This window comes from Arthrobacter sp. zg-Y1219 (assembly GCF_030125545.1).
Lineage (GTDB): Bacteria > Actinomycetota > Actinomycetes > Actinomycetales > Micrococcaceae > Arthrobacter_B.
The window spans coordinates 1-57671 of the sequence record NZ_JASKLY010000001.1 but is presented as its reverse complement, the minus strand read 5'-3'; the positions used below and the strand labels follow the sequence as shown (position 1 = coordinate 57671).

50 protein-coding genes and 2 riboswitches (1 of these 52 running past the window's edge) are annotated in these 57671 nt (G+C 67.3%); of the genes, 18 read left to right on the top strand and 32 right to left on the bottom strand.

Going from position 1 to position 57671, the window contains the following annotated elements:
* The 3 genes from QNO00_RS00245 to bsh form a co-directional block, all read left to right on the top strand.
* Positions 1-490: the 3' portion of an aldo/keto reductase gene (locus QNO00_RS00245; protein WP_349643454.1), read on the top strand. 383 nt of this gene lie to the left of the window's left edge; the window shows 490 of its 873 coding nt (coding positions 384-873); its start codon lies beyond the left edge, outside the window; its stop codon occupies positions 488-490.
* A gap of 91 nt (positions 491-581) precedes the next feature.
* Positions 582-1037: an ACT domain-containing protein gene (locus tag QNO00_RS00240; protein ID WP_284023207.1), complete on the top strand. Its 456-nt coding sequence runs from the start codon at positions 582-584 to the stop codon at positions 1035-1037.
* Between the two features lie 187 nt (positions 1038-1224).
* Positions 1225-2172, top strand: coding sequence for a choloylglycine hydrolase (gene bsh / locus QNO00_RS00235; protein ID WP_284023206.1), 948 nt, complete (start codon positions 1225-1227; stop codon positions 2170-2172).
* Between the two features lie 222 nt (positions 2173-2394).
* Here bsh and QNO00_RS00230 read toward each other — a convergent pair whose 3' ends face one another.
* Positions 2395-3165: an IclR family transcriptional regulator gene (locus QNO00_RS00230; RefSeq protein ID WP_284023205.1), complete on the bottom strand. Its 771-nt coding sequence runs from the start codon at positions 3163-3165 to the stop codon at positions 2395-2397.
* Positions 3166-3323: 158 nt separating this feature from the next.
* Between QNO00_RS00230 and QNO00_RS00225 the strand changes: the two genes are divergently transcribed.
* The 7 genes from QNO00_RS00225 to QNO00_RS00195 are packed head-to-tail and all read left to right on the top strand — an operon-like array spanning position 3324 to position 9934.
* Complete coding sequence (locus QNO00_RS00225) at positions 3324-4982, top strand: AMP-binding protein (protein WP_284023204.1); 1659 nt, start codon at positions 3324-3326, stop codon at positions 4980-4982.
* Complete coding sequence (locus QNO00_RS00220) at positions 4982-5563, top strand: FAS1-like dehydratase domain-containing protein (RefSeq protein ID WP_284023203.1); 582 nt, start codon at positions 4982-4984, stop codon at positions 5561-5563. The genes QNO00_RS00225 and QNO00_RS00220 overlap by 1 nt, the downstream gene beginning before the upstream one ends.
* Positions 5560-6006, top strand: coding sequence for a Zn-ribbon domain-containing OB-fold protein (locus QNO00_RS00215; RefSeq protein WP_229965975.1), 447 nt, complete (start codon positions 5560-5562; stop codon positions 6004-6006). Before QNO00_RS00220 ends, QNO00_RS00215 begins: the two co-directional genes overlap by 4 nt.
* The gene (locus tag QNO00_RS00210; protein ID WP_229965976.1) at positions 6003-6407 is read left to right on the top strand and encodes a MaoC/PaaZ C-terminal domain-containing protein; all 405 of its coding nucleotides are present in this window, start codon (positions 6003-6005) and stop codon (positions 6405-6407) included. Before QNO00_RS00215 ends, QNO00_RS00210 begins: the two co-directional genes overlap by 4 nt.
* Complete coding sequence (locus QNO00_RS00205; protein ID WP_284023202.1) at positions 6404-7582, top strand: lipid-transfer protein; 1179 nt, start codon at positions 6404-6406, stop codon at positions 7580-7582. Before QNO00_RS00210 ends, QNO00_RS00205 begins: the two co-directional genes overlap by 4 nt.
* A gap of 32 nt (positions 7583-7614) precedes the next feature.
* The gene (locus tag QNO00_RS00200) at positions 7615-8832 is read left to right on the top strand and encodes an acyl-CoA dehydrogenase family protein (RefSeq protein ID WP_229965978.1); all 1218 of its coding nucleotides are present in this window, start codon (positions 7615-7617) and stop codon (positions 8830-8832) included.
* Positions 8813-9934, top strand: coding sequence for an acyl-CoA dehydrogenase family protein (locus QNO00_RS00195; RefSeq protein ID WP_229965979.1), 1122 nt, complete (start codon positions 8813-8815; stop codon positions 9932-9934). Before QNO00_RS00200 ends, QNO00_RS00195 begins: the two co-directional genes overlap by 20 nt.
* A gap of 749 nt (positions 9935-10683) precedes the next feature.
* Here the strand turns inward: QNO00_RS00195 and QNO00_RS17280 are convergent.
* On the bottom strand, positions 10684-10875 hold the full coding sequence (locus QNO00_RS17280; RefSeq protein ID WP_349643453.1) for a hypothetical protein: 192 nt from the start codon (positions 10873-10875) through the stop codon (positions 10684-10686).
* 38 nt (positions 10876-10913) lie between these two features.
* Positions 10914-11096, bottom strand: coding sequence for a hypothetical protein (locus QNO00_RS17275; RefSeq protein WP_349643452.1), 183 nt, complete (start codon positions 11094-11096; stop codon positions 10914-10916).
* A 695-nt stretch (positions 11097-11791) separates the two neighbouring features.
* Between QNO00_RS17275 and QNO00_RS00185 the strand changes: the two genes are divergently transcribed.
* Both QNO00_RS00185 and QNO00_RS00180 read left to right on the top strand, forming a co-directional pair.
* Positions 11792-12181 (top strand): MerR family transcriptional regulator, encoded by a 390-nt coding sequence (locus QNO00_RS00185; protein ID WP_229965981.1) that lies wholly within the window; start codon positions 11792-11794, stop codon positions 12179-12181.
* Positions 12182-12263: 82 nt separating this feature from the next.
* Positions 12264-13604 carry an NtaA/DmoA family FMN-dependent monooxygenase gene (locus QNO00_RS00180; RefSeq protein ID WP_284023201.1) on the top strand — a complete coding sequence of 447 codons (1341 nt, stop codon included), beginning with the start codon at positions 12264-12266 and terminating at the stop codon, positions 13602-13604.
* Positions 13605-13613: 9 nt separating this feature from the next.
* On the opposite strand, the gene QNO00_RS00175 is transcribed toward QNO00_RS00180, so the two are convergent.
* From QNO00_RS00175 to QNO00_RS00130, 10 genes are all read right to left on the bottom strand, one after another.
* A complete protein-coding gene (locus QNO00_RS00175; RefSeq protein ID WP_284023200.1) occupies positions 13614-15026 on the bottom strand; it encodes an NtaA/DmoA family FMN-dependent monooxygenase in 1413 nt (470 codons plus the stop codon).
* Positions 15019-16083: an aldo/keto reductase gene (locus QNO00_RS00170; protein ID WP_284023199.1), complete on the bottom strand. Its 1065-nt coding sequence runs from the start codon at positions 16081-16083 to the stop codon at positions 15019-15021. Before QNO00_RS00170 ends, QNO00_RS00175 begins: the two co-directional genes overlap by 8 nt.
* Positions 16080-17366, bottom strand: coding sequence for an acyl-CoA dehydrogenase family protein (locus tag QNO00_RS00165; RefSeq protein WP_284023198.1), 1287 nt, complete (start codon positions 17364-17366; stop codon positions 16080-16082). The genes QNO00_RS00170 and QNO00_RS00165 overlap by 4 nt, the downstream gene beginning before the upstream one ends.
* Entirely contained in the window at positions 17363-19090 is a 1728-nt protein-coding gene (locus tag QNO00_RS00160; protein WP_284023197.1) for a dipeptide ABC transporter ATP-binding protein, read from the bottom strand. The genes QNO00_RS00165 and QNO00_RS00160 overlap by 4 nt, the downstream gene beginning before the upstream one ends.
* Complete coding sequence (locus QNO00_RS00155) at positions 19087-19944, bottom strand: ABC transporter permease (protein ID WP_284023196.1); 858 nt, start codon at positions 19942-19944, stop codon at positions 19087-19089. The genes QNO00_RS00160 and QNO00_RS00155 overlap by 4 nt, the downstream gene beginning before the upstream one ends.
* Positions 19941-20981, bottom strand: a complete 1041-nt coding sequence (locus QNO00_RS00150) for an ABC transporter permease (RefSeq protein WP_284023195.1) — start codon at positions 20979-20981, stop codon at positions 19941-19943. The genes QNO00_RS00155 and QNO00_RS00150 overlap by 4 nt, the downstream gene beginning before the upstream one ends.
* A complete protein-coding gene (locus QNO00_RS00145; protein ID WP_284023194.1) occupies positions 20978-22633 on the bottom strand; it encodes an ABC transporter substrate-binding protein in 1656 nt (551 codons plus the stop codon). Before QNO00_RS00145 ends, QNO00_RS00150 begins: the two co-directional genes overlap by 4 nt.
* Before the next feature lie 236 nt (positions 22634-22869).
* A riboswitch (SAM riboswitch) is annotated at positions 22870-22987 on the bottom strand.
* Positions 22988-23177: 190 nt separating this feature from the next.
* The gene (locus QNO00_RS00140; protein ID WP_229965989.1) at positions 23178-23879 is read right to left on the bottom strand and encodes a potassium channel family protein; all 702 of its coding nucleotides are present in this window, start codon (positions 23877-23879) and stop codon (positions 23178-23180) included.
* A complete protein-coding gene (locus tag QNO00_RS00135; RefSeq protein WP_284023193.1) occupies positions 23872-25230 on the bottom strand; it encodes a TrkH family potassium uptake protein in 1359 nt (452 codons plus the stop codon). Before QNO00_RS00135 ends, QNO00_RS00140 begins: the two co-directional genes overlap by 8 nt.
* 50 nt (positions 25231-25280) lie before the next feature.
* Positions 25281-26873, bottom strand: a complete 1593-nt coding sequence (locus QNO00_RS00130; RefSeq protein ID WP_229965991.1) for an ABC-F family ATP-binding cassette domain-containing protein — start codon at positions 26871-26873, stop codon at positions 25281-25283.
* Positions 26874-27100: 227 nt separating this feature from the next.
* Between QNO00_RS00130 and QNO00_RS00125 the strand changes: the two genes are divergently transcribed.
* The gene (locus tag QNO00_RS00125; RefSeq protein WP_284023192.1) at positions 27101-27922 is read left to right on the top strand and encodes an SMP-30/gluconolactonase/LRE family protein; all 822 of its coding nucleotides are present in this window, start codon (positions 27101-27103) and stop codon (positions 27920-27922) included.
* 111 nt (positions 27923-28033) lie between these two features.
* Entirely contained in the window at positions 28034-28621 is a 588-nt protein-coding gene (locus QNO00_RS00120; RefSeq protein ID WP_229965993.1) for a TetR-type transcription factor C-terminal domain-containing protein, read from the top strand.
* 613 nt (positions 28622-29234) lie between these two features.
* On the opposite strand, the gene QNO00_RS00115 is transcribed toward QNO00_RS00120, so the two are convergent.
* From QNO00_RS00115 to QNO00_RS00065, 11 genes are all read right to left on the bottom strand, one after another.
* A complete protein-coding gene (locus QNO00_RS00115; protein ID WP_284023191.1) occupies positions 29235-29681 on the bottom strand; it encodes a hypothetical protein in 447 nt (148 codons plus the stop codon).
* 57 nt (positions 29682-29738) lie between these two features.
* Entirely contained in the window at positions 29739-30965 is a 1227-nt protein-coding gene (locus QNO00_RS00110; protein WP_284023190.1) for an acyl-CoA dehydrogenase family protein, read from the bottom strand.
* A 129-nt stretch (positions 30966-31094) separates the two neighbouring features.
* The gene (locus tag QNO00_RS00105) at positions 31095-32333 is read right to left on the bottom strand and encodes a cobalamin-independent methionine synthase II family protein (protein ID WP_502862879.1); all 1239 of its coding nucleotides are present in this window, start codon (positions 32331-32333) and stop codon (positions 31095-31097) included.
* A gap of 419 nt (positions 32334-32752) precedes the next feature.
* The gene (locus QNO00_RS00100; protein WP_284023189.1) at positions 32753-33085 is read right to left on the bottom strand and encodes a histone-like nucleoid-structuring protein Lsr2; all 333 of its coding nucleotides are present in this window, start codon (positions 33083-33085) and stop codon (positions 32753-32755) included.
* A gap of 174 nt (positions 33086-33259) precedes the next feature.
* Positions 33260-34288: a chloride channel protein gene (locus QNO00_RS00095; protein ID WP_284023188.1), complete on the bottom strand. Its 1029-nt coding sequence runs from the start codon at positions 34286-34288 to the stop codon at positions 33260-33262.
* 169 nt (positions 34289-34457) lie between these two features.
* On the bottom strand, positions 34458-36026 hold the full coding sequence (locus QNO00_RS00090) for an MDR family MFS transporter (RefSeq protein ID WP_502862877.1): 1569 nt from the start codon (positions 36024-36026) through the stop codon (positions 34458-34460).
* A 115-nt stretch (positions 36027-36141) separates the two neighbouring features.
* Positions 36142-38067, bottom strand: coding sequence for an ABC transporter ATP-binding protein (locus QNO00_RS00085; protein ID WP_284023187.1), 1926 nt, complete (start codon positions 38065-38067; stop codon positions 36142-36144).
* Positions 38064-39797, bottom strand: a complete 1734-nt coding sequence (locus QNO00_RS00080; RefSeq protein ID WP_284023186.1) for an ABC transporter transmembrane domain-containing protein — start codon at positions 39795-39797, stop codon at positions 38064-38066. The genes QNO00_RS00085 and QNO00_RS00080 overlap by 4 nt, the downstream gene beginning before the upstream one ends.
* A 172-nt stretch (positions 39798-39969) precedes the next feature.
* Positions 39970-40518 (bottom strand): FtsX-like permease family protein, encoded by a 549-nt coding sequence (locus tag QNO00_RS00075; protein WP_284023185.1) that lies wholly within the window; start codon positions 40516-40518, stop codon positions 39970-39972.
* The gene (locus tag QNO00_RS00070; protein ID WP_284023184.1) at positions 40476-42461 is read right to left on the bottom strand and encodes an ABC transporter permease; all 1986 of its coding nucleotides are present in this window, start codon (positions 42459-42461) and stop codon (positions 40476-40478) included. Before QNO00_RS00070 ends, QNO00_RS00075 begins: the two co-directional genes overlap by 43 nt.
* Before the next feature lies 1 nt (position 42462).
* A complete protein-coding gene (locus QNO00_RS00065) occupies positions 42463-43218 on the bottom strand; it encodes an ABC transporter ATP-binding protein (RefSeq protein ID WP_284023183.1) in 756 nt (251 codons plus the stop codon).
* 187 nt (positions 43219-43405) lie between these two features.
* Between QNO00_RS00065 and QNO00_RS00060 the strand changes: the two genes are divergently transcribed.
* The 4 genes from QNO00_RS00060 (at position 43406) to QNO00_RS00045 (ending at position 47428) form a co-directional block, all read left to right on the top strand.
* Entirely contained in the window at positions 43406-44719 is a 1314-nt protein-coding gene (locus QNO00_RS00060) for a sensor histidine kinase (RefSeq protein ID WP_284023182.1), read from the top strand.
* Positions 44707-45351: a response regulator gene (locus tag QNO00_RS00055; protein ID WP_284023181.1), complete on the top strand. Its 645-nt coding sequence runs from the start codon at positions 44707-44709 to the stop codon at positions 45349-45351. The genes QNO00_RS00060 and QNO00_RS00055 overlap by 13 nt, the downstream gene beginning before the upstream one ends.
* Before the next feature lie 275 nt (positions 45352-45626).
* Positions 45627-46238: an LbetaH domain-containing protein gene (locus tag QNO00_RS00050; protein WP_284023180.1), complete on the top strand. Its 612-nt coding sequence runs from the start codon at positions 45627-45629 to the stop codon at positions 46236-46238.
* A gap of 179 nt (positions 46239-46417) precedes the next feature.
* Positions 46418-46564: riboswitch (cyclic di-AMP (ydaO/yuaA leader) on the top strand.
* Positions 46565-46567: 3 nt separating this feature from the next.
* Positions 46568-47428 (top strand): LysM peptidoglycan-binding domain-containing protein, encoded by an 861-nt coding sequence (locus QNO00_RS00045; RefSeq protein WP_284023179.1) that lies wholly within the window; start codon positions 46568-46570, stop codon positions 47426-47428.
* A gap of 178 nt (positions 47429-47606) precedes the next feature.
* Here QNO00_RS00045 and QNO00_RS00040 read toward each other — a convergent pair whose 3' ends face one another.
* The 8 genes from QNO00_RS00040 to QNO00_RS00005 all read right to left on the bottom strand — a co-directional run.
* On the bottom strand, positions 47607-48200 hold the full coding sequence (locus QNO00_RS00040; RefSeq protein WP_284023178.1) for a hypothetical protein: 594 nt from the start codon (positions 48198-48200) through the stop codon (positions 47607-47609).
* A 55-nt stretch (positions 48201-48255) separates the two neighbouring features.
* Positions 48256-49092, bottom strand: a complete 837-nt coding sequence (locus QNO00_RS00035) for a sensor histidine kinase (RefSeq protein ID WP_284023177.1) — start codon at positions 49090-49092, stop codon at positions 48256-48258.
* On the bottom strand, positions 49023-49553 hold the full coding sequence (locus QNO00_RS00030) for a hypothetical protein (protein WP_284023176.1): 531 nt from the start codon (positions 49551-49553) through the stop codon (positions 49023-49025). Before QNO00_RS00030 ends, QNO00_RS00035 begins: the two co-directional genes overlap by 70 nt.
* Positions 49554-49681: 128 nt before the next feature.
* The gene (locus QNO00_RS00025; RefSeq protein WP_229966020.1) at positions 49682-50350 is read right to left on the bottom strand and encodes a response regulator transcription factor; all 669 of its coding nucleotides are present in this window, start codon (positions 50348-50350) and stop codon (positions 49682-49684) included.
* 140 nt (positions 50351-50490) lie between these two features.
* A complete protein-coding gene (locus tag QNO00_RS00020; RefSeq protein ID WP_284023175.1) occupies positions 50491-51453 on the bottom strand; it encodes an FUSC family protein in 963 nt (320 codons plus the stop codon).
* 78 nt (positions 51454-51531) lie between these two features.
* The gene (hrpB, locus tag QNO00_RS00015) at positions 51532-54264 is read right to left on the bottom strand and encodes an ATP-dependent helicase HrpB (protein WP_502862871.1); all 2733 of its coding nucleotides are present in this window, start codon (positions 54262-54264) and stop codon (positions 51532-51534) included.
* 181 nt (positions 54265-54445) lie between these two features.
* Positions 54446-55945, bottom strand: a complete 1500-nt coding sequence (locus tag QNO00_RS00010) for an HNH endonuclease (RefSeq protein WP_284023174.1) — start codon at positions 55943-55945, stop codon at positions 54446-54448.
* A 181-nt stretch (positions 55946-56126) separates the two neighbouring features.
* Positions 56127-57671: HNH endonuclease (locus QNO00_RS00005; RefSeq protein ID WP_284023173.1), on the bottom strand; the 1545-nt coding region annotated here is incomplete at its 5' end.

The window sequence follows — 57671 nt, the reverse complement described above, 5'->3', positions numbered from 1 at the left end:
CGCGCATGCCGTTCACCCTGTCTCGGTCCTTCAGACCGAGTACTCCCCCTTCGAACGCGACGTGGAGGTGCTGTTCCCCGTCCTGAACGAGCTTGGCATCGGCTTCGTGCCCTACTCGCCTCTCGGGCGCGGGTTCCTCACCGACACCGCGAAGCCCGCCGCCGAGTATGACGAGACCGACATGCGCAGCTGGGACGCCCGCTGGCAGCCCGGCAACTTCGAGAAGAACGTCGACACCACCCGTAGGCTGACTGATCTCGCCGCAGCCAAGGACGCCACCGTGGCGCAGCTCGCCCTCGCCTGGCTGCTCGCGCAGGGAGAGCATATCGTCCCGATCCCCGGCACCCGCAGCGCCAAGCGCGTCGAGGAAAACGTTGGCGCCGTCGACCTCAGCCTCACCGAAGCCGATCTAGCCCGCATCAGCGAGATCCTGCCGACCGGCGGCTTCGGAGCTCGCTATCCCGAGGGCATGAGCCCGACCTGGCAATAGTTGTGACGGTTGTCGATCTTCTGCCATAGTGGCCGAGCGATTAGAGTGGCGCCGTCGCGAGCGTCTTCCGCGACACCGAATCGGTGTAACCATGACCAAGAATCCAATCGGTGCGGCACCGGCAGTGAGTCTCACTCTTCTTCCGGACCATTTGAGCATTTACCGTTTCGATCCCCTTACCGCGTTGGAGGATGTTGGCCAGCTGCCTGGTCTGTGGTCGATCACCCGCACCTGGAAAGAGCTTTCCGTGGTGGCGGAAGAAAGTGCCTGTCTTATGGCGGACGATGTTGATTCAGGGTGGCGCTGCCTTTACGTTGACGGGCCGATTCCGTTCAACTTGGCCGGGATTGTTGCCGGCCTCACAACGGCGGTCGCCCAGCAGGGCTTACCAGTCTTCGTTTTATCGACTTTCGACAGTGACCTCCTACTCCTGCGCGGTGAATTTCTGGATCAGTCTCTGCAAGCCCTGCGAGACAAGGGTTATCTGATCCGACACCCGGAAGCGCAGGTCGACGTCGACCCCTCACGCGGAAAGCCGACAACCTGAATACGTGTGCGGCGTCGTCGTTTGGGGAGAGCACACTGCCGCCGGCTCGGGCTCTGGCCTAGCCTTGAAACGAACCGGCAGGGAGGCTGCGGGCCGGGCGGCCACCTCCGTTACTTCTTGAAGGCGTCCGGCAGGTCCCCCAAACATCGCAGCTTCTCGGAGCGTCACCATCAAAGGGAGCATCAATATGTGCACAGGCATCAGGTTCTCGGACGGCAGCGGCAACCTCTATTTCGCCCGCAACCTCGACTGGACATCCGATTTCGGGGAGAAGGTGGTGGTGACGCCCACCGGGTACGCCACCAAGTCGCCCTTCGGCGCGGTGCCGAAGATCCAACATGCCGTCATTGGCATGGGCATCGTGGAGGAAGACACGCCGCTCTACTTCGACTGTGGCAATGACGCCGGCCTGGCGGTCGGCGGCCTTAACTTTCCGGGGTACGCGGAGTACGCGTCGGCACCGGTTGAAGGCGCGACGAATGTTGCCGCGTTTGAGTTTCCGCTCTGGGTGGCCTCCCAGTTCTCCAGTGTTGACGAGGTAGAGGCAGCCCTGGACAAGGTTGTCATTGTGGATCGGCCGATCAACGCGAAGTACCCGAGCTCGCTGCTGCACTGGTTGATCGGCGACTCGACGCGCGCCATCGTTGTGGAGTACACGCACGACGGCATGCATGTCTTCCACGACGACGTCGATGTCCTGGCAAACCAGCCCGGCTTCGGCTGGCACCACGAGAACCTGCGCAACTACCTCAATGCCTCGCCCGATTTCCCGGAGGAGGTCGTGCTCAACCAGGCGCACCTGGCCCCGTTCGGCTCGGGGTCGCTGATGCGGGGGATCCCCGGCGACTACTACTCGCCGTCGCGGTTTGTGCGCGCGGCCTACGTCCACGCGAACTACCCGCCCAAGACGAGCGAAGAGGAGAATGTCAGCCGTGCGTTCCACACCCTGCAGTCGGTCTCGATGGTGGACGGAAGCGCGGCCATGGGGTCGGGCGAGTTTGAAATAACCACCTACACCGGGCTTTTCTCATCCCGGACCACGACCTACTACTGGAACACCTATGAAGATCCGGCAATCCGCAGCGTAGCGATGGCCGACCATGCGGCGGATGGAACGGACCTCGTGGTCGTCTAGCTCTCCGGAGGCGAGGTCACCCTGACGTTCCAGCATCCCACCCCGATCGGCGAAGTCGTTGAGGTGTCCGGAAAGATCGTCGAGCTGAAGGCACGAACAGTCGTCGCCGAGGGAGCCATCAGCCACAACGGGCGCGCCACGCTCAGTGCACGGGGGTTCTTCGTTCCGGCGAGCAGGCCGTGAGCGCCAGCACCCACTCAGGGCGGCCGCCGGGCCCTGCGGTCATAACCGCTCGCTGCCAGCGGTGCTGTCGTGAAGCGCTGCAGTTATGGCATCGGCGGCACGCCGGACCAGCGGCCCGACGCTCTGCAGCGGAATGCTCCCCCGGCGCGCAACCGAGACCGCACCAACCGGCCCCTCCGGACCAAGGATGGCAGCACCCACGGAGCTGACGCCGCTGGCACCGCCGCTGGCGTCGCGGTAAGCGACGCCTCCGCGCCGTCGAACAATTCCCAGGTCCCGGTGCAGAACATCACGCCCGCCGGAACGATTGGCCCCGGCGTGATCAATGACGGCGTCAACCTCCTCGGGGGCCAGCCAGGAGAGCATTGCCATTCCGGAGGTGGATTCCGGGGCGAAGATCCTGGTGCCGATCCGTGTTGGCACGCTGGATTCGGCTCCGGCGCCGATCCTGTCCACATAGTCCACGAAGCTCCCGTGCATGATCCCGAGGTGGGCAACACAGCCGGTCTTGCCGGCCAGCTCGCTCAGCACCGGAGACGCGGCGGCCCGCAGTCCGTCAAAATCCGCCAAAACGCCGCGGTACGCCAAGCGCGGGCCCAGCACATAGCCCTCCGCCTCGTGCCCCACCCAGCCCAGGTCTGCCAGCTGGCGGAGTAGCCGGAACGTCGTCGAGCGCGGAAGCCCGGTAATTCCTGCGACGTCCTCGAGCATGAGGTGGCCTGGCGCCTCGCCCAGGCAGTCCATGATCAGGGTGACGCGCTCGAGTACGCCGCTGCGTGGTCCCGCGTCCTCTTGCTGTCCGTCAAACATGACTACAGCCTGCCCGGCGTTCCGACCGGCGCCTTGCCGATTCCACCCAGTGGGACGACGGCGGGAGCACGGCGGAAGATCACCTAGCGTAAGGCGAAACGTTGTGACAACAAGGAGAAGATGCGGTGCGAACGTACGCTGAAGTAGTTCGAGGGCGCGTGCATGATGAGCATGAGGGTCTTCGCTTCGAGGGGCGGAGCTGGAGTTGGGCCGAGGTCGTCGCCGAGGCTGCAGCCAGGGCGGCCATCCTGGACACGATCGAGCCCGGAGCCGGACGCAGCCAGGTCCATGTCGGGATCCTCCTGCAGAACACTCCCGATTTCGTCTTCTGGCTGCTGGCCGCAGGGCTGAGCGGCGACGTCGTCGTCGGCATTAATCCCACCCGCCGCGGGGTCGAGCTCACGCACGACATGGCCCATGCTGACTGCGATCTGCTGATCAGCGAGCCGCTCTACCTGGCCGCAGACGACCGCCCCGAACTTCCGGTGCCCGCCGACCGCATCTTCGATGTGGAGTCCGCTGCCTATGCCGAGCTGATCTCCGCCCACGCCGGCTCGCCGCTGCCGGCGGAGATTCCGGACCCGGCAGCGATCTATCTGCTGCTGTTCAGCTCCGGTTCCACCGGCGCCCCCAAAGCCGTGATCTGCACCCAGGGCCGCCTCGGTGCCCTGACCCCGAACTTGAAGGATCGCATCTCGCTGCACCGCGATTCGGTCAGCTTCCTTCATCTGCCGTTGTTCCACGGCCACTCCATCATGATGAACCTGGCGACTGCCGCCGAGGTGGGCGCAACAGTGGTCATGGTGCGGAAATTCTCGGCCACCCGGTTCTCCAGCGACCTCCGGGAGCACAAGGTCACCTTCGTCAACTACGTCGGTCGCGTGCTGAGTTACGTGCTGGCCCAACCGGAGGATCCGGCCGACGCCGACAACTCCCTGGAAGCAGTTTTCGGTTCCGAGGCTTCCCCCGCCGAGGCCGCGGCCTTCCGCGAGCGTTTCGGCTGCGAGGTTCGCGAGGGTTTCGGCTCCAGCGAGGGCATCGTGCGCATCGTGCCCGTGCCGGGCACCCCCGCCGGGTCGCTGGGACTTCCCGCTCCGGGAATGATTGTGGAAGTCCGCTCCGACGACAACGTCGAGCTCCCCCGGGCCCGGTTTGATGAGAGCGGCCGGCTGCTTAACGCCGAAGAGGCCACCGGCGAGATCGTCGTGGTCGGTGCCGGGCCCCGGTTCGAGGGTTATTACAAGAACCCGGAAGCGATGGCGGAGCGGCTGCGGTTCGGCGGCGAAGACTTCTGGACCGGCGACCTGGCCTACCGCGATGAGGACGGCTACTTCTACTTTGGCGGCCGGACCGCCGACTGGCTGCGGGTGGACGGAGAAAACTTCGGCACCGCACCCATCGAGCGCATCATCTCGCGCCACCCGTCAGTCTCCGGCGCGCACGCCTACGCCGTGCCCGATCCGCGCACCGGAGACCAGCTCATGGTCACCCTGGTGCTGCACCCGGGTGCCGAGTTTGATCCGCTCGACTTCGCGGCCTTCCTGGACGCGCAGCCGGACCTGGGCACCAAGTGGCGTCCGACGTTCGTGCGGATCGTCGACAAGGCACCCACCACGGCGAACGTGAAGATCGACAAGGCGCCGCTGCGCAAGACCGCGTGGGAGGCCGACGACGTGTGGTGGGCTGCCAGCCGCACCAGCCCGTTTGTCCCGCTGGACCAGGAGCTGCGCGAAACGATTCGCGCCGAATTCATCGCCGCCGGCCGCATCAATTCCCTGCCGGCAGCATCGCAGGCTCTCGTCGGGGCAGGTGCCTGATGCCCACTCTGGAAGAGAGCCAGCGCGGCGCAGCACACGCCCTCAGCGCCGAAGACCTCCAGCGGTTCGTCGGCACGGTCGCCGAACCACCCCGGGTGGCCAGGTACGCAGTCTCAGAAGCAATGATCCGCAACTGGGCCGAGGCCCTCGACGATCGGAATCCGGTCTACGTTGACGACGCCGCGGCACAGGAAACCGGCCGCAGCGGGGTGATCGCTCCCCCGGCCATGGTCTCCACTTGGATCATGTCGGGATACCGCCGATGGCGTGAAGTGCAGCGTGCCCGCAGGGACGGCGTGGTCGAAGAGACCCCGTACTCCGAGTTGTTGTTTCTGCTCGACAAGGCGGGGTACACCTCGGTGGTCGCCACCGAGCTGGAGCAGCATTACGAGCGCGAACTGACCGTGGGAATGCACGTGACCTGCCACTACACCATTGACTCCATTGTCGGCCCAAAGAAGACAGGGCTCGGTGAGGGATACTTCATCACTCTCGGAAAGCGCTACGAAGACGCCGAGCAGGCAACCATCACAACCGAACAGTTCACGCTGCTGCGGTTCCGGCCCAAGGAGACAGCATGACAGCCCCGGGAACAGCAGTTCCGCCGCTCGTGCGGACGCACGACAACGTGTTCTGGTTTGACGCCGCGGCCGAAGGGCGCCTGGTCGTGCAACGCTGCACCGACTGCAGCACGCTGCGCCATCCGCCGGCACCCACCTGCCCGCAGTGCCGCTCCTTCGAGTGGGACTCGGTGGAATCGAACCGGCAGGGCACCCTGCACAGCTGGACCGTTGTGCACCATCCCCAGGATCCGGCCTTCACCTACCCGCTGCTGGTCGGTCTCGTGGATCTGGACACCGGAACCCGGCTGGTGGCCGATTTCGAGCCGACCGACCATGACGACCTCGCCATCGGCTGCGCCGTCGAGGTGTACTTTGCCGAGCACGCCCACGGCGAGAAACTGCCGCGGCTCCGGCTGCGGCGCGAAACAACGAACGCTACACAGCAGCAAGGAGCGTCATGAGCAAGCTTAAACTCGGAGATCAACTTCCCGAGCTCGACATCCCGATCGACCGCAGCTTCATCGTGGCCGGCGCCATTGCCTCGCAGGACTTCGAGGACGTGCACCACGATCCGGATGCTGCCCGGCGCGGCGGCTCCCCGGACATCTTCATCAGCATCAATTCGAGCAACGGCGTGCTGGGCCGTTATGTCACGGATTGGGCCGGGCCCGCCGCGCGGCTGCGTTCGGTCAAGCTGCGCCTCGGGGTTCCCCTCTATCCGGGTGACGTGCTGCACCTGACCGGAGAAATCGTGGGGCACGATGCAACGCAGGCCACGGTGAAGGTCGTCGGGTCGCATGCCCGCGGCGCGCACCTCACGGCCACGGTGAGCGTGAGCCTGCCGGCGGAGGCTGCAGCATGAGCGGCTTTTCGGGCCGGGCGGCGATTGCGGGCATCGGCGCCACCGAGTTTTCCAAGGACTCCGGGCGCAGTGAATGGCGGCTCGCTTGCGAAGCAGTGCTGGCCGCACTGGCCGATGCCCAAATCGGAGTGGAGGAAGTCGACGGGTTCTCCCTGTTCTCCATGGAAAACAATCCGGAGATTGCCGTTGCCAGGGCGCTCGGCATCCCGGAGCTGAAGTTCTTCAGCCGCATTCCGCATGGCGGCGGCGGAGCCTGCGCTCCGGTGCAGCAGGCAGCGATGGCGGTGGCCAGCGGTGTCGCTGACGTCGTCGTCGTCTACCGGGCCTTCAACGAGCGTTCCGGCCACCGTTTCGGCTCCGGTCCGCCGCAGTTTGCCTACGCCCAAACCACCGACCAGGAGTACCGGAACTGGATCAATCCGTACGGGCTGCTGACGCCCGCGGCCCAGGAAGCTTTCCTGGCCCGGCGCTACATGCATGAGTTCGGCGCCACCAGTGCCGACTTCGGGCAGATTTCCGTCCTCTCGCGCAAGCATGCGGCCAACAACCCGAAGGCGTGGTTCCACAACCGCCCCATTACGATCGAGGACCATCAGGCCTCCCGGTTCATCGCCGACCCCCTGCGCCTGCTGGACTGCTGCCAGGAGACCGACGGCGGACAGGCGCTGGTGATCGTGAGCGCCGAACGCGCCCGCGACCTGCCGCATCCGCCGGCGATCATCACTGCCGCGGCACAGGGTGTGGGACCGCAGCAGATTTCCATGTCCAGCTACTACCGGGACAATATCGACGAGATGCCGGAAGTGGAGCTCGTGGCACGGCAACTGTGGCAGCAGGCAGGACACGGGCCCGAGGGCATCGACGCCGCCATCCTGTATGACGCCTTCACCCCCATGGTCCTGCTCCAGCTCGAGGAGTACGGGTTCTGCAAACGCGGTGAAGCCAAGGACATGATCGCCGACGGCGCACTGGAACTTACCGGCAGCCTGCCGATCAACACCCACGGCGGGCAGCTCGGTGAAGGTTACATGCACGGCGTCAACGGCATCGCCGAAGGCGTCCGCCTGATCCGCGGCACCTCGACCAACCAGCCGGCCAAGACCCTCGCCAATGTGCTGGTCACCGGCGGCTCGCCGGTGCCGCACAGCGCACTCGTACTCGCCAGCGACCGCTGAGCCCAATGACTACTGAGCCCCAGGAGCGAAAAATGAACCCCGATCTCTCACCGGCGGCGAAGCAGCTGCGCACCGACCTGCGCGCCTACTTCGCCGACATCATCAGCGCCGAGGATGCCCGCGACCTCGTGCACCAGACGGAAGGCGGCCCCACCTTCACCCGGATCCTCAAACAAATGGGCGCCGACGGCTGGCTGGGCCTCGGCTGGCCGGAGGAATTCGGCGGGCGGGGCGTGGACCCGGAAGCCCAGTTCGTGTTCTACGACGAGGTGATCCGCGCCAACGCGCCGCTGTCCCTGGTCAGTCTCAACACCGTCGCCCCCGCGCTGATGAAATACGGCACGGCCGAGCAGAAAGAGTTCTTCCTGCCGCCGATCCTCGCCGGCGAGCTGACCTTCGCGATCGGCTACTCCGAACCCGGCGCCGGCACCGACCTCGCGTCCCTGCGCACGACGGCGCGGATCGAGGGCGACGAGCTGGTCATCAACGGGAACAAGCTGTTCACCAGTGCCGGAATCTTCGCCGACTGGATCTGGCTGGCCGTGCGCACCGACCCGGACGCGCCGCGCCACAAGGGCATCTCGGTGGTCATGGTGCCCACCTCGGCGCCGGGTTTCTCCGCCACCGAGATCCACACCGTCGGCGGCATCAGCACCGCCGCCACGTACTACCAGGACGTGCGGATTCCGCTCAGCAACGTCGTTGGCGAGCTCAACGGCGGCTGGCGCATGATCACCAACCAGCTCAACCATGAGCGGGTCGCACTGGCGGCCCGCGGCGGCATTGCGAACGAGATGCTGGGACTGGTGGTGGAGTGGGCCCGCACCGAGCCGCTGGGCTCCGGCCACGTCATCGACCTGCCGTGGGTACGCTCCACGCTCGCCGAGGTGTACGCGCTGCTCTCCGCAGCTGATCTGGTCAACCTGCGCCTGGTTGCCGACGTCGCGGCGGGCACCCTCACCGGCGGCGACGCCGCAGCCGCGAAGGTGATCGGTACCGAAACCGTCGTGGAGGTCTACGGCAAGCTGCAGGAAGTACTCGGCGTGGCAGGCCTGCTGCGCGCCGGCTCTCCGGGCGCCGCCATTTCCGGCCGCGTCGAGACGCTGGCACGGCGGGCACAGAACAATACCTTCGGCGGAGGCAGCAACGAGGTCCTGCGGGACATCGTCGCGGCCAAGGCGCTCGGAATGACACTGGCGGCACGCCGCCAAGAGAAGAAAGAAGACTCCAATGCAGTTCGAACTCGATGAAGACCTGCGCGAAGCAGCGCAGCTCGCGGACGAAATATTCGCCTCACTGGCCACGCTCCAGCGCGTGCGCGACGTCGAGCGTGAGCTCGGCGGCCATGATGAGACGCTCTGGAGCGCCCTGGCCGAGAGCGGCATCCTGGGACTCGCGCTTCCCGAGGAGTTCGGCGGCTCCGGGCTGGGCATGCTGGGCCTGACTGCAGTGCTTGAGCAGCAGGGACGCCGGGTGGCACCGGTGCCGCTGGCCTCCGCCGTCGCCATGGCCGCCCTGCCGCTCGCGAACTGGGGAACCGAGGAGCAGCGGCAGCGCTGGCTGCCCGGTTTCCTTGACGGCTCGGAGCTGATCGTCGGAGCAATCGACGCCGGCGTGGACGGGGACAACGCGGTTCGCGGCGAACGCGACGGTGCGGGCTGGCGGCTGAACGGCGTGCTCGCCGCGGTGCCGGGGGCCACGGCCGCCGCTGCCCTGCTTGTGCCGGTGATGACGGAGACCGGCGTGGTCGCTGCTCTTCTGCCGGTGGACCGCGACGGAGTTCACCGCGAGAGCATCGCGATGACGAACCAGGGGGCCGCAGCCACGGTCACGCTTACCAACGTTCACGTTGACGCCGCTGAGCTGCTCACCGGCGAGGGCGCTCCGGTCCGGCAGGCCCGGCTGCTCGGACGGATCGCGTTGGCGGCCGTCCAGGCGGGTGTCTGTGAGGAAGCGATCAGAATTACTGCTGCCTACACCTCGGAGCGGATTCAGTTCGATCGTCCGCTCTCGACCAATCAGGCTGTCTCGGCCCGAGCCGCGGATGCGCACTTGGACGCCGAGCGGATCAAGCTCACCACCCGCCGTGCGGCCTGGCTCGTTGATCAGGAACATGCTGACGCGGAGTCGGCGTCGCTCGTCGCTTCCTGGTGGGCGGCACAGGGCGGCCTGCGCGTTGTGCACGCCACGCAGCACCTGCACGGCGGCATGGGCGCCGACATCGACTATTCGATCCACCGGTACTTCCTGTGGGGCCGGCAGAACGCCTATTCCCTGGGCAGCGCACCGGCGCTGATGGCCGAACTTGGATCGATGATCGAAACCCTGCCCATGATCGGAACTCCTGCCTGACCTCTGCTCGTCGCAGCTGGTGGCGGCGCACCAGCAATGCTCAATGGCCCCGGATCTTCCGGGGCCATTGGGCATTTGGGGATGCTAAGAAGCTTCGGCTGTCAGGAACTTGGCAATGTCCGCCGCTTCTCAGCGCCGGTCTTTTGTTCGAAGACGTCCTTGTAATCCTCGGCGTTGTCCCCGCGGATCACCAGGTCGGTTCGGATCAGCCAGGGAAGGGTCTCGGGAGATTCGGCCGTCCCTCCGCCATCGCCGCTGGAACCGGCAGCGGTCGCGTCGGCGGGTGCAGTTGTATGGGCTGATGCGGTCGCCTCTTTGGCTGCGGCCGCTCCCGCACCCTGCGGTCCGCCGCCCTTGCCGGACAGGGCCTGCAGGCTGGAATTGCCCTTGAGTCTCAGTCCAACATTTTCCAGCGTGCTGCCGTCGATGGTGACGGTTGCGGAGATCCAGTCCTTGTCGCCCGACTACGAATACCCGGCCAGCATCGCCTGGTATTCCTCGTCGCTGAACTGCACGTTGGTCTCATGCACTGTGCCGTTATCGAAAAATGCCGTTGCCTCTGAGTTCTGGCCGGTCCCTGCGGCCGGTGCCGGCCGTTGAACAGCCGCCGAGGGCCAGAGCGACCGCCAGCCCGGCAGCAGTCAGTGCGGTGCGCGGCCAGCGCGAACGGCAGGGCCTGCCGTTCGCTGTGGTGTCAAAAACATTGGAGAGCCCTTAATTGTGAATTCGGTGGGAAGAGTCGGCACTTTTTACCCGGCGGAGGCCGGGCGCAGCGTGAGGTCGCGCATCAGAGTCCGGTGCCAGCGGTTGGACGGCAGGCCTGGGCAAAGGGCGGCGAGGCCGGTGGCGAACTTGGAAATGCGTGAGAGGCGTACGCCGTGGGTCCACAGGTGCCGGTCCAGGGCCCCGGAGGCGGATCCCGACTTGGTTTCCACCACCACTTTCCGGTCCAGTGTCGAGCCGGGGTGGCCGGGCAGGCTCAGATGACGTCGGAATCGATGGTGGCCCGGCTGCCCGAGCCCGGAAGGTACAAGGTGGTGCGGGCGTAGCCGGACTCCAGAACGGGACGAAGCGCCCCGACGTCCGGCAGGGCCCCGAGGGCGGCCAGAGTTTCCGTGATGTAAGCCAGCCCCTCGGCCGTGATCCGGCTGCGGTCGGCCAAGGCATAGGGAATGCGTTCCTTGACGGTAGTCGAGCGGGCCCCTTCGGTTTTGACCTCGAGAAGCTCACGGCGCTGTCCACATAGGTGCGGACCCGGACCTTGTACCGCCGGCGCCGGTCGTCGGCCGCCAGCAGATAGCTGTCCAGGCCGGGAGTATCGAAGCACAGAGTCCATAGGTGAAGGAGCGCCGCCATCTCAAGCACCCGTGCTTCGGCGGGCAGAGTGGCCAGGACGCGGTCCGCGAGTGAAGCGTCCACGAGGTACTTGCGGTCCACTCTGGTCTGGAGCGTGGCAGCACCGTTGAGCCCATCGAGTTCAATGACGGGCAGCGTGTCGGCGAAGGTCAGCCGGCTCAGGAGACGCGGGCTGGCGGTGCCTGCGCAGGTACAGGCCGAAAGTCAGCATAAAAATTGCGGCGAGGTCCGCCGCAACAAGGATCAGGATATTCATCTTCTGTTCTCCGAGCGTTTGACTGGGGGTACGCACTCATCCTCCCGCTCGTTGCTATGACGGACCTCTGCGAGGTCACAGGGTCGGCACAGGGCAGTGGCTGCGCCGGTTTTCCAGAAGGCCGGGAGACTTTTGGCTAGAGCTTTGCCAGTCCGCCACGGGCCGTGTTCTGGTGACGGAACGGCTGGGTATAGTCTCAACTTTGTCATTCCTGTGAAGGTTCAGTCGGAAACGGAACGGAAGCCATGCGCATCGGTGAACTGGCACGAAAGACCGGGGTACCTGCCCGGATGCTGCGGTATTACGAGGAACAGGGCCTGATCAGCCCCCAGCGCCTGCAGAACGGATACCGCGTTTACGACGACTACCTCGTGGACAGGGTGCAGAAGATCCGCGGGCTGGTGGACTCGGGAATCCCGACCCGCATTGTTGCCGATATTCTGCCGTGCCTGGACAAGCCGCAGAGCATTGTCGTGGATGACCCGGACCCGGAGCTGAAAGAGCTCCTATTGGTGGAGCGGGACCGGATGAGCGTGAAGATTGACTTCCTGATCCAGAACCGGGACGCGATCACCCGCTACGTTGAGGCCCTGGACCGCGCCGCGGCAGCATCGCAGGAGTCCGCCGCGAGCTAGGTTCCCCCTCGCTGGCACACGGACCAGTCACCACCTTCCCGATTTGACCTTGACACTAATGGCAAGGTTGCACCATTAGTGCATGACTAAAAGAACGCTCATGAGCCAGCGCGCAATGATTCTTGGCATGCACCTCAACAACGGCTACGGTTCCCAGCCCTCCGCCTGGCGGATGCCCGGCGTTGATCCGTCCAACTACACGAGCTACGACGCGCTGGTCCGGTACGCGCAGGCTGCTGAACGAGGGAAAGTCGCTTTCCTGTTCCTCCCAGACACCCCCGCCCTGACCAGCGACGTGAACCACGACGCCCCGCAGATGACCCTCGACCCGATGATGGCCCTGGCGGCCATCGCCCGGGGAACCGAACGCATCGGCCTCGTTGCCACCGGATCCACGACCTTCAACGAGCCCTACAACATCGCCCGGCAGTTCAAGGCACTCGACGTCATGAGCCACGGCCGCGCCGGCTGGAATGCCGTAACCACCAGCGACCCCTCGGCTGCTGCGAACTTCGGCCAGGAAATTGCTCCGCGCCCGGAGCGCTACCAGCGTGCACACGAGACGATCCAGATCGCCCAGGCGCTGTGGGGAAGCTGGGAGAAAGACGCCTGGACCAGGAACAAGGAAACCGGACGTTTCGCTGATGCCTCGAAAATCCGTCCCGTCGACCTCCGGGGCGGGATCGTCTCCTCACGCGGCCCGCTGCCCATTCCGCCATCCGAGCAGGGACAACCCGTCATCTTCTCTGCAGGTGGGGGCGAGTACGGGCTGGGACTGGCCGGGCGGTACGCCAGCGGAGTCATCGGCGCGGCCTTCACCATCGAGGACGCACGCGCCCAACGTGAGGCAGCCCGCGATGCGGCCCGCCGGTCAGGACGCAACCCGGACGAAATCAAGTATTTCGCCGGCCTCATGCCGGCCATCGGCGCCACCAAGCGCGCAGCACTGGACCGGCGGCTCATGCTCGGCGAACGGATCTTCCCGCAACGGGTTCCCTACCTCGGGTCAATGCTCGGACTGAACCTGGAACCCAGCCAGCTGGATCAGCCCCTGACCCCGCACCAACTGGCAGCGGCACAGGCAAGTCCGTTCGATCCGCGTTCCCTCCGGGCCCTCGAGGTCGCCCGCGAAGGCTGGACCATTCGCGACATCCTGGCCCACGGCATCATCGACTACCACCCCACCCCGGTCGGCGATGCAACCGTCACCGCGGACCACATGCAGGAATGGTTCGAGGCAGAAGCAGTGGACGGATTCTGGGTATCCGTCGATGTCTACGAGGACGGCGTCGACACCTTCGTCGACGAGGTCGTACCGATTCTTCAGGAACGCGGCCTCATGGCCGCCGACTACGAAGGAAGCACTCTCCGGGACCACCTCGGAGTGCCGGATCAGTACGGGCTCGACAGCAGGGTCCAGTAACTCTTCCGGTTAGGAGACGGCAAGAATGTCGTCGACGTCGTTGCTGCCCAAATTCCGGCCGCCGCGGTACCGGGCGCCAAAGTGTTCCTGCGGCAGACGGGCACGGCCGGGGCCGAAGATCCGCTCCCGCAGGGTCTCCCCCGCCGTATAGCCTTCCCGCAGCCGGCCGCGGCGCCGCAGTTCAGGCACCACCAGCTCACCGAAGTCCCGTGCCGTGCCGAAGGAGTGGTACTGGCGCAGGTTGATGCCGTCGATGCCGTCCCCGTCGAGCCAGCGTTCAATTTCGTCCGCCACCACGCCGGGGGTGCCGGCCACAAAGTACCTGCCTTCCCGTGAGCTGCTCACGTTCTTCAGCAGCTCACCGGCGGTGGCTCCCGGTGCCAGGGTGCGGGCCAGCGGAGTGTCCTGCTTGCCCTCCCGCCGCAGAATCTCGGCGACCGGGGTCTCGGGCGGATACGCGGCCGGATCGATCGCATAACCGCCGTGGGCCAGGATGCCGTCCACACTGGAATGGGCCCGGTAGGCCTGCAGCTTCTTCGCCACCTCGCGATCTGTCCGGCCCACCACCACTCCGGCCTGCACGATGTACCGGATCGACCCGGATCCCCTGCCGTGCCCGGCGGCAGCAGTGTCCATGGCGGCGGCGTTGGCCCGGAACCCAGCGGCCGTGCGGCCTCCGGTAAAGACCACCTCGGCATGCTTGCCGGCGAAGGAAATGCCGGCCGGCGAGCCGGTGGCCTGGAACAGCACCGGCGTGCGCTGCAGCGACGGCGCGGTCAGGTGCGGTCCGGCCACTGAAAAGTTCTCACCGCGGTGGTTGATGTAGCGGACCCGGTCCGGATCGGAATAGACCCGAGTACTGCGGTCAGCCAGCACCGCGCCGTCGTCCCATGACCCCTCCCAGAGCTTGTAGAGCACGTCCAGGTACTCGTCGGCGATCTCGTACCGCCGGTCATGCGGAATCTCCTCGGCCAGACCGAAGTTGCGGGCAGCATTGGGCAGATAGGAGGTGACGATGTTCCAGCCCACCCGTCCGCGGGTGAGATGGTCCAGCGTGCTCATCCGCCGGGCGAAGGCGAAGGGCGGCTCGTAGCTGGTGGAAAAGGTGGCGCCGAACCCCACATGGCGGGTGACGGCGGCCATGGCCGGAATCAGCGTCAGCGGATCCAGGTTCGGGATCTGCAGCCCCTCGCGCAGCGCCGTCGCCGGGCCGCCGCGGAACACATCGTAGGCGCCGACGACGTCGGCCAGGAAGATCGCGTCGAATCCCGCCTCCTCGCTCACCTGCGCCACCTCGGTCCAGTAATCGATGTCCGCCGTGCGGTGCCGGTTGTTGTCCTCGAGCACCCACAGGCCGTGCGTGATGTGGCTGACGCAGGCCATCTCGAACAGGTTGACGGTCAGTTTTTTCGGTTCACGCACGGGAAGCCTCCTCGACGGTTCCAGCATTGACGGTTGCAGCGTTCAGTTCCGGTTCCAGCAGTTCCCGGCCCCGGGAGATGTAGAGCGGGTCGGCAGCCCGGTCCCCGGCCACCCGGGCGGACAGGCCGTCCAGCGCCGCTACCGCGGCCGGTGACAGGTCCAGTGCGGCGGCGGACAGGTTCTCGAGGATCCTTCCGGCCCGGCGGGTGCCCGGAATGGGAACTGCGGCCAGGCCGAGGCGCCGCCCGGAATGGTGGACCCAGGCCAGGACCAGCTGCGCCGCGGTAATGCCTTCAGCGGCCGCCGTCCGGTTGATGACCTCCAGCAGCGGCACGTTCCGTGAGAGTTCGAGCGGACCGAAGCGGGGAAAGCGCCGCCGCAGATCGCCGTCGGGGAGGTCGCCGGCACTGCCCACGGCGCCGGTGAGGAACCCGCGGCCCAGCGGCGAATACGCCACGAAGCCGACGCCGAGTCCGGCGGCGGCCGGAAGCAGCCTGTCCTCCACGTCCCGGCTGAACACGGACCATTCGCTTTGCACCGCCGCGATGGGATGCACCGCAGCGGCCCGCACCAGCTCTCCGGCGGTGACCTCGGACAGTCCGATGTGCCGGATCTTGCCCTCGCGGACCAGCTCGGCGAGGGCTCCGGTGGTTTCCTCGATGGGCACGCGCGGATCCACCCGGTGGTAGTAGTAGAGGTCGACGGCGTCGGTTCCCAGCCGCCGCAGGCTCGCTTCCAGCGAGGTGCGGACGTAGGCAGGGTCGCCCTGCGCCTTCGGCCCGCCGGGCCCGGGATCGGAGAGGATCCCGAATTTCGTGGCGATCTGCACCTCATCGCGGCGGGTCTTCAGGATGCCGGCGAACAGCTCTTCGTTGCCGCCGCTTCCGTAGATGTCCGCGGTGTCGAGCAACGTGATGCCCGCGTCGATGGCAGTGTTGATGGTCAGCAGGGACTCCCGTTTGTCCGCCGCCCCGTACACGCTGCTGAAGACCATGCCGCCGAGACCCTGTTCGGAGGTGACCAGCCCGTCGCCGAGCGTGATCCGCCGCGCCGTCATCGGGTCTTCCCCGCAGTGCTGCCGGCGGCTGCAGCCGTGACCGGTCCCGCAGGACCGGGGACCGCAGCACCGGGGTCAGCGGGTAGACGCCGCCAGGCGGGGAGCCGGTCGTTGAGGTGGTAGTCGCCCAGTTGCCGGGCCCGCTCGGCTGCCGGGTTGTGGGAGGCGATGGTGCGGGCATTGCGCCAGTGCCGGTCCAGGCCCCGCCGGGTGCTTACCGCCGAGGCTCCCCCGACCTCGAACAGTTCGCTGACCGCTCCCAGCACCAGCGGCAGGAGTGTCTGCTGGGTCTTGAAGACGCCGAGCTGGGCGCTGAGAAACGCGTCAACAGCTTCCTCGCCGCGCCACCGGGCGGCCAGGGCGGCATCAAGCTCCGCCGCGTTGGCCAGCACTGCCGCGCGGGCCGTGTGGGCGACGGCGGACAGGCGGCCAACGCTGGCCTGCACCAGTTCGCTTTCCCGCGGCAGATGCTCTCCGGCCTGCGCAAAGATCCGCCGGCGCGGCCGGACAAAGTCGACGGTGTCGGCCAGGACCGCTTCCGCGATGCCGGCCACGGTGGCCAGCAGACACAGCTGGTAGATGCCGGTGATGTATTGGAACCGCTGGCCGTGGGGGCTGAAGACCTCAATGTCGGCGGGTGCCACCGGAACGTTGGTGAATGTGGTGGTGCCGCTGCCGGTGAGCTGCTGGCCGAAACCGTCCCAATCGTCCACCACCGCCACGCCCGGGTCCCGGGCGTCGACGGTGGCACCCACGTAGTCCTCGCCGTCGAGGGCTGAGACATGGATCCAATCCGCGTAGATGCTGCCGGTCGTGTAGAACTTGCGTCCGTTGAGCAGGGCGCCGTCAGGGGTGCGGGTCAGCGCGGTGGCGATGTCGGTGGTCTCCCGCTGTTCGGACTGTGCGTTGCCGACCAGTCCCCCGCCCTTCAGCCGGGCCGCCCACCGTGCCTGGGCGGCGCCGTCGCCGTTGAACAACAGCGTTTCAATGAAGGCAATGTGGCCGCGGAAGAGGTGCGCGATGTTCGAGTCGGCAGCGGCCAGGTCGATCACGTTGCCGAAGAGCTCGGTGAGCGGAATCCGTCTGTCAGCCGTCAGGCGGCGGGACCCGAAGCCGATGCGCTGCAGCTCCTCAACGGTGCCGAACGGCAGCGAATGGTCGCGCTCGCGGGCAACTGCTTCAGCCCGCGCCCGAGCCCGAATGTCTGCGAAGGCCGAGGTGAAGGCCGGGACGTTTGGGCAGGAAGCGGCGGCTGCGCCGGCACTGGGAATGATCAGAGTCATGCGGAGGTCCTTTCAGCGAGGGTACTGTCGGCAGACGGGATCGGTCCGGCGGAGGGAACACGTGCTGTGTCCCGCCCGGGAATCGAATTGATGAGGCGGCGCGTGTAGCTGTTGGTGCTGTTGGCAAAGATGTGGTCCACGGTTCCGGCGTCCACCAGCTGACCGCGCCGGAGCACCGAAACTTCGTCGGCGATCTGCCGCACCAGGCTAAGGTCATGCGAAATGAACAGGTAGGTCAGCCCGGCCTCTTCCCGCAGATGGAACAGCAGGTCGATGATGCGGGCCTGCACGGTGACGTCCAGGGCCGAGGTGGGCTCATCCAGGACCAGGATGTCCGGGGTGAGGATCAGCGCTCGGGCAATGGCGACGCGCTGGCGCTGGCCGCCGGAGATTTCGCGCGGCCTGCGCTCCAACAGCGAGAGCGGCAGCCCCACCCGGTCCAGCACCTGCGCCACCCGACCGGCCCGGGCGGCGCCGGTGACGGCGCCGCCCGCTCCGCGATGCAGGCGCAGTGGTTCTTCGATGCTCTGCCGGATGCTGAACTTGGGGTCCAGCGCCGCCAGCGGGTTCTGATAGACCAGCTGCAGCTGCCGGGCCGCGGGGTTCACCGGCCCTGGTTCCGGCTCCAGTTGCCGTCCGCCCACCGACACGGATCCGCCGCTGAAGCTCTCCAGCCCCGCCAGGACGCGGGCCACGGTGGTCTTGCCCGATCCGGATTCCCCGACCAGGGCGTGCGTGGAACCGGTGCGGACCGTGAAACTGACGCCGTCCACGGCGGCCGGCACGCCGTCGTCGTGCCCGTACCGCTTGACCAAACCGGAAACGACGACGGCGGTGTCCCGCTGCCGGGCCGCGGCGGCAGCAAGCCGGGTGCGGTACTTCTGCGGGCTGAGCGCAGGGGCGTCGGCGAACAGGGCCTGGGTATAGGAATCCGACGGAGCCGCCAGAATCTGTTCCGCGGGACCGGACTCCACGATCCGACCGTGGTTGAGCACGGCCAGTGCGTCGCTGCGGTCCCCGGCCAGCGCCAGATCGTGAGTGATGAAGAGGATGGCCAGGCCCAAACCGGCCTGCAGCTCGCCGAGCAGGTCCAGGATTCTCTTCTGCACGGTGACGTCCAAGGCGGAGGTGGGCTCATCGGCGATCAGCAGTTGCGGCCGTCCGGCGATCGCGATGGCGATGAGCACGCGCTGCAGCTGCCCGCCGGAGAGCTCGTGCGGATAGGAACGGATCCGCTGTTCCGGCTCCCGGATCCCGACCTTGCCGAGCAGGGCGATGGCTGCGGCAGTAGTGCCGCCGGCGGCGGTGCCGGTGTGCAGCCGCAGCGCCTGCCCCAGCTGGGCGCCGATGGTCTGCAGCGGGTCCAGGGAGCTGAGCGGATCCTGCGGAATGTAGCCCACTCCGGTGCCGCGCAGCCGCCGCCAGTCCCGCCGGCGGAAAGCGGTGACGTCCTCTCCGCCCACCCGCACGCTGCCGGCGGTAATCCTGCCGTTGGCGGGCAGCAACCCGCTGGCGGCCAGCGCGAGGGTGCTTTTCCCGGATCCCGACTGGCCCACCAGGGACAGGGTTTGGCCGCGCTCCAGGCGCAGGTCCGCGCCGTGGACGACGTCGGCGGCGAGAGGACCGTTCCCGTAGGCGACGCTCAGGCCGCGGACTTCCAGCGCCGGAGCTGTGGCCGTTCGGGTTGCGACCGGGTTTGCGGTGATCTGGTCTGCGGTGCTCATTCGGATACCTCCCGTGTGTCGCGGAACAGGGCGCTGACGCGGCTGATGGAGAGCACGGTCAGGACGATGACGAGGCCGGGCAGGAGTGTCAGCCACGGCGAGGACACGATGTATTCGCGGCCTTCGGACACCAGCAGCCCCCATTCCGGATGCGGCGGCGGGGTTCCGTAGCCCAGGAAGCTGAGCGCGGCGATCCACAGGATGGCCGAGCCGAACTGCAGGGCCGTCATGGAGAGCACCGCGGTGTAGGAGTTGGGCAGCACATGCCGGAACAGGACGGTCGCGGGCCGGGCACCGATATGCTGTGCGGCCTCCACGAAGGTCAGGTTCCGCACGGTCAGCACTTCGGAGCGCATCAGGCGCGTGAAGGTGGCCACGGAGGCAATGCCGACGGCGATCGCGGCGTTGAGGGTCCCGAAGCCCAGGGCCACCACCACCATCATGGAGAGCAGCAGCCCGGGAATGGAGAGCAATACGTCCACGATCCGGCTGACCACCGCGTCGACCCAGGACCCGAAGTACGCCGCCACCAGCCCCAGCACCGAGCCGGCACCCAGTCCGATGGCTACGGCGACCAGGGACGCGCCGATGGTTTGGCCTGCGCCGTGGATGACCCGGGCCAGCAGGTCCCGCCCGAGATAGTCGGTGCCGAAGGGGTGGGCCGCCGTGGGTGCCAGCAGGGTGCTTCCCGGGGAGGCTTCGAGCGGATCGAACCGGGTGAGCAGTCCCGGCGCTGCTATAGCGGCCAGCAGCAGGAACAGGAAGCCCAGAGCCAGCCAGTCGGCCGGCGCCGCCGTGCGGGCTTTGGCGGTGAGCGGGGACGCGGCAGTTTTGGAAAGTGTTGTTGTGGTCATCGGGCCAGGGCCTCCGGTGCAGTCGACGGTCGAGGGGTGGACGGACTGTTGGTAACCGGTCGGATGGCGGATCGGCGGTTGTTCCGTTGCCGGGCCATCCGCGGATCAATGGCGGGATACAGGAGGTCGGTCAGCAGGTTGATGGTGGTGAAGACAACGGCCACCAGCATGACCACCGCCTGAACCACCGGCCCGTCCTGGGCACGGACCGCCTGTTCGGTCACGAATCCCAGCCCGGAACGGTTGAAGACGGCCTCGGCGATGACCGACCCGGCCAGCAGTTCCCCGACCGTCAGCCCGAACAGGGTCAGTGCCGGGATCGAGGCGTTGCGCAGCACGTGGCCGGTGAAGATCCGGCCCTCGGGCACGCCCTTGGCGCGCAGGACCGTGATGAACGGTTCGTTGTAGGCCTTGCGCAGGCCGCGGATGAGCACCTGGGTGATCGGTGCGCTGACGCCGAAGGCCAGCGTGACGGCCGGCAGGAGCAGCGATTTGGCGCCCTCGTCGCGGATGGAGGAGAACCAGCCGAGCTGGTACGCGAAAACCTGCAGCAGCAGCAGGCCGGCCAGGAAGCTGGGGGTGGACAGGGAGAGCACCGGGAAGGCACCGGCCAGCCGGCGGACCGTTTTCCACGGCGCCAGCACGGCGGCGGCCGCAATCACCAGGGACAGGGCCAGGGCCAGAACCAGGGCGACGGCGGCCAGCGCCACGGTTTCTCCCAGTCCCTGGCTGATCAGGTCGGCGACCGGGCGGCCGGTGGCCAGCGAGAATCCCAGGTCGCCCTGAAACAGGCGGGTCACCGAGATCCAGAACTGTTCCAGGGCGTTCCGGTCCAGGTTGTAGTAAGCGGTAATGGCTGCCGCCTGCTCTTCCGGGATGGGGTTCAGCGGGTTGTTGATGCGGCTGCCGATGGGGTCGCCGGGCAGGGCAAACAGAATGAAGTAGACGAACACGTAGGTCAGGGCGATGACCAGGAGGGACTGCCCGATGCGCGCGGCGATGACGGCGGTGACACCGGTGCCGGACGGGTTGCTCACTTGGTTTCCGTCCAGGTTTCGTAGAAGGACGGGCGTGCCTCGGCACCGAAGGTCAGTCCGTGGAGGGTGGGCTGCAGGGCGAAGATCTGGGAGTCGTCCAGGATGGGCAGTGCGTAGGCGGACTCGACGATGTGGTCCTGGATCCGGCCGAGGATTTCGGTGCGGGCCGTGGTGTCGGCAGCCGTCAGCTGCTCGGCGAGCAGGGCGTCCAGGACCGGGTCGGGCTGCTGGAGGTTGAAGGCATTCAGGTGGTCGCTGGAGTAGTTCACGGTGAGCCGGATCGGGTCAGCTTCCGGCCATCCGTTGCGCCGTGCGCCCACCGTGGGGTCCGCCAGCACCGTGGAGTAGTTGGCGTAGTCCGTCTCCTTGATTTCCAGGTTTACGCCCAGTTGTTTGAGCTGCCACTGGATCAGCTGGAAAAGGGGCTTGGACGTGCTGTCGAAAACGTCCACGTAGGTCAGGATGTGCAGCTGCTCGCCGTCGCGGGTACGGAACCCGTCGGCGTCCCTGCCGGTCCACCCGGCGTCGTCGAGCAGCTGGCCGGACTTTTCCGGATCAAAGGCCAGCTTCTCCGATTCGTCCTTGTACCCGAGGGATCCCGGGGTGAGGATGCTGGTGGCAGCGTTCCAGTTCTCCGTGTAGAGATCGGAGATGATCTGCTCCCGGTTGATGCCGTGCTGCAGTGCCTGCCGCACCCGGATGTCATCCAGGAACGGCGCGGACTGCCGCAGGTCCCAGACGTTGGCGTTGCCAACCCCCCGGGCGCTGATCACTTCCAAACCGGCCGCGGTCAGGGTCTGCTCTTCACTGGGTTGAACGTAGCGGATCAGGTCGGCCTCGCCGGCGCGCAGCGAGCCCAGCCGGACACTGTCCTCGGTGACCGGAATGATGGTGATCCGATCCAGGTAGGCCTCGCCCTGGTTTTCCAGGCCGGGCGGCGCCCACGCATATCCTTCCCGGCGGGTGAGGACGATTTCCTCTCCGTACTTTTCGGATTCCACGGTGAACGGGCCGCTGCCGATGATGCCGGTGAGCTGTGACTGCGCCTCGATCGGTGCGTTGATGGTTTCATCGGCGACCAGGCTGGTGCGCCAGAAGGAGAGCACATTCAGGAAGGGGGCGTGCGGGGTGGTGAGCTGCACCGTTACGGTCCGGGCGGCGTCGTCGGCCGTTACCGCCGAGACCTTCGGGAACCAGTTGTTCGCGGGGATGCCCTTGGCGCTGTCGCCGTTGGCCTGCCACTCCAGGTTCCGTTGAACCGCTGAAGCGTCCAGCACCTGGCCGTTGCTGAAGCTGGCGCCCTCCCGGATAAGGAAGGTGTAGGTCAGGCCGTCGTCGCTGACCGTCCACTCCTCCGCGATCCACGGCTTCAGTTCCAGTGTTTCGGGGTCGCGGTAGATCAACCGATCGGTGATGTTCTGGATGTAGGCGCTGTCCTGCCAGGTGCCGCTGCTCTGGAGCTGCGTGTTGGAGGACAGTTCGGCATCCAGGTACACCAGCTCGCCGCCGTGCCGATCAGTGGAATCGGAGGCGCTGCCCGGCTGCGTGCTGCAGCCGGAAGCGAGGACGGCGGTGATAAGGGACAGGATCAGCAGAGACGCGGCGGGAGCGGACACCGGACGCTTCCCGGTGAGTTTCCTGGACAGGTTCATGGTGCTGCTTTCTCTCGGAAGGGCTGGAGCAGATGCAGTGACAGGGGGCGCGGGCAAGCGCCGGCCGGGCAGGAGGATGCCCGGCCGGGAGCAGGACGTCAGCCGGGCAGGAGGATGCCCGGCGGGGAGGCCGAGGCCTGGCGCGGGAAAGGGTCTAGCCGGTGGGGCGGGGACATCGATTCATCGGTGCTGCCTCTGCGATCATGGCGCCGCGGGGTGCCGCCGGAGCAGCACGGACGCCGTACTTGCCGGGCCGGGCGTCTGCCCGCCGGCCGAATCATCACCTGGAGCACCCCGCTACGACGAGAGGGTTGCTGCCCAGCCGGCCAGGGCCGATGGCTGGAACTCTTGATTGCTGACTACATGCTAGAGGACGCCGGCTACCGGCGGGCAGATGACGTTATCCGGGGTAAGCGACGGTCACAGGTCGCTAATTCGGTCATATTTCGGTCCAAACCGTCACACTCCACCGAACGCGTCATCCGTCGTCAACCGGCGCTCGCGGGCGTGCTCGGAAGGGCGGGCATGCCCGGTTAGGCGGCCGTCAGGCTGGCTGGCTGAAGGCGTCGGTCCGCTCCGGCGGCCCGGCGATCAGTATCCGGTCCAGGATGGTCAGCACCATGCCGGCGCCGGCGAATTCCCAAGGGCCGGACGCGCTCCGGCGGGCAATAATCGAGACGCCGTACATCTCCTGAACCCGCCCGGGATCGAGGGGAACGCCGACGACGGCGCCGTGCGGCACCGTTTCGGCGACGGCGAAGTCTTCGCCCACCCTGATGTACTCCAGCAGGCTGGCGCGGACCAGATGAGCGACCCGCCGGCCCATGTCCTGCTCCGGGTAAACCACGTGGTGGACGCCGATCTGGTCCAGGATCAGTCCGTGCTGCTCGCTGGCGGCCGCGGCCCACACTTGGGCCACCCCGGAGCGGACCAACTGCGAGGCGGTGAGCACGCTGGCCGCGATGTCGCTGGTGATGCCCAGCACCACACGGTTGAATTCGGACACCGACAGCTGATCGAGCACTTCAGTGTCAGTGCAGTCCGCCGTCACGACCAAAGTGAGGCGGCCGTCGAGCCGCTGGACCACCTCTCCATTGCTGTCCACGCCCAAAACCTCGGTGCCCTCGGCCATCAGCTCCAGGGCGACGGACTCCCCGAAGCGGCCCAGCCCGAGCACGGCGACTGCGTCTGCGTCGGCGCGGGCGTGTCCCGGATCCCGCGCACCAAGAAAGCTGAACCTAGCCAATGATGGGCCTTTCGATCGGAAGTTCGTAGTGCAGCGGCCGGTCGCGCAGTGCCAGCGCCGAGGCAAAGAGGAGTGGGCCGAGCCGGCCGGCGAACATCAGGACGATCAGGATCAGCTGGCCCGCCGCCGGAAGGTGCGCGGTGATGCCGGTGGACAGGCCAACCGTGGCGAACGCCGAAACTGCTTCAAACAGGACCGATTCCAGGGGAAACCCGGTCAGGACCAGCAGTATGCCGGTGGCGGTGCCCACGAAAAGGACCGAGAGCACCAGCACGGCGATGGCCTGGCGGTAGACCGCCGGGGAGAGCGATTTGCCGAGGACGTTCACCTGCCGCCGGCCCCTGACCTCCGCGGCGAGAATGAAGAACAGCACGGCAGCAGTCGTGATCTTGACCCCGCCGCCCGTGCCGGCGGGTCCGGCGCCGATGAACATCAGCGCGTCCATGACCAGCAGGGTGGCGCCGTCCAAGGCGGCGATGTCCACGCTGTAGAACCCCGAGGTGCGTGTCTGCACGGACTGGAAGAACCCGGTCAGGAGCTTGGAGGGCCAGTCCAGCGGACCCAGCGTGCGCGGGTTGTCCCACTCCAGCGCCGTGATGAAGACAGTTCCGGCAAGCAGGAGCACGGCGCTGCCGGCCAGCACCAGCCGGGTGTTCATTGACCAGCGCCGCGGGATGCGCAGGTCCCGGCGCAGCTGGACCAGTACCGGAAATCCGAGGCCGCCGAGGATGACCGCCGCGCAGATGGGCAGGCTCACCGCCGGATCGGTGGCGTACTGCACCAGGCTGTCGGAGAACAGGGCAAAGCCGGCATTGTTGAAGGCCGACACCGCATGGAAGGCCCCCAGCCACAGGGCCTCCCCCGGACTTCGGCCGTAAGACAGCCAAAAACGGGCCGCCAGCATCAGACCCACGATCCCTTCCACCAGGAGGGTAATCTTCGCGACGCCCGCAATGACCGACGGCACATGGGACAGGTCCGGCTTGTTGCCTTCGAGGGCGAAGGTGACCTTGCTGCGCAGGGACAGCCGGTGCATGACGGTGAGCGCCACAACCGATGCGAAGCTCATCACCCCGAATCCGCCGAGCTGGATCAGCGCCAGCATCACGGCCTGCCCGAAGCCCGTCCAGTAGACCGGAGTGTCCACCACCCCCAGGCCGGTGACGCAGAGCGAGGACGTGGAGGTGAAAAAGGCCACCATGATCGGGGCTCCGCCGGATTCGGTGCTGGCAGCCGGCAGGGTGAGCAGACCCGTTCCCGCCAGGTCGGCGGCCAGGAACCCCAGGAACACGGAGCGCGCCGGCCGGAGGGGTTTCCTGCGGCGCGGCAGCAGGCGTGCACGGTTTCCCACGTCCCGACGGTACGCCGGGCCGCTGCAGCGCCGCCAGCAGGCCCCGCGGTTTAGGCGACGCGGAGGTCGATCTCCCCCGGCGCGGCTCCGTCGGCTCCGAACACGAGGTGCCGGTTGGCGATCTTGTCGGTAAAGAACCGGTCGTGGCTGACCACCACCACGGCACCGGGGAAGTGCAGCAGTGCCCGCTCCATGACCTGGGTGCTGGAGAGGTCCAGGTGGTTGGTGGGCTCATCGAGCAGCAGCACCGACGCCCCGGAGAGCAGGCACTGCGCCATCGCCACGCGGGCCTTCTGCCCGCCGGACAGGTTGCCGATCTTCTGCTTCAGGTCCGCCTCGGAGAACTGGAACATGGTCAGGAACCGGTTGACCGATTTCTTCGTGGCGGTCAGGGCCAGGCTGTCCGGCATGGCGTTCACCGCGTGGGTGACGGTGTCGGCGTCGTCGAGCTCGGCAAGCACCTGGTTGTAGGAAACCATCCGGGCGCCGTTCGCCCAGGCGACCTTGCCGGCGTCGGCCTTTTCCTCGCCCGTGAGGACGCGCAGCAGGGTGGTCTTGCCGCTGCCGTTCGAGCCCAGGACCACGAGCCGGTCGCCGCGGCGAATCTCGAAGCTCAGCCCGGAAAACAGGGTCTTGTCGCCGTAGGACTTTTCCAGGGACTCCACCCGGCACAGGTTGTCCTTCACATGCAGGCCGCCGTAGATCTCGGTGATGATCTGGTCCACCGGGCGAGGCGCGCGGGCCTTCTTGATCTTGGCGAGCTTGCCGTCCAGCGCGCCGCTGCCGGCTTTGGCGGCCTCGCGCCGGTCCGAAATACCTTCGGCTTCGAAGGCGAGCAGCTCTGACTCATGCACAAACTGGGACGCCAGTGCCTTGAGCCGGAACTGCTTCTGGATCACGTACTCACCGAAGTTGCCGGGGTATTCGTGCAGGTGGTAGTTCTCCACCTCAATGATGCGGGTCACCACCGCGTCCAGGAACTTCCGGTCGTGGGAGACGACGACGGCGGCCCCGCGGAAGTCGCGGAACCAGCTTTCCAGCCACTCAACGCCGGCCACGTCCAGGTAGTTGGTGGGCTCATCAAGCAGCAGCACGTCCGGGGCCTCGAGCAGGATCTTGGCCAGGGCCGCACGGTTGCGCCAGCCGCCGGAGAGGGCGTCGATGGGGCAGACACGGTGCGCCTCACTGAAGCCGAGAGTGGTCAGCGCGGCGTCGATCCGGCGCGGGTAGTCCCAGCCGTCCAGCCGGTCCATGGTCTCGAACAGCTCGGCCTGCCGGTTGATCAGCTTGTCCAGCACCTTGGGTTCCGGGTCCGCGGCGATCGTCTCATCGATGGCTGCCAGTTCCGCCTGCGTGGCTTTGATCTCGACGAACAGTGCGTCGAGCACCTCAGTGATGGTCGACTCGCCGTTCAGCTCGGAGAACTGGGAGAAGTAGCCGATCTTCAGGCCCTGGTCCAGGGTGACCGTGCCGGAATCCGGAACAATCTGCTCGAGGATCAGCTTCAGCAGCGTGGACTTGCCCGAACCGTTCTTGCCGATCAGTCCCACCCGGTCCTTTGGTTCCAGACGGAAGAAGGCCTCACGCAGGATCTGCGTCTTGTCGAAGCCAACATTAACGTCCTGCAGCCGGATCAGGCTCATACGGGGTGTCCTCTCGGGGATGGAAGCTGGCGCACGGTACCGGGCGGTCAAAGGACCGTCCGGTGTTTGTTCTCCCGTTGACCAAGCCACTCATCTTATCCGCTGCGCCATGCCGGCCGGTCCGGGCGAAATCGCCTCCGGCCTGCCCTGTTCCCGGCACGGCCGCCGCTGCATACTGGAAAGCCGCACGAACAGTTCACCGTTACGCTCACAAACGAGGTGCAGATATGACGGAAGTGACGACGCTGGCGTCCGGGCTCGGCATGGGGGAATCGGCCCGGTGGCATGGAAACGAACTGTGGTTCGCCGACTGGACCGCCGGCACCATCTCAGCTCTCGACGGCGACGGCCATGTCCGGCGGGTGACTGCCGTTCCGTCGTTTCCCATCAGCTTTGACTGGCTGCCGGACGGACGCATGGCAGTGGTCTCCGGCAGCGATGCAACGGTCCTGCTGGAGGTGCACAACGCGGGACTCGTGCCGCTGGCGGATCTGCGCGGCATCTCCGAATATCCGTGGAATGAAATAGCCGTGCACCCCTCGGGAAACATTTACGTCAACGGCATTGGCTATGACTACACCGGCGAGGCGCAGGACAACGGGATCATCGCCGTCATCCGGCCGGACGGCTCGGTGGAACAGGTTGCCGGCGGACTGGCGTTCCCCAACGGCATGCTGGTGTCGGAAGACGGCGGCACGCTTGTGGTGGCCGAATCCAACGCGGGGCGCCTTGCGTCCTTCCGGATCGGGGAGGACGGCTCGCTCGTCCCGGACGGAGTGTGGGCCGGAGTGCAGGGCAGCGCACCGGACGGGATCTGCTGGGACGGCACCGGCGGAATCTGGTTTGCCGAGGTGCCCGGGGAACGCTGCGTCCGGGTCCGGCAGGGCGGTGCGGTGCTGCAGACGGTCCAGCTGGAGCAGGGCTGCTTCTCGTGCGCCGCCGGCGGCACCGACGGCGGTCTCCTGTTCATGCTGACGGCACAGTGGCCCGAGGTTCTGGATCCCGCGGCCGAACACACCGGCCGGGTCATGGGACTGCGCGTGAAATAGGGTGAGCGCCGCGGTTTCGGGCAGCCTTCAACGGCCGATGGCCGCTGTACTCTGGTTGCTGATCGCTTAGTTTGCGACGGCGCGTTTCCCGGGCCCGAATGGAGCATGGCTATGACCGACACCGCCCAGCGCTTGCTGGATTCCGCAACAGATGCGTTTGCGGCCAAAGGCTTCCACGGCACGACGACGAGGGACATCGCCTCCGGTGCCGGGGTGACCTCCGGGGCGGTCTACGTCCATCACAAGTCCAAGGAAGACCTGCTCTACTGCATCTCCAAAGTCGGCCACGAACGGACGCTCGAACTGGTGCGTTCCAGCACGAACTCCGACCAGGGACCGGCGGAACAGATGAGTGGCCTGGTCCGGAGCCTGGTGGAGTGGCAGGCCGCCAACCACACCAAGTCCCGGGTGGTGAATTTCGAACTGCCGGCGCTCAGCGAGGAGCATTTGGCTGACGTTCTGCGGATGCGCCACCAGGTGGAGGACGAATTTCGCCGGATTGTCGATGACGGCCTCGCTCAGGGCGTCTTCAACGTGCCCGATGCCAACATGGCGGTGGTCACGCTGCTCTCCCTGTGCATCGACGTCGCACGCTGGTACCGCAGCAGCGGCCGGCTCAGCGCGGCGGAAATCGGCGAGCACCACAGCGCCATGGCCCTGCGCCTGCTGGGCGCGGCCGGTACCCCGAGCGGCGACTAACCGTGGACTCCAGCGGCTGAGGCCGTTGCAGCTGGCGGGCCTGCGCCGGTCAGACTCCCCGGTCTGTGAATGTTTTTGGGTGCTCCTGAGGCGTGGTTCGGAACGTCGGTGATTCGCCCTGACACTTTTTGACCGGTATATCCGGAAAACTTTATATGAATGGATAGCATTGGATACATAGAATCCCGTCAGGGTTGCTTCTCGTCAGATGGCGGAGGCGAGGCGGAAGCAGTCGTATTCAAGGATCGGCTGCAGCAAGACAAGGCAGGATCAAAGCGGAGCCGGCGGAATGTGGCTGAGCTAGCGGCCGCTGAACCTTATGCCCCTCTGGCCAGCCCCGCACTGGTTTCCCGCTCCCCCGGACATCGCTCCCAGAACGTCCGCTCCCCCACCGTCAGTGCCGAGGCGCCTCGGGCGAGGGAAGAACCTCCAGCTCTCCACGCGCACACCCAGATCGGCGAAGAGCGCTTGAGCACTGTGGATAACGCCATCTTCGGCAGCATAGGAGGTATCCGGACGCTATCCCAGCTGCGGCGGGCGCTCCAGAATGCTCGCATTCACCGGATTGCGCAGCACGGCGCTGAGGAAGCGCCGCTCATCGCCATGCCCGCAGTCAGGCTCCGGCAGAGGAAATCCGCAGTCCAAGGTTGTCCAGCCCGGAGCGGATCATCGCGCCGTAGCCGTCGTCGGAGAGATGGCTGGACCGCACCATTCCGGCCCGCTGATGCTTGCGGGCCAACCCGCCCTGGCCGCGCCGCAGGTAGCCATCACCGAGGTTCAGGTGCAGCGACGGCAGCATGCCCTGCACCGACGGAATTCCCACGGGTTTGAGGTCCCCGTTGTCCAGGAAGCCGTGTTCGTGCAGTGCCGTTTCGTCCCAGCCGACCTCGGCGTCCAACTCGTCCTGGACATCCGCGAGGTAATGCGCCAGGACGCACCGCTGGGCATGGTCCTCCTCAGAGGTACCCTCCCAGCACAACCCCAGCAGGCGCCGCCCTTCAGGTTTATCTCCCGACAGAGCCGCTGCCACAGCCGCCAGCACGTCATCCCAATCTGCCAAACCCGTCCCCCTGTTTCCGCTTCCCCTGGCGCCCGGCATGCCTCTCCGGGCGCCAGGCTAGGCGAACGCGGAGAAGCCGGTAATGTGCCGCCCGAGGATCAGCGACTGCATCGAATCAGTGCCCTCGTAGGTGAAGACTACCTCCATGTCGGTCAGGTGCCGGGCAACATGGTTCTCCAGCAGCAGGCCGTTGCCGCCCATGATGTCGCGGGCCTCTGAACAGATCCAGCGACCCTGCCGGGCGGCGAACATCTTCGCCATCGACGCCATGGGACTGGTCATGAGGCCCTGGTCCGCGAGTTCGTTGAGGCGGAAGCAGGTCAGCTTGATGGCGGTAAGCTGGGCCAGCATGTTGGCCAGCTTGTTCTGCACCAGCTGGAACCTGCCGATCTCCTTTCCGAACTGCACCCGGGTCTTCGCGTAAGCGACGGCAATCTCGTAGGCCGCAACGGCATGCCCCAGGGCCTCCCACGCCACTCCCCCGCGGGTTGCGGCCAGGACCTTGTTGACGTCTTTGAAGGAGTTGCAGTTCTCCAGCCGGTTCTCGGCCGGAATCCTGAGGTCCTCAATGACGATGTTCGGCTGCAGGACGGCGCGCTTGCCGATCTTGCCGGTGATGACCTCGGCGTTGTAGCCGGCCGGATGATTGCCGTCGTCGTCCTTTTCCATCACGAATGCCTTCACCGCGTCGTCGGCTTCATCGCGGGCGAAAATAACGACGACGTCGGCAAAGCTCGCGTTGCCGATCCACCGCTTGCCCCCGTTCAGGACATAGGTGTCCCCCTCGCGGCGGGCGGACGTTTCGAGCGAGACCGAATCGGACCCGTGCTCCGGCTCGGTCAGGGCGAAGGCGCCGATTTTCTCGAACCGGGCCATGGCCGGCAGCCAGCGCTGTTTCTGCTCCTCGCTGCCCAGCATGTCGATGCTGCCCATCGCCAGGCCGGAGTGCACTCCAAAAAAGGTGTTGATCGAACCGTCGCCGCGGGCCAGTTCCGCCGCCGCCACGGAGGCCGCCATCCGGCTCAGTCCCGGGCAGCCGTACCCCTTGATGGTTCCGCCGGCAATGTTCAGGGCCGCAAGCTTGGGAACCAGCTCAAACGGAACTTCCGCCCGTTCCCAGTACCCGTTGATGACCGGCAGCAGGTCGGTATCCACAAACGCCCGAACCCTGGCCTGCACGTCCTTTGTTTCGTCGTCGAGCAGGTTGTCCAGCAGGTACAGGTCGCTGTCGACGTCCTGCACTGCCGTCGGATCAAAACCGGAACGGATGGTCTCTGCGGTCATGACGGGCTCCCTGCGTAGGTAACTGATCGCTTAGTGACCCGAGTATGGGCGCGCCCACGTGCGTCCGTCAAGGGTGTCCGAAGACTTCAAACTGCCACTGCAGCGCCGCCCGTCAGGGTGCGGCATCCGTTAGCGTGCGGCGGGCGCTCCGTGGAAAAGTCGGTTCGTGGCTATTTCAGCGCCACGCCCCAGCGACTCCAGCTTGGCAACTGCGATGTCCGGATGCAGGCGGCCGCCAAGCCCGCAGTCGGTGCCCGCGATGACGTTTTCCCGGCCCACCAGGGAGGCGAAACGCTCAATCCGCTGGGCCACCAGTTCGGGATGCTCCACCACGTTGGTCGCATGGGAGACCACGCCCGGAACCAGGACCTTGCCGTCGGGAAGCTGCCGATCCTGCCAGATGGTCCATTCGTGCTCGTGGCGCACGTTGCCGGTCTCGAAGGAATAGGAGCCGGCGTTGATGCCCAGCACCAGATCCACGATGTGCTCGAACCCAATGTCGGTGGTGTGCGGACCGTGCCAGGAACCCCAGCAGACATGGAAGCGCACCTGCTCTTCCGGCAACCCCCGCAGGGCATGGTTCAGTGCATCCACCCGGATCCGGGTAAACCGCTGGTAGTCCTCGACGCTGGGCTCGGGATTGATCTGGTCCCAGTTTTCGGCGACGGATGGGTCATCGATCTGCACAATCAGCCCCGCGTCCACGATGGCTTTGTATTCCTCGCGGAGGACGTCGGCCCAGGCATAAATGAATTCCTCTTCGCTCCGGTAGTACTCATTGCCGATTCGGCTGGCCGAACCCGGCGACAACGAGGTGATAAAACCGGTGGGAAGATCCGCGGCCGCGAGGCCGGCCTTGAGGTTTGCTATGTCGCTGTTGAGGGCGTCGCGGCCGATGTAGCTGATGGGACCGGTGGCTGTGGGAAAGGCCGTGGCGTTCCGGCCGAGCTGAATCCCGCTTTCCGGATCCGAATAGGCAGCGGCAAATTGGGTCCAGTCCCGCCGGTCGGCAAAAGAGGTCAGCCGAATGTCGCCGGGTCCACTTCGAATGGGCTCTGCAGTGATGGGATTGAAATCGGTGAGTTCCAGACCTGAAGTCCGTTGGAAACTGTATGTCCACCAGGCCCCGTAGTCGACGGCATTGGACATCGCTTTGCCGTATTCGCCGTCGCCCGGGATGGTAATGCCGAGGTTCTTCTGGCGCTGAACCAGGTCGACGACGGCGGTGGTCAACAGTGCGTCAAACTCCGGGGTGCGTTCGAGCGTGAAACCGTCTTCGGCGAAGGTGCGGGCCGCATTGGCGGTTATCAGTTCCGCGGTGCGGGGCAGCGAACCGGCGTGGCTGGTGGAAATGCGGTCAAGCGTCATGGGAATTCCTTCCATCGGTCCTGCCATTAGCACCGTTCCGGAGGGAATGTTTCCGGGGGAAGCTGCAGCGTCGCGGAGGCAGGTCTCTCAGCTGCTCTGGATGGTGTGGATCAGGCGCTCATCCACTGGCAACGCGGGTGCGTCCCCTCTCCGGCCGGTCGCCGGGTGCCGCGCGGAGGGGCTGAAACCAGCATGCCGCCGTCGGCCCTAAAACTCCAGCAGCGCGTTACATGACGCAGGAGCGGCGAAATGAGACGGATTGCTGCGCCGCGTGAACCGGCGCAGGGCTGAACCCACCACCGGTCCCCCGTGACACCGCCTCCAGGCGGGCACCCCCTCCTGAAACGTCCATGCCCGGCCGAGACTGGAACGAGCGCTGGCAAGGACATCTCTGCCCGCCCGGAAACGCATCCGGGAACTCACTTATTCGCGGAGCTGTAAGCCTCTCGAATTTCCTGGCTGATCCGGCCGCGGGCGCTTGGCGTATAGCCGTTGGCAATCGCCCATTCACGGATCTTTCGGCTGTCGTCACTGCGCGGTGCGCTTTCACGTCGTGCAGTGCGGCCGACTGCTGCACCGCGCAGCCGCCGTCCGCTGGAAAGATACGGACTTAGCTTCTCGCGAAGTTCGGCCGCATGCTCGGTTGTCAGGTCGATTTCATATTGAGCGCCGTCCAAGGCGAACTTCACAGTTTCCTGCGCATCTTCGCCGTTGAGGTCGTCAATCAGGAGAACTTGTTTTTTCTGAGCCACGTGGTCTTGTCCCTATTTCTATAATTCTGGACCACCCCTTCGGACAAGTTTATCCGAACTGCCCTTGCGCAATAGCGGGCAGCCCGATTTTCGCTTTGAGTTGTAGGGATTTTTTCGCAACGGCGGGTAAGGGGCTTGTCCACGGGACTGCCGCCAATACTTTGGATGATTGCGTTATAACGGGGCCGCCGCCGATGTCCCCAGTTCCCCGCACCGCGCAAAGGAGACTTTAGGCACCAACGCGGCTTCCGCCGTCGTCGGCCGCCAGCATGTGCGGGCATTGGTGACCACAAGCCAGGCCGGCAGCACCGCCAGGCACAGAACGGCCGTCACGTCCACGTCGCCGGTGATGACGACGGCGATAAACAGGGCCATCCAGCCGTCGCGGGCGACAGCGATGACTACTCCGAGCACAGCCGCCGACACCGCGAGGCTGACTGGCGCTGACGGAACCAGGGCCGAGGCGGCCAGTCCCACCGCCACACCGACAAACACTGCCGGGAAGATCCGGCCGCCGCGGAAGCCCGCCGCTGCCGCGATCATCAGGGCCGCGAGTTTCACGGCCGCCAGGAGCACCAGGGTCCAGGCTGAATCATCGCCGCGGTGTGCCAGCAGCTCGGCCGATTCCTCGGCGCCTTTGAACAGTGTGCTCGGGCCGCCGATCACACCCAGGACGCCCAGCAGCGCGCCGCCGAGCGTCGTATAGAGCACCGGATTCCGGAGCCGGCGGAAGCCACGGTGCACCCTGGTAAACGCGGCGACGCCAACCAGGGCGAAGGCTGCGGCCAGCGGGGCAATGACAAAGCCCGCCAGCACGTCCCATCCGTCGGGGCTGCCATTGGCGGCAGTGTGATGTGCAGCAGGGTGCCGCCCAGCAGGGTCATGGTGACGGCCCCGGTGCCGGCGGAAACAAGCGGCAGGAAGAGTTTGTCGAACAGGGCTCCGCCGCCGCCGTGCAATGAGGCCAACGCCGAGTCCGGTGAGGGTCAGGGTGCCGAAAATCCACCAGCCGCCCTGCGGATCGGCACCGACGGCGGCGGGCAGGTTGTCCCGCAGCAGGTGCTGCAGCAACAGGCTGAGTTCATCAAGGGCAAAGAGCACCAGTGCCGCCACCACACCGATCAGGATCGCCGGAACGGAGAGCAGAACCAGGGTCCGGACACGGTTGTGCTCGAGCGTACCGTCGTTTGCGGGTTCGGACATGGCGTCTCTTCCCTTGAACCAGCTGCGGCCGGCTGCGGAGCGCGTGGCCTGTTCGGGGTACTGGCCGGCAAGGGGAAGGACCAGAGACCCGGTGCGCCCCGACCCAAGGCTGTTCATCAACCTCGGTCGGGGCGGCTCCGGTGGTTCTCCGGAGGCAGTGAAGACCGCCTTAGTGGATGGCCACGCCGTCGGGCAGCTCATTGGTGGGCCGGCGGACCAGGAATGACGCCGCCACGGCTACCAGGGAGATCACTGCGCCCCAGAAGAAGGCGGTGTGCACGCCGGCGGCCGCGGCTGGGACAGCAGCGACGCCGTCGCTCAGTGCCGTCGTGGTGCCCGTGGTCATCAGGGTGATGAAGACCGCGGTGCCGATGGCTCCGGCCAGCTGCTGCACGGTGTTGATGATCGCGCTGCCGTGGGAGTAGAGCGACTTATGCAGCGAGCCCAGCGCCGAGGTGAAGAGCGGGGTGAAAATGAACCCGAGGCCGGTGTTCAGCAGGCAGTGAAGGACGATCACGACGACGACGGGGCTGCCTTCGTCCAGCGTCGTCATGCCCCACAGGGCGGCGCTAAGGACCGCGGCGCCGGGAATGACCAGCGGACGGGGACCGAACCTGTCGAAGAGCCCGCCGACGATCGGCGAGAGAATCGCCATTACGGCGCCGCCCGGCAGAAGCAGCAGGCCGGTGTTCAGGGTGCTCAGGCCCAGCACGTTCTGGAGGTACAGCGGCAGGACAATCAGGCAGCCGAACAGGGCCATCATGCTGACCACAAACAGGACAATGGCGACGACGAAGGGCTTGCTGGCAAAGGTGCGCAGGTCCATCAGCGCCCGGTCGGTGCGCTGAAGCACCAGCTGGCGGGAGATGAATCCGGCCATCGCCAAGGCACCGACGGTAATCGGAATCCACAGCGGCATCAGTGCCTTGCCCTCGGCGGCTTCGCCGATGCTGCTCAGGCCGAAGATCAGCCCGCCGAACGCGAAGGTGGACAGCACGATCGAAAGCACGTCGAACGGCACCCGTTTGGTTTCAGTGAGGTTCTGGACCTTCAGCGCGCCCACCACGAGGGAGAGCAGGGCGATCGGCAGGACCAGCCAGAACATCCAGCGCCAGTCCAGAACGCTGAGGATGATGCCCGAGACCGTGGGGCCGATGGCCGGGGCCACCCCGATGACGATTGAAATTGTGCCCATCATGCGTCCGCGCCGGTGGGCGGGGACGGCGTTCAGGACCGTCGTCATCAGCAGGGGCAGCATGATGGCTGTTCCACCTGCCTGGATAACACGGCCGGCCAGCAGCGTGCCGAATCCCGGAGCCAGTGCGGCCAGCAGGGTTCCGGTGCTGAACAGCGACATGGCAGTCATGAACAGGCCCCTCATGGAGAAGCGCTGCAGCAGGAAACCGGTGGCGGGAATGACCACGGCCATGGTGAGCATGAAACCGGTGGTCAGCCACTGGGCGGTGCCGGCGGTGATGTTCAGGTCAGCCATGAGCCGCGGCAGGGCCACGCTCATGATGGTTTCGTTCAGGATGACCACGAAGGACGAGACCAGCAGGAGCGCGATCACTGTCTTGGTCCGCGAATCCAGTGCATCTGGGGCGGGAACGCGTCCGGCGCGGCGTGTTTTGCCGGCTGCTGTCCCGGTTGTTTTCGTGGCTGACGCCGCGTGGGACGGGGGCTGCGGCTCCGGCGGCAGCGGTTCCGAGGAGACGGCGGAAGGCGGGTTTTGGCTCAAAAGAGAGAAATCCTGTTCACGGTGGGATGTGGATGGGGCCGGGTCTTGCCCGAGCTGCAATCCTATCCGGGCCCAAAGACGGCGGGCGCATCCCGCCCGGCGGGCGTTCCATCTGCTAGCGCTGCCACGCCGCCCAGAGCCCGGCGTAGGCGCCACGGCGCGCCAGGAGCTCGGCGTGGCTGCCCTGCTCGATAATTCTGCCGGCGTCCATCATGATCACGCGGTCGGCGGCGGCGGCCTGGGTGAGGCGGTGTGCGACCACCACTGCTGTCCGTCCCCGCATGACGGCGGTGGCTGCCGCTTCCAGCACTCCGGCCTCGGCGCTGCCCGCTTCCGCCGTGGCCTCATCCAGGATCAGCACCGCCGGATCCGCCAGCCACGCGCGGGCCAGCGCCAACTGCGCGGCCTGCCCGGGCGTCAGGGCGTGGCCCGACTCACCGATAACCGTTGCCGTTCCTCTCTCCAGGGCCGCCACCCATGGTGCTGCGCCCACCAGCTCCAGGGCGTGGTCGACGTCGGCGGCGGTCGCGTCCGGCCGGGCCAGCCGCAGATCGTCGATCAGCGGTCCGGCGAAAACATGGGGTTCCTGCGCCACAAGCACTGTCCGCGGCGTTTCCCGGGCCGTTGTGTCCGGCCCGGTCGGCCCGGTCGGGACTGCCGGGCCGCGCCGGACGGCCCCTTCCGCCGGGGTCAGCACCCCGGCGATCAGGGCTGCCAGCGTGGATTTTCCGGCACCGCTGGGCCCCACCAGTGCGATGTGCTCCCGATCGGCAATGGTCAGCGAGACGTTGTCCAGGACCGTGGTGCTGCCGTACCGGTGCGTGAGGTTCTCCACCGCCACTTCCCCGGCTGCCGTCAGGTCCGCTGTTGCCGTCCCTCCCTCGGAGCCGGCAGGCTGAGGTGCTCCGGCAGGCTTGCGCTTGGCTGTGCCCGGTCCGGCCTCCGCTCCGGCCAGGCCGGCAATGCGCGCCAGGCTGGCCGCTGCGGACTGAATTTCGTCGAAGCTGGAAATGATGATCCCCAGCGGGTTGAACAGCCGGTGGAAGTACAGGGCGGCCGCCGTTACGGCTCCCACGGTGACGATCTCGGCCGAGGAGAGCAGGAAGCCGGTGAGCAGGATCATTCCCAGCCCGGTAAGCTCCGCAATGTTCAGCCACTTGCTCCAGCCCGTGTAGAACCAGAGAGCGCCGCGGGAAATGTCGCGGGCCTTTGCCGAGGCGGTGCTGATCTTTCCTGCGTACGCCTCCTCCGCCCTGTAGGCCTGCAGAGTGGCCACCCCGGCCAGCGAGGCCGTGACCACCTCGGCGCGTTCGGCAAAGGCGACCCGCTCGGCGGCATAGCGGGGTGCCGCGCGCGGCAGGTACCAGCGCAGCGCAAAGTAGTAGACCGGAACGGCGCACAACCCGGCCAGCGCCAGTCTGGGGTCGAGCGCGGCCAGCCCGGCAACAGTGAGCACCACGGTGAGGACGGCGCCGATCCAGGGTGCCAGCAGCGCGGTCACGGCCTGGCTGACGACTGCGACGTCGTCGCCCACCCGGCTCAGCACGTCACCGTGGCCGCTCGCTTCCACGGTTTCCCCGGGCAGTTCCAACGCCCGGGTGAGGGCCGTTTCGCGCATGCCGGCCAGCAGGCGCTGCCCCAGCCGGGACACACAGGCGGCGCTCACGGCGGTCAGTCCCGCCGCGGCCACGCCGGCGGCGATCAGGACGGCTACCAGCCCGATCAGCCGGTCTTCCGCCGCACCCGCAGCGTCCGGTCCCGCCGTCGTCGTCTCCAGAACGGTGTTGGTGATCGCCCCGATAAGCCAGGGCGCCGCCAGACCGCAGCCCGCGGCAGCCAGGCACAGCAGCAGTGCGGCGGCGGCGAGGACAGGCATCGAGCGCAACTGCCCGCCCAGCATGGCCAGCGTCTGCCGGCGTCCGGCGATCGGCAGCGGAACGGCTGCTCCCTGCCCCGTGCGGGCACCGGGGTCCATGGCACCGGGATGGGTGTCCGGCACGGACTTCAGGTCGGAATTCAGGGCGTCCGGTCCGGCGGTCATCGCAGCACCGCCTTTCGGTAGTCGGAGCTGCCATCCAGCAGTTCAAGGTGGGTGCCGGCGGCAACCACGTGTCCGCCGCGCAGCAGGACAACACGGTCGGTCAGCGCCAGCAGGGCCGGGCTGGCGGTTGCCACCACGGTGATCCTTCCGCCGTCCCGGCCGTGGCGCAGGCTTCGAATGCCGCGGGCAATGCTCTGCTCCGTGACGGAATCCACGGCGCTGGTGGGATCGCTCAGCACCAGCAGTGGCGGATCGGCTTGAAGCGCCCGGGCCAGTGCCAGGCGCTGCCGCTGGCCCCCGGAGAAGGAAAGGCCCCGCTCGGTGACGCGTGAGTCCAGACCGTCGTCGAGGGCAGCCACCACATCGTGGGCGTGGGCGGCTTCCAGGGCTGCCGCCATCCGGCGTGTTTCGGCGGCGGAGGGAGCTGTCCCGGTGTCCGAGGAGGTGTCTGTCCCGGTGCCTGTCCCCGCGTCCGTCCCCGCGAGGGCCAGGTTCGACGCAACCGTTCCGGCGAAGAGGTCGCCGTGGTGGGGCTCCAGATGGACTCGGGATTTCGGCACCGCGGAGCCGATCAGACCGTAGAGCAGCTCAACGCTCTGCGCATCGGCAACCAGGCCCACCATTTCACCCGGCTTCAGGTGCAGCAGCTCCCGGCCGTCAGCGGTGCGGATGGAGAGATCCGGAACGAGCTGGTCCGGGAACGGCCGGTCCGAACCGCTGGAAGGCTCGGCGTCGGGCTCGGCATGCACTGCGGCGATCCGGTCGGCACCGGCACGTGCGGCGGCCCGCTGCTGCAGGAACATCCCCACGTGGCCGAGCGGTTCGGCAATGAACTGCGCCGCGCCAACCGCAGCGATGAAGCCGCCCAGGGAGATCTCTCCGCGCAGGGCCAGCAGGCCGGCGGCAGCCACGGCCACCGCGAGAACCAGGGTGCTGCCCAGTGCGGTGGCGGCCAGCTGGACGGCCCGGGTATTGCCGGAGCGGATGCCGTCGGCCAGCGCCCGGCGGCTCACGTTCCGGTATCTGGCGGCCGCCTGCTGCTGCGCGCCGAGGCCGTGCAGCGCGCGCAGCCCGCCGAGCAGGTCAGCGGCCAGCGCGGACGTGGCGGCCAGGCTTTCCTGCTGTGCGGCGGTGCGCCGGGACAGCAGCGGAGAGACGAGGTTCAGCCCGACGGTAATTCCCACGGCGACTCCCACCAGCAGCAGCCCCAGCCGGACGTCGATGCTGAGCAGGACGCCGCAGCTGACGGCCAGGGCGGCGGCCGCGCCCCAGAGTCCGGAGACATAGGCAACCGCCTGGGAGGCCACATCGGCGTCGGACGTGGAGATGGACAGCAGTTCGCCCCGGGGCCGGGAAGCTCCCCGCGGCCGGTGCCGGAGGAAGTGCCCGGCCAGCTCGGAGCGGAGCGTGTGCGCTTCGTCCTGGGCGGCGCCGTAGGCGTACCGCGCGGCCCAGCGCCAGCACATGGTCAGGGTGAGGAACAACGCGGTCAGCGCCGCCAGGCAGAGCACCAGCACTCCGGGGTTCCGGCTCACGACCGCCAGGTCCACCGTCCAGCCGATTGCCACGGGGACCAGCGCTTCGCAGGTTTGGTGCCCCATGATCAGCAGTGAGGAAAGGACGAGGCGTCGGCGGTTGCGGCGCAGGCCCGCGCGCAGCAGCTGCCGCCCGGAGGTGGCTGCTGCGGCGGCTGCTGACGTGGCTGCGGCGGGAGAAGTTTGGAAGGTCATGACAGTGGCCTGCTCCGGAAACCGGCGGCCTGCCGGGCTCCGGAGCAGCGTATTTCTTTCTGGGAGAGCGTGCTAACGGCCGTCTGCGGCTGCGGGACGACGTCGTCGAGCACCAGGTTCAGGGTTTCGACGGTACCGGCGGTGGCACCGCTCCTGATCGTACCGGCCAAAATCAGCCGGCCCGCTCCGGCCGCAGCGCGGCACGCGTGGCCACCGCGATGGATCCCGTCCCCAGGACCGCCGTTGCGCCAATGAGCAGCAGATAGGCCAGCGGCGGAATGGTCGGCAACGGCTGCCCGGAGACACTGACCGCAATGCCCATCAGCGGCGGCACTGCGAGCGCCGTTCCCAGCACGACGGCGATTCCCGCCACCGCAACCGATTCCAGCCCGGTCATCCGGCGCAGCTGCGCGTCCGAGGCCCCTAAGGTGCGCAGCAGCAGCATCTCGGGCCGGCGCCGGGCCGTTGCCATCACCAGAGTGTTGACCACTGACACGCCCAGATATCCCAGCAGGACCAGCATCGCCAGAATGGAAACCCACGACTCGGCGTTCCGCTCCGCGGCTCCGGCAGCGCCGAGCTCCTCCCGGTCCAGGATTGTCAGGCCAAGATCGCTGACCGCGGCGTTCAGTCCCCCCGGATCCGTTCCCGGCTCAGCGGTGACCAGCAAGTAGTCGTTCAGGCCAGTGGTGGTGTGGCTGCGCAGCGTGTCATTGGCCACCGCGACGTCCCCGAACCCCAGTCCCCGCTCGTAGGTGGCGACGACGACGGCGGTCGCCTTGGTTCCGTCGCCGTAGTGGAAGGAAAACTCCCCCCCCCCCCCGGCGCCGTGCCGGATTCCCGGGCCAGGTCCGCGCTCAGGGCTACGGTTCCCGGATCGGCCAGCCGGTCCAGGGACCCCTCCCGCACATCGAGGTCCAGGGCACCGTCCAGATCCTGCGGCGCCAGGCCCAGCACGGCGTAGGACTGCATGCCGTCCTCCATTCCCAGGAACCGGGTTTCGGCGAGGATGGCGGAGCGGGCCACCGGTGAGACGGTTTCCACCCCGGGGACCGCAGCCACCGTTTCGGCGAGCTCGTTGGAGATCCCCGAACCCGGTGCGCTGACCAGGTACCCGGCCACCATTCCGTCGCCGGACTGCCGCTTGGCCTCCGTTTCAATCGTGGCCGGCATAAAGAACTGCACCGATCCGAGCGCAATCGCCAGCGTCAGGGGAACGATCCCTGCGGCGAGCCGGCGCGGGAAAGCGCTGGCAGCGGCCTCCGCCAGGACCAGGGAAGCGGAGGCGTGGCGGCGGACAAGTGGTTGCACCAGTTTCAGCGCGCCGGTCACCAGCCAGGGGCCGAGGGCGCCGGCGCCGATCACCAGGAGCAGGATGCCGGAGGCCGCCGCGGCCAATCCCGCGGTGCCCGGAACGGCAACCGGCACCGCTGACGCGAACAAACCCCCGCCCAGCAGGGTCAGGCCGGTGATGACGCGCCCACGGCCCAGAGAGGATTTCTCCGTTACCGCCTCACGCAGCGCTGTTGTGGGTGCCGCGCGGACCGTTCCGCGGGCGGCAACGAGCGAGGCGGCGACCGCTGCGGCGATGCTGATCAGGACAGCGGCGAGCGCCGGAAGCGGGCTGAAGGCCAGCTGGAAGTATTCCGGGAGGACGTCGGCCGCAGTGAACCGCTCCCCCAGGAAACCGGCAAGCCAGTAGCCGGGAACGGCACCCAGGACGGCAGCGGCCCCGGAAACCAGCAGGACTTCACGGACCACGATGCCCAGTGTCTGGTTTGCCCCGGCCCCGACGGCCCGCAGCATCGCGAACTCCCGCCGGCGCCCCAGGACGGACAGCGAGAGGGTGCCGGCGGTGACAAAGACCGCGGTCATCAGGGCCACCCCGGCCAACGAGCCGCTGAACAGCAGCAGCGCGGACCGGGCAGCCGATCCGCCGAGGTTCTCCACGTCGCCGCGCCGGTCGCCGATGTAGCCCACGATGCCCGTCACCTGCGCCTCGATGGCAACCGCGAGCTGTTTCGGCTCGACGCCGGGCTCGGTTATCACGCCCACCGTCGCCACCGTCTCGCCGTGCGGCCACAGGGCCGCCGCACCCGCGGAGCTGAGGAAGACGGCGGGGGACGCCGAGCCGGGATCCCCCGCCTCCGGGGCGGCGACGCCGGACACCGTGTATTCCGTTGGAACGCCGCCGTGGGCAAGGACGAGCCGGCTGCCGGGATCCGCTTCAAAGGAGCCGTCCACCACCACGTCGGTGGCCTGCTGCGGAGGCTTCCCGGAGGACAGCTTGTACGGTGCCAGGGCCGCCGATTCCCAGGCAGCCGCGGAAACCGCCGTACCGTCCGGCGCGGCCAGCGGAAGCTCGATGGTGCCCACCGCCCGTTCCACCCCGGGAACGGCGCCTATGTCAGCGACCACACCGGCGGGAAGCAGGACGCGTTCGGCGAAGGGGGCGTCCACGTCCTCCACCACCGGCAGCGCCTGCGGGGCGCCCACTACGACGTCGGCGCCCTGCAGCCGCTGCGGGGCCGTGCCGCCGCGAAGCCCGGTTTCGATGAGGACGCCCATGGCCGTGATGAGCCCGGCGCACAGGAACACGGCCACAAAAACCCCGGCGAACCCGCCGCGGTGGTGCCGGATGGATGCTTTGGCAAGAGCAAACATGTCAGCGCTCCCCCAGGTAGGCCATGCGCTCGGTGACGTCGCGGGCGGTGGCACCGCTCATGCTGCCGTCGAGGCGTCCGTCGGCGAGGAAAATGACTGTGTCAGCAGAGCCGGCCGCCACCGGATCATGGGTGACCATGACAACCGTCTGTCCCAGGACCGAGACGGTGTGCCGCAGCAGGTCCAGCACCTGGCGCGCCGTGCCGGAGTCCAAAGCGCCGGTGGGTTCGTCGGCGAAAACAGCGTCCGGGCGGGTAATCAGCGCCCGCGCAATCGCCGCCCGCTGCTGCTGCCCGCCGGAGAGTTCCTGCGGCTTCCGCTCCCCCAGCCCGGCCAGACCCACGGCCTCCATAACGTAGTCGAGCCAGGCGGAGTCGGTGCCGCGCCCGGCCAGCAGCAGCGGCAGCGTGACGTTCCGGACCACTGACAGTTGGGGCAGCAGGTTGTAGGACTGGAACACGAAGCCGACATGATCCCGGCGGAAGCGGGTCAGTGCCTTGCTGCCCAGGCGCGAAATCTCGGTGGTGCCCAGCAGGACACGGCCGCTGTCCGGCGTGTCCAGGCCGGCGGCGCATTGCAGCAGCGTGCTTTTGCCGGACCCGGAGGGCCCCATGACCGCGGTGAAGGTTCCGGCCGGAACGGCCAGCGACACCTCCCGCAGGGCCGGCACGCCCGCGGTGCCGGAACGGTAGCTTTTGGACACGCCCTGCAGCTGCAGGGCAGCGGGGCCGGAGAATTCTGCGGCATCGGAAAACATGGGTTCATCCCTTGGTCGGCGGTTCTTATCGGCGGTGGAGGTCTTCAACGGAGGTTGTGATCCGCGGTGCAGGTGCTGCCTTCGACGCTACGGAGGACGAACCCGAGGTCCGATACAGCCAGCACCCCAATCCGGGGTATAGCTGGCTATACCGACAGCCGTTTCGGCGTCGGGCATAATTCAACGGGTGAGCTTCCCGAGCAGAGCCAGCCTGGAGACCCGTGCCCGGGATTTGCGGTTCCTGGTGTGCGAGGGCGGGTATTGGCTGGCGTCGCTGGGCATCCTGCTCGCCGGCATCGTGTTGCTTCCGTTCGTCGCCCTGGGCGTGGGCCTGTACGCCGTTCCGAGCCTCCTGGAAATGCTCAACCGGTTGGCCGCCCGGGCGCAGGCACGCGCAGCCGGATTCTCTTCCGCGGTTCTTCCGTTTGACCGGCGCCGCCTCACCGGCCGGCACTCCTTCACTGAGCTGGCCGCCCTGCTCAGCTCCCCGGAGACTCGCCGTGATGTGGCCTGGCTTCTGTTCCACTGCGCGTTTGCCGTGCCGGCCGCCGCCCTCGCTCTCGCGCTGCCCGTTGGTGCGGTGCTGTACGTGGTGGCCGCCCCCTTCTGGCCCCTGTTTCCGCCGAAAGCGCCGCTGGAACTGACAATCGCCGTCACGAGATGGACAGACGCCCTCCTGATGATCCTGCTGGGACTGGGCTACGCCGTCGCCGCCTGGCTGCTGCTGCCCTGGTTGGCGCGGCGGATCAGCGACGCAACCCTGGGCATTCTGTCCCCCCGGCGATTCGCGGAGCTGTCCCGGCGCATCTCCGACCTGTCCGCTGCCCGGGCCAATGCCCTCGCCGCCCACGCGGCGGAACTGCGGCGCATCGAGCGGGAACTGCACGACGGCGCGCAGAACCGCCTCGTTGGCGTCGTCATGATGCTCGGGCTGGCCCAGCGGGCTGCCGAAACGGATCCGGCGGCGGCAATGCCTTTCCTTGGGCGCGCGCAGGATGCCGCCACCGAAGCCCTGGCCGGCCTGCGGGCGGCAGTACACGATATTTATCCGCCGGTCCTGGACGAACTGGGGCTGGGCGGGGCCGCCGCTTCGCTGACCAGCCGGTCACCGGTTCCGTGTTCCCTGAACACCAGCGGCCTGCGGCGGGCTCCCGCCGCGGTGGAGGCGGCGGCGTACTTTGTCCTGGCTGAAGCCCTGACCAACGCGGCAAAGCACGCCGACGCGTCACGGATTGACGTGGTTCTGCAAACCGAATCATCACCGCGGGAGGACATTCTGGTGATCCAAGTGAACGACGACGGCCGAGGCGGCGCGCGGGCAGGTTCGCCTGAGACCGCGGGGTCGGCTGAGACGGCAGGGTCGGCTGAGGCCGCCGGCCGCTCGGGCACGGGACTGGCCGGGATCGCCCGGCGGGCGGCGGCCTTCGGCGGCAAGCTGGTCCTGGCCAGCCCCGACGGAGGGCCCACTGTTGTGAGGGTGGAACTGCCATGCGCCTTCTGATAGCCGAAGACGACGCCCTGCTGCGGGCGGGCTTGGAACTGCTGCTGCAAGGCGAAGGATTCGAGGTGGTCGGTTCCGCCGACAACGCCGAGGACCTGCTTGCGGCCTTTGAGCCGGGGAGCGCCGACGGTGCGGTGCTGGACGTGCGGATGCCGCCGTCGTACACCAATGAAGGCCTGCGTGCGGCCTTGGAACTCCGCTCCCGGGTGCCCAATTTTCCCGTGCTCGTCCTCTCCGCCTATGTGGAGGACCGCTACGCCGGGCGGTTGCTGGCCTCCGGCGCGCAGGGCGTGGGCTACCTGCTCAAGGAACGTGTGGGCAAGGTCGGCGACTTTGTGGACGGCCTAAAGCGGGTGCTGGACGGCGGAACGGTGATGGACCCGGAGGTCATTGCGCAGCTGTTCAGCCGACGCAGCACCCGGGATCCCATTCGGTCGCTGACCCCGCGGGAATTCGAGGTGCTGGGGCTGGTGGCCGAGGGGCTCGGCAATGCCGCCATTGCGCAGGCAATTTCAGTCTCAGAGACCGCCGTCAGCAAGCATATTGGCAACATCTTCGCGAAGCTGGGACTTTCGCCGCTGGACAACGGGCACCGTCGGGTCCTGGCTGCCCTGGCGTATCTGCGGTCCTAGCCTGCCTGCCGTCCCGGAGCATCACCTAATGAAGTCGCCAAGAAGGGAATTCGCCGGGACCAGGTTGCTTTCACCGGGGATGATTTTTCGTGTCTTTTCACGCCTTTTGTTTCCGTCGGCACCGAACCGGCCCGCCGAGCGGCCGACTACCGCGCCGCCGGGCGTTCTGCCGCCGCAGCACCCGGGCAGCACCCGGGCAAGGACGGTAGGCTAAGAGTGCTCCCGGCGAGTTGATATATTGCGATCCGGCCAGATCACGAAAGAAGAGAAGAATTATGCCAGCGCCTCAGCGAACCGATGCCGACAGCATTCGCCAGGATTTAGGATTCCTCACCGTCGCGGAAGTTCTGCAGCTGTGCGCTACCCAGCAGATACTTGATCCGTCATCGACCTTGATTTCACGAAGAGCTCAGCTCGGCGAAGGCAATGTGCTGTATCCCGGAGTGGTTATCCAGGTGGATGACCAGAGTTCCTGCGTTATCGGACACCGGAATATTTTCTATCCCGGCACCTTCCTCACCGCCGCGCACGGCGGAATGCTCCTCCTCGGCTCCGAAATCACGCTGGGGCCCGGCGGAGTCCAGCTCAAGGCGGGCCGGACCCATGCCGTGGCAGTGGGCGACGGCGCACGGCTGGGCAACGGCCCCGTGGTGACCGGCCGGTCGGTGCTTGGCACCGGCTCACAGATCGTGGGTGCCGTCGAAGCTGATTCAGTGGTTCTCGCCGACGGCGGAGACTTCCGCTCAAATCCGGCGGAGAAGCGCGGTGCTGTCCTTAGGGGAACGGGACTCGCTCGCGGACTGAGGCTCGCTCCCGGCGAACTGGTTCAGGGCTTTGGCGACTTCGCGACAGCCGACGTCGTACGCCAGACCGATTCGCCCGCCTGATCCCTCCGGCCCAGGCAGCTGCGGCCTGCAATTACCGAGAGGCGGCACCCAGGCGAAAATGCGAGCTCCGTTACTAAATAGTTACCTTTGCGTAATCGTCTTGTAGCGTAGTGGTCGTGCCGTTATCTGAAGCGGCTCCCTTGGCTTGTTACCTAGCTCTGCCGCTGGTCAAGGTCCACAGATATAAACACTTCGGCAGAGGCGGGGGAACCATAAACGGGTTCCTTTGAATCCTTGGGGTTAAGTCAGCCGAAGGTTTCTTTAGCTGACCGGGTGACTCCCATCCGCATCCGACAGCTCACCTCGCAGGTATCGGGAGAGGTAACTCATTGTCTTTCAATAACACTCGTGGACGCCACCGTGCCAACAACGCCGGGCTCCTGGCCGCAGTTGCTAACGCCACCAACGGCAAAGCACGCACCATCGGCAGCGCCGCTGCCGTCATGGCCGCAGGCTCCACTCTGCTGCTCGGCATGGCCGCTCCGGCCTCGGCCGGCGTCATCGCCAACGACTCAGCCGAGTCCTACAGCGCACCGGCCCCTGTAGCCGCACCCGCCGCTGTAACCGCTCCCGTTGAGGCCCCGGCATCTGCAGGATCCACTCACGTTGTTCAGTCCGGCGATACGCTCAGCAAGATTGCTGCAACGTACGGCGTCAACCTGAACGACATCCTGGCGCAGAACGGCCTTGCGCTGGACTCCATCATCTACCCCGGTGATGTCATCACCTACGCCGGTGGCGCCGCCGCAGCTCCTGTTGCCGCTCCTGTTGTTGCCGCTGCTCCGGCCCCCGCGGCCGAGCCTGCTGCAGCCGACTTCAGCAGCATCAGCACCCAGGCGTCCGCCGTGACTCCTGCTGCCGTAACCGGCACCAACCAGATCATGCTTGCATCCGCTCAGTCCCAGATGGGCGCCATGCAGGACTGCACCGTCCTGGTTGAGGTTGCCCTCCGGGCAGCCGGCCACTCGGTTGGCGACCTGTCCCCCGCGCAGCTTGCTGCCTACGGAACCCCGGTCACTGACCCGCAGCCCGGCGACATCGCCTTCTACGCCGACGGCGGCATGGGCTTTGCCCACATTGCCATCTACACCGGCAACGGACAGGCCATCCACAGCGGATGGAACGGCAACCAGACCGTTGAGCAGAGCGCTAACGTCGGCTCCGGCGCCGTCTACTACCGCGTAGCGTAATTTCGCAGTAGCAATCCCGCCGGAGGGCGGGAAGTGAACGGCTCGTCCTCCGGCAGCTCCACCAAAAACACCCGGCCCTTTGGCCGGGTGTTTTTGCGTGTCCGGGTGTTCTGTCCAGACGTTCTGTCCGGACGTTCTGTCCGGACGTTCCGTTTCCGGTGTCCCGTGTCGGACTGCCTTAGGTGGTCGGGGCGTCCTGCTCAGTGTTGTCCTGAGTTTCAGCGTCGTCCTGAGGTTTCGGCTCCTTGCCGGAAGCATCGTCGCCGGCGGGGCCGTCGCCGTCGTCAGCAGGACCGTCGCCATCGCCTCGGATTTTGTCTCCGTCTTCGGCAGGACCGTTCCCAGGCTCGTCTCCGTCGCCCGGAATCCCGTCGTCGCCTCTGTGGTGATGCTTATGGGGGCGCCCGTCCCCATCGGTATCGGCTTCGGTTTCGGCTTCGCCGTCGGCCTCTGCGTTGGCGTCTGCGTCTGCGTCCTCGTCGTCGAGTTGCGGACGGCTCTCGGACCGGGTGTCCTGGTCCTCAGCGCTTCGGTCCTCGGCGTCCTGGTCCTCGGCGCCCTGTTTGTCCGTGTCCTGCTCCCGCTGGACTTCCTGCTCGGTAACCGAGGCCTGTTCCTGGTCCCCTGAGGTATCCGCGGTGGCCACGCCGGCAAAAAAGGAGCCGACCAGCAGCGCCAGACCGCCGACGACGCCGAGTATCCACCCAAGTGGCCCTCTGGCCTTGTCCCGGAGAACCGTGGTCTTGTCCCGGAAAACCATCGTAATCTTCACCTCCGAAAGTGGTTTGCTGACGCTTCCATTTTCGAATCAGATTCTTCGAGGATTCTTAGTTCCGCTCCCGCAGTCCGCGCAGCCTCCCCCACCTGGTCCGCCGCCCGCGCCTGCTGTTATCGAGCGGCAGCCGGACTTCCACGACGCCGCCGGAAGCTTCGGTGTTACCGGCACGTTCGCCTGCGCCGGCCGGCAAAGCACGGACGCTGCCGCCGTATCGGGCGGCAATCTCCGCAACCAGTGCCAGCCCGAGCCCATAGTGCCGCGGCTGCGCTGAGGAGCCGTCCCCGCCCTTTGAGCCTTCGGAATCATCGCCGGCTCCCTGCCGGTCCCGGCTCCGCGCCGATGCAAACCGCTCAAAGGCATGCCGGCTGAAGCCGGGCGGAAAACCGGGGCCGTCGTCGGACACCCGAATCACAGCCTCCCCGCTGTCGCTCCGAACCGAAAACCGCACGACTGATCGGCCGTAGTCCAAAGCGTTGGCCCCCAGCGCCGTAAAGACTCGCTGCAGGGCGAACTGCCCGCCAAGGACTGTCACTTCCGGGGCCGGCGCATCGAACTCCAGCGTCAGGTTCCGCCTCCGCGCCTCCGGCTCCAGGGAGCCGACGGCGGACCGGGCCAGTGCAACCAGGTTGACGGGTTCCGCCGGACCGGACTGCCGCGGATCTGCCGCCATCAGCAGGTCTTCGAGGATGCCTGTCAGCACCTTGGTGTCGGCGACGACGTCGTCCGCTGCCTGCAGAGCCTCCGGGGCAGGCGCCGAGCCGGCCGGGTCAGCCGCCAGCCGCCGCCGAAGCAACTGTGTCCGTGTGCTCAGCAGCGTCAGCGGTGTGCGCAGTTCATGGCTGGCATCAGCGACAAACCGGCGCTGCAGGGCCAGTGCCTCGGCCATTGGACGCATCGCCGCTCGCGCAGCCAGCGCTGAGACGGCTCCGGCCGCAAGGCCCGCCGCCGCGACGGAAACCGCCAGTGCCAGCACCTCGCACGCAGCTGTTCGGTGGCATCATGTGTGTCAACGGCAGCCTGGACAACGTCTCCGCGGCGCTCGACCGTCAGGACCTCATAGGTGCGGCTCCCTGCCGCAACCGTGTCCCTGCGATCCTGGCCGGTAGCGGCCACTTGGGCCAGCGACTGCGTGTCCGGAAGCCCGGAGGGCATGTTGCGGGACACGACCAGCCGACCGTCGTCGTACACGGCGAGGAACACGTCCAGCGGCGCCTCCCGGGGCGAATCAAACTCCACCGCTGATGCCAGGGTCTGCTCCGCCGCCTCGCGCGTCTGGGTGGCCACCAATCCGTAGACCAGGGTGCCGGCCAGGCCCAGCAGCACCACGACCAGCGCAGTGAACTGCACGGCGAGACGCAGGGACGCCCGGCTTAATTCACTTTGCTCCCGGCTGGCCCGGCCAGCCCGACCAGCCCGACTGACCCGACCGGCCCGGTCGCCTTTCACGGCCACCTCATGTCCGCGTCATCTCCGCTTCATGTCCGGGCACCGAGCCGGTAACCGATGCCGCGCACGGTCAGCACGATTCCCTTGCCCAACTTGCGCCGAAGATAATGCACATACGTATCCACGACGCCGTCGTCATCCGCGTCCGGAAAGACAGCATCCAGGAGGTCAACGCGGGGAAAGACCTGTCCCGGGCGCCGGGCCAGGTGCTCCAGCAGTGCACCCTCCCGGTCCGAAAGCACCACCACCTCGCCCGTGTCGGTCGTGACGGTGCGGCCGGTGGTGTCCAGGACTCCCCCAGGCACCGGCAGGACCGGGGTCAGCGCCGCGCTCCTGCGCCGCAGCGCGCGCAGGCGCGCCAGCAGCTCATCGACGTCAAAGGGTTTGGCGAGATAGTCTTCGGCGCCCCGGTCCAGCCCTTCCACCCGGTCGGCGGGATTTCCCAGCGCCGAAAGCACCAGTGCCGGTGTGAGCACGCCGCGGCTGCGCAGCCGGGTCAGGACGTCCAGGCCTTCAACGCCGGGCAATCCTCGGTCCAGCAGCAGGACATCGAAGGAATGTGTCAGACCCTCGTGGAGGGCGCGCTGCCCGTCAAAGGCCAGGGTCACCTGGTAGCCCTCCGACTTCAGGAGCTCCGCCAGCATGCCTGCCAGGCTGCGGTCATCTTCCACGACTAGGATCCGGGGAGGCTCCGTCATCCCGGAAGTCTAGCCGCGGTCCCATCGAAACACCCGGCTGCGGAACCCGGTTCGGCCCGCTGCGGGCCAAATCAACGATCGGGCATCCGGGAACCGGGTTGCTCGAGAGACTTGGTTGCTCGAGAGACATGGTTGCTCAGCTAACGGGTTGCCGCCAGCCGCATTCGGGTCATCCACTTCGCACCGTTCCCGGTGGTCAGCGCGATCACGACGACGGCAACCAGTGCTCCGATGGTGGTTTCCACCGCCCGGTCAACGGTCAGGTCCCACGCCGGCTGCGTGGAGACGAATCCCGTCATCAGCAGGGCCACCGGAGTCAGGAACACCATGGCAAGGCCGTAGTGCCGGATCACGTAAATCTCACCGCCGAGCTGCAGGAGCGCCAGGAGAATCGCCAACTGCACGGGCGACCAGTCCGGCTGCAGCAGCAGGGCCGAGAGCAACACCCCGGCATAGGTCCCGAGGATGAAGTGTCCGGCCCGGGCCGGGGCATCGGCCGCATCCGCTGCGGCAATCGGCGCACAGGCGGCGAGCATCGCCCAGTAGCTGTGCCCGGGACCGAGGACCAGGGCCAAGGAACCCGCCGCAGCTACCGCGGCCACATACCGTCCCGAGTGCACCCAGATGCCGGCCCAATCCGGGGCCGGGGCTGATTGCCGCTCAAGCCGGGGCGTGTGCGTCCTGGCATGAAGCCGGCCGGCGACACCGAGCAACACCGCGGTCAGGACACTGCCGGCCACGGCCAGCGCCGCTTCCCCGATCGAGCCGGCAAACGGTGCTGCGGCGGTTGCGGTGAACGCGAAGATATATGTAAACGGGCCTGCGGGACGCACCCGAAGTCGGTCGGCCGCAACGGATATTCCGCCGGCCACCAGTGTGGCGGCGGCAACCATTTCCCAGTCGCTGCGTCCGGCGATCGACATGGACACGCCCGCCACGACGGTCAGGCACATCAGCACGCCGGATTGGGTCTGGTGCCGCAGCCGGCGCCAGTGCGGTTCGGTGCGGCCGAACACGCCGGTCAGTGAGCCGAAGATGGCGCACAGGGTCAGGTCGGTCCGGCCCAGCAGGATGAGCACCAGCAGCGGAATAAACAGGCCCACGGCAACCCGGACGGCGGGAATCCGGTGGCCCCGACCGGAGGGAACAGAAAAGAAACTTTGGAGAAAGTGCCGCACCGGTTACATCCGTGCCTTGGTCTTGGCCGTAGCCTTCGCCGACCACGGATCCTCGGGCCACGGATGCTTGGGATATTTGCCCCGCATCTGGGCCCGGACCTGCACATAGGGGCCGGACCAGAAGGAGGCCAGATCATCGGTCACGGCCAGCGGCGCCCGGGCCGGAGAGAGCAGGTGAAACAGCACCGGCACCCGTCCCTGGACCAGCCGCGGGGTATCCGCCCAGCCAAAGCACTCCTGCAGCTTGACCGCGACCACCGGCCGGCCGCCGTCGTCGTCCACGGCCGGATAGCTGATCCGCACATGGGAGCCGCTGGGCACCTGCAGGCGTTCCGGTGCCAGCTCTCCCAGTTGCGACGCTTCCGGCCAGGGAAGCAGCCGGCGCAGCGGGTCGGTCAGGTCGATGGCGTTTACGGAGGCCCCGGCGGCCAGCGCCTGCAGCTCCGGAGCCAGCCAGGCATCGAGCCGGGCCAGCAAGGCCGGCTCCGAAACATCCGGCCAGGGCTCGCCCAGCTCGCGGTGCAGCAGGGCCAACCGGCGCCGCAGCGCGTCAGCGCCCGGTGAGAATCCGATGACCCCCAGCCCCTCCCGGGCCAGCGCGCGGGCCACTGCGGCCCGGCCTTCGTCCGCTGACGGGCGGACCGGTGTGGAGGACAGCACGATCGCGCCCAGCCGGCGCTCACGCCTGGCCTTTACGCGCCCGGCGGTGAACTTCGCCTCCACAGTGTCGGTCAGCAGATGCCGGGCCGCGGCTTCCGCACTGTCCTGGCTCAGCGGGGCAGCCGATCGAATCACGGCTCCGGTGCCGGAAGCATCGCGGCCCTGGGCCCGGGAGACCTCGGCAACGGCGAGCCACTCGTGTCCGCTCAGTGCGCTGCCGGCCGGCAGTCCAGCACGGGTTCCGCTCGAAAGCAGGTATCGCTCCCCTGTTCCGGCGTCGCCCGGGACCCGCCGGGCGATGCGGTCCGGAAAAGCCAGCCCGACCACAAAACCGAGGGCTTCAGCGCCTGGCACGGTTGCCGCAGCCGGCTTGGAGGCGCCGGTGTCCGCGCGCCGGGCCAGCGACTGCAGCCTTCGCACGTCCTCAGACCAGCGCCGCTCCCCGGGATCCCGGCCGGCGCGCAGGCCGGACAGCAGACGCGGAAGATCGGCGCCGGAGGCGCGGAGATCTCCGGACACCAGGGCCACGGCTTCGGCGGCGGAACGGGCGCCGACGACGGCGGTTCCGTCCAGCAGGGCGCGCGCCAGCCGGGGATCTGCTGGAATGCCGGCCAGTGTCTTGCCGAGGGCGGTGACGGTGCCGGAGGCGTCGATGGCACCGAGGTCGCGCAGGACTGCCAATGCGTCCTGCAGGGCGGCCGACGGCGGGGCATCGGGCAGCGCCAGCCCTTCGCCGCCGGGTGCTCCCCAGCACGCCAAAACCAGTGCGGCGGCGGTTAGGTCTGCGACGGCTATCTCGGGGGTCTGGTGGGCCGGTGCGGCGCCAAAGGTGCGTTCGTCATAGCAGCGGATAACCCGGCCTGGTCCCTGGCGGGCGGCTCGTCCGGCCCGCTGCACCGCCGAAGCCCGCGAGCAGGACACCGTGACCAGTCCCGACATGCCGCGGGCTGCATCCCGTCGGGGTTCCCGGGCGAGACCGGAATCGATCACCAGGCGCACGCCCGGAACGGTCAGCGACGACTCGGCGAGGCTGGTGGAGACGATGATCCGAGGTGCGCCGCCGGGGCTACGGCCCGACACTGCCCGGTCCTGCTCCCGCGGATCGACCTGCCCGTGCAGTTCCAGCACCTCGGTTCCGGCTGCGGTTCCAGCTGCGGTTCCGGCTGCGACGCGGCTGCGGATCCGGGACGCCACGAAAGACACTTCCCAGGCACCCGGGACGAAGACCAGGGCATCAGCCTGCGGATTGGCGGCCAGCATTTCCGCATGTCCGTCGGCGGCCGTATCGGCGACATGAGCCAGGAAGGTGCGGGTCACCCCGTGTTCGTCAATGCGCAGCGAAGAACCCGGCGTCCAGCGCACCTCCAGCGGATGCAGCGCCGAGGGGCAGCCGACGACGGGTGCCGGGCCGCCGTCGTCGTCGTTGTTGCCGATCAGCGCGGCAAAGCGGGGAGCGTCCAGTGTTGCGGACATGGCCACCAGGGTCAGGTCCTCGCGCAACTGGCGGACTTCGGTGAGCATGCCCAGGAGCAGGTCGGTTTCCAGGCCGCGTTCGTGGACCTCATCAAGCACGACGGCGGCGGTGCCCTCCAACCCCGGATCGGCCAGCAGGCGGCGCAGCAGGATTCCCGGCGTGACAAACTCGATCATCGTGTCCGGGCCGGTGTGGCTCTCGCCCCGGACGGTGTAGCCGATCCTGCCGCCCACCGCGCTTCGGTCCAACGAAGCCAGACGGCGGGCCGCGGACCGTGCCGCAACCCGGCGCGGCTGGGTCACCACGATGCGCGGAGGCGCGCCGGAGGAAGCAGCACGGGTGGTCAGCAGATTAGCCAGCAGCGGCGGAACCAAGGTCGTCTTTCCGGTGCCCGGCGGTGCCTGGACCACTGCGGTTCCGGCGGCTCCCGCTTGCGGCGTCGAAGCCCTGCCGCTTGCTGAATCCAGTGCGGCTTCTGCCGGGGTCAGTGCAGCCGCAAGGTCCTGCAGCGACTCTGCGAAGACCAGCCCCGCGCCAATGACCTGCAGGTCGAAAGGCAAGGGGTGTTGGGCAGGATCCATGGGGGCAATCGGAGTTGTCACTACTCCATTGTCCCGCGTGATTCCGGCGGTCTCGTCCAGCCCGGTTGTGGCAGGGGATCATTTGAGCCCTGCCGCAACAGGAACGGATTCAAGGGATGCCGTCCGATCGGGCAGCTGCTTAGGACCCGGGCTTCATACGTTTCCCTGATTTCAGTGCCGAGCATGTGGTCCGCGCACTCACTCAGTGCTGAGCGTATGGTCCGCGCACCGCTGGAGGTGGCGGAGCCATGGATTGATAGACGTGTCCGGTGGGGGTCGTCGTCATCACGCGGTGCCGGCCCGGCGAACCCGCGGCATTACCGACGCCTGACCCGTCAGCCCGTGGACCGGTGGGTGGCGACTCCGCCGCTTGTGCGCTCCAGCCTGGTGCTTCCTTGGCTTGGTTGCAGGCCTGGCAGAGTCCTTGAATGTTCTCGGCACTGGTTGGTCCGCCCTCGCGGACGGGGGTGATGTGGTCGTAATGCCGGATCGGTGCTCCGCACCACGGAGTCCGGCAGATCTGGTCGCGGGCTGCGATCAGCCGGGCCAGGCCGCCGGGTACGAGCCGTGCCCGGGAATCCATCGCGGTCAGCTGACCGGAGTCCGGTGCGATGTAGAGCCGGCGGAGCCAGACTTCGGTGCGCGGATCCGGCCGGCGCGCCACCGTGCCCCAGCCGGCTGTTGCGCTGCCCGGATCTCGGGCGGGGCCTCGGGCCGGACCACGGGCCGGGTTAGGGGCTGGACCACGGGCCGGGTTAGGGGCTGGACCACGGGCAGGGTTAGGGGCCGATTTAGGTGCGGAATCACGGGCACGGTCTCTGTCCCCGGGATCCGGTCTGTCCGGGATGGGATCGTCCGGAACCGGGTCGGGACCGCGGATCAGGTCCCGGGCCCACTGCGCGGGAACGATTCCGTATCCGGCCAGCACGGCCGGTTCGGCTCCGTCGGGCACGAAGGATTCCATTTGCCGGCCGGCTGCTATCCCGCCAAAGCTCGCCGTCCCGGGGTCTTTGGTGTCCGCAGATGTCCTGGCAGCGTCCAGTTCCGCAGCCGTGTCCGCGACCGTATTCATGTCTGTGTCTGTGTCTGTGTCTGTGTTTGTGTCTGTGTTTGTGTTTGTGTTTGTGTCTGGGGGCAGGATTCCGTGCAGCAGGGTCCGGTCCGTCATGATCAGCTGCACCTCCACCCGCACGTCCTCCGCGCGGGCCTGCCCGGTGGTGCGTTCCACGAGGGTGTCGGCCATGATCTGGCCCTTCGTCCGCGGGTCCCCGGACGCCCGCAGCCGGTCCGCGTCCCGGGTCAACGCCGCGAACACGCCCACCCCTTGCGCCACCGGCAGCAGCGCGGTCAGATACGTCATGGTGTCCGGGGCCGGACGGCAGGACACATACCGTTCCGAAACGGCATGCGCGGCACGGTTGACCACGGCATGCGGGTCCAGACCGTAGGACAGGGACTTGATCCGGGCGATCAGCTTCCGGTCTCCGAGCTGTTCCAGTTCCGCGGGGTTCCCGGCGATCTGTTCTCCCGCTTGCGGCGTCGAAGCCCTGCCGCTTGCTGAATCCAGTGCGGCTTCTGCCGGGGTCAGTGCAGCCGCAAGGTCCTGCAGCGACTCTGCGAAGACCAGCCCCGCGCCAATGACCTGCAGGTCGAAAGGCAAGGGGTGTTGGGCAGGATCCATGGGGGCAATCGGAGTTGTCACTACTCCATTGTCCCGCGTGATTCCGGCGGTCTCGTCCAGCCCGGTTGTGGCAGGGGATCATTTGAGCCCTGCCGCAACAGGAACGGATTCAAGGGATGCCGTCCGATCGGGCAGCTGCTTAGGACCCGGGCTTCATACGTTTCCCTGATTTCAGTGCCGAGCATGTGGTCCGCGCACTCACTCAGTGCTGAGCGTATGGTCCGCGCACCGCTGGAGGTGGCGGAGCCATGGATTGATAGACGTGTCCGGTGGGGGTCGTCGTCATCACGCGGTGCCGGCCCGGCGAACCCGCGGCATTACCGACGCCTGACCCGTCAGCCCGTGGACCGGTGGGTGGCGACTCCGCCGCTTGTGCGCTCCAGCCTGGTGCTTCCTTGGCTTGGTTGCAGGCCTGGCAGAGTCCTTGAATGTTCTCGGCACTGGTTGGTCCGCCCTCGCGGACGGGGGTGATGTGGTCGTAATGCCGGATCGGTGCTCCGCACCACGGAGTCCGGCAGATCTGGTCGCGGGCTGCGATCAGCCGGGCCAGGCCGCCGGGTACGAGCCGTGCCCGGGAATCCATCGCGGTCAGCTGACCGGAGTCCGGTGCGATGTAGAGCCGGCGGAGCCAGACTTCGGTGCGCGGATCCGGCCGGCGCGCCACCGTGCCCCAGCCGGCTGTTGCGCTGCCCGGATCTCGGGCGGGGCCTCGGGCCGGACCACGGGCCGGGTTAGGGGCTGGACCACGGGCCGGGTTAGGGGCTGGACCACGGGCAGGGTTAGGGGCCGATTTAGGTGCGGAATCACGGGCACGGTCTCTGTCCCCGGGATCCGGTCTGTCCGGGATGGGATCGTCCGGAACCGGGTCGGGACCGCGGATCAGGTCCCGGGCCCACTGCGCGGGAACGATTCCGTATCCGGCCAGCACGGCCGGTTCGGCTCCGTCGGGCACGAAGGATTCCATTTGCCGGCCGGCTGCTATCCCGCCAAAGCTCGCCGTCCCGGGGTCTTTGGTGTCCGCAGATGTCCTGGCAGCGTCCAGTTCCGCAGCCGTGTCCGCGACCGTATTCATGTCTGTGTCTGTGTCTGTGTCTGTGTTTGTGTCTGTGTTTGTGTTTGTGTTTGTGTCTGGGGGCAGGATTCCGTGCAGCAGGGTCCGGTCCGTCATGATCAGCTGCACCTCCACCCGCACGTCCTCCGCGCGGGCCTGCCCGGTGGTGCGTTCCACGAGGGTGTCGGCCATGATCTGGCCCTTCGTCCGCGGGTCCCCGGACGCCCGCAGCCGGTCCGCGTCCCGGGTCAACGCCGCGAACACGCCCACCCCTTGCGCCACCGGCAGCAGCGCGGTCAGATACGTCATGGTGTCCGGGGCCGGACGGCAGGACACATACCGTTCCGAAACGGCATGCGCGGCACGGTTGACCACGGCATGCGGGTCCAGACCGTAGGACAGGGACTTGATCCGGGCGATCAGCTTCCGGTCTCCGAGCTGTTCCAGTTCCGCGGGGTTCCCGGCGATCTGTTCATCGACTTTCTGCCGGTCGGCCAGGGTCAGGCAGGCGGTCTCGCGGACCAGGAGCGTGGCCCGCCACTCGTTGATCACCCCGGTCGAGAGGGCGTGCAGGGTGTGCGGCATTTCAGTGGTCAGGATCCTTGCCAGGCCCAGCAGTTTGGCACCGTTATGCGGCGAGTCCCGGCGCGCCAAGGCCAGTTGCGCGGCCACACCCCGACCCAGCTGCTCGGCCTT

Bases quoted from the DNA above. Each gene is read 5' to 3' on its own strand.
- QNO00_RS00055 (WP_284023181.1), top strand. From the start codon at position 44,707: ATGCGCCTTCTGATAGCCGAAGACGACGCCCTGCTGCGGGCGGGCTTG.
- QNO00_RS00105 (WP_502862879.1), bottom strand. From the start codon at position 32,333: ATGACGCTTGACCGCATTTCCACCAGCCACGCCGGTTCGCTGCCCCGC.
- QNO00_RS00110 (WP_284023190.1), bottom strand. From the start codon at position 30,965: ATGACCGCAGAGACCATCCGTTCCGGTTTTGATCCGACGGCAGTGCAG.
- QNO00_RS00195 (WP_229965979.1), top strand. From the start codon at position 8,813: ATGCAGTTCGAACTCGATGAAGACCTGCGCGAAGCAGCGCAGCTCGCG.
- QNO00_RS00180 (WP_284023201.1), top strand. From the start codon at position 12,264: ATGACTAAAAGAACGCTCATGAGCCAGCGCGCAATGATTCTTGGCATG.
- QNO00_RS00160 (WP_284023197.1), bottom strand. From the start codon at position 19,090: ATGAGCACCGCAGACCAGATCACCGCAAACCCGGTCGCAACCCGAACG.
- QNO00_RS00165 (WP_284023198.1), bottom strand. From the start codon at position 17,366: ATGACTCTGATCATTCCCAGTGCCGGCGCAGCCGCCGCTTCCTGCCCA.
- QNO00_RS00210 (WP_229965976.1), top strand. From the start codon at position 6,003: ATGAGCAAGCTTAAACTCGGAGATCAACTTCCCGAGCTCGACATCCCG.
- QNO00_RS00080 (WP_284023186.1), bottom strand. From the start codon at position 39,797: ATGACCTTCCAAACTTCTCCCGCCGCAGCCACGTCAGCAGCCGCCGCA.
- QNO00_RS00050 (WP_284023180.1), top strand. From the start codon at position 45,627: ATGCCAGCGCCTCAGCGAACCGATGCCGACAGCATTCGCCAGGATTTA.
- QNO00_RS00095 (WP_284023188.1), bottom strand. From the start codon at position 34,288: ATGTCCGAACCCGCAAACGACGGTACGCTCGAGCACAACCGTGTCCGG.
- QNO00_RS00120 (WP_229965993.1), top strand. From the start codon at position 28,034: ATGACCGACACCGCCCAGCGCTTGCTGGATTCCGCAACAGATGCGTTT.
- bsh (WP_284023206.1), top strand. From the start codon at position 1,225: ATGTGCACAGGCATCAGGTTCTCGGACGGCAGCGGCAACCTCTATTTC.
- QNO00_RS00130 (WP_229965991.1), bottom strand. From the start codon at position 26,873: ATGAGCCTGATCCGGCTGCAGGACGTTAATGTTGGCTTCGACAAGACG.
- QNO00_RS00185 (WP_229965981.1), top strand. From the start codon at position 11,792: ATGCGCATCGGTGAACTGGCACGAAAGACCGGGGTACCTGCCCGGATG.
- QNO00_RS00230 (WP_284023205.1), bottom strand. From the start codon at position 3,165: ATGTTTGACGGACAGCAAGAGGACGCGGGACCACGCAGCGGCGTACTC.
- QNO00_RS00035 (WP_284023177.1), bottom strand. From the start codon at position 49,092: ATGGCCGAGGCACTGGCCCTGCAGCGCCGGTTTGTCGCTGATGCCAGC.
- QNO00_RS00170 (WP_284023199.1), bottom strand. From the start codon at position 16,083: ATGACGGCGCGGCGGATCACGCTCGGCGACGGGCTGGTCACCTCCGAA.
- QNO00_RS00205 (WP_284023202.1), top strand. From the start codon at position 6,404: ATGAGCGGCTTTTCGGGCCGGGCGGCGATTGCGGGCATCGGCGCCACC.
- QNO00_RS00155 (WP_284023196.1), bottom strand. From the start codon at position 19,944: ATGACCACAACAACACTTTCCAAAACTGCCGCGTCCCCGCTCACCGCC.
- QNO00_RS00240 (WP_284023207.1), top strand. From the start codon at position 582: ATGACCAAGAATCCAATCGGTGCGGCACCGGCAGTGAGTCTCACTCTT.
- QNO00_RS00220 (WP_284023203.1), top strand. From the start codon at position 4,982: ATGCCCACTCTGGAAGAGAGCCAGCGCGGCGCAGCACACGCCCTCAGC.
- QNO00_RS00070 (WP_284023184.1), bottom strand. From the start codon at position 42,461: ATGTTTGCTCTTGCCAAAGCATCCATCCGGCACCACCGCGGCGGGTTC.
- QNO00_RS00125 (WP_284023192.1), top strand. From the start codon at position 27,101: ATGACGGAAGTGACGACGCTGGCGTCCGGGCTCGGCATGGGGGAATCG.
- QNO00_RS00065 (WP_284023183.1), bottom strand. From the start codon at position 43,218: ATGTTTTCCGATGCCGCAGAATTCTCCGGCCCCGCTGCCCTGCAGCTG.
- QNO00_RS00085 (WP_284023187.1), bottom strand. From the start codon at position 38,067: ATGACCGCCGGACCGGACGCCCTGAATTCCGACCTGAAGTCCGTGCCG.
- QNO00_RS00025 (WP_229966020.1), bottom strand. From the start codon at position 50,350: ATGACGGAGCCTCCCCGGATCCTAGTCGTGGAAGATGACCGCAGCCTG.
- QNO00_RS00145 (WP_284023194.1), bottom strand. From the start codon at position 22,633: ATGAACCTGTCCAGGAAACTCACCGGGAAGCGTCCGGTGTCCGCTCCC.
- QNO00_RS00200 (WP_229965978.1), top strand. From the start codon at position 7,615: ATGAACCCCGATCTCTCACCGGCGGCGAAGCAGCTGCGCACCGACCTG.
- QNO00_RS00215 (WP_229965975.1), top strand. From the start codon at position 5,560: ATGACAGCCCCGGGAACAGCAGTTCCGCCGCTCGTGCGGACGCACGAC.